Annotated in this window: 36 protein-coding genes; 19 read left to right on the top strand and 17 right to left on the bottom strand. The window is 32.3% G+C overall.

Annotated elements, in window-relative coordinates; translation table 11 throughout:
* Nucleotides 1-478 precede the first annotated feature (478 nt).
* The 5 genes from B0A58_RS17070 to B0A58_RS05270 all read right to left on the bottom strand — a co-directional run bounded on the left by B0A58_RS17070 (nucleotide 479) and on the right by B0A58_RS05270 (nucleotide 5,792).
* A complete protein-coding gene (locus tag B0A58_RS17070; RefSeq protein ID WP_394364001.1) occupies nucleotides 479-697 on the bottom strand; it encodes a DUF4276 family protein in 219 nt (72 codons plus the stop codon).
* A gap of 23 nt (nucleotides 698-720) precedes the next feature.
* Entirely contained in the window at nucleotides 721-2,583 is a 1,863-nt protein-coding gene (locus B0A58_RS05285) for an AIPR family protein (protein WP_089080164.1), read from the bottom strand.
* A 23-nt stretch (nucleotides 2,584-2,606) separates the two neighbouring features.
* Nucleotides 2,607-4,403, bottom strand: a complete 1,797-nt coding sequence (gene lepA / locus B0A58_RS05280; protein ID WP_089080163.1) for a translation elongation factor 4 — start codon at nucleotides 4,401-4,403, stop codon at nucleotides 2,607-2,609.
* Between the two features lie 154 nt (nucleotides 4,404-4,557).
* Nucleotides 4,558-5,241, bottom strand: coding sequence for a cell division ATP-binding protein FtsE (locus B0A58_RS05275; protein ID WP_089080162.1), 684 nt, complete (start codon nucleotides 5,239-5,241; stop codon nucleotides 4,558-4,560).
* A 92-nt stretch (nucleotides 5,242-5,333) separates the two neighbouring features.
* A complete protein-coding gene (locus tag B0A58_RS05270) occupies nucleotides 5,334-5,792 on the bottom strand; it encodes an Lrp/AsnC family transcriptional regulator (RefSeq protein WP_014085144.1) in 459 nt (152 codons plus the stop codon).
* Nucleotides 5,793-5,983: 191 nt separating this feature from the next.
* On the opposite strand from B0A58_RS05270, the gene ald reads away from it, so the two are divergent.
* The 6 genes from ald to B0A58_RS05235 all read left to right on the top strand — a co-directional run bounded on the left by ald (nucleotide 5,984) and on the right by B0A58_RS05235 (nucleotide 13,859).
* Nucleotides 5,984-7,096, top strand: coding sequence for an alanine dehydrogenase (gene ald / locus B0A58_RS05265; protein WP_014085145.1), 1,113 nt, complete (start codon nucleotides 5,984-5,986; stop codon nucleotides 7,094-7,096).
* 444 nt (nucleotides 7,097-7,540) lie between these two features.
* Nucleotides 7,541-8,773: a 3-phosphoshikimate 1-carboxyvinyltransferase gene (locus B0A58_RS05255; protein WP_089080160.1), complete on the top strand. Its 1,233-nt coding sequence runs from the start codon at nucleotides 7,541-7,543 to the stop codon at nucleotides 8,771-8,773.
* A 368-nt stretch (nucleotides 8,774-9,141) separates the two neighbouring features.
* Nucleotides 9,142-10,224 (top strand): agmatinase family protein, encoded by a 1,083-nt coding sequence (locus B0A58_RS05250; RefSeq protein WP_089080159.1) that lies wholly within the window; start codon nucleotides 9,142-9,144, stop codon nucleotides 10,222-10,224.
* 566 nt (nucleotides 10,225-10,790) lie between these two features.
* Nucleotides 10,791-12,104 (top strand): ammonium transporter, encoded by a 1,314-nt coding sequence (locus B0A58_RS05245; protein WP_089080158.1) that lies wholly within the window; start codon nucleotides 10,791-10,793, stop codon nucleotides 12,102-12,104.
* A 297-nt stretch (nucleotides 12,105-12,401) separates the two neighbouring features.
* Nucleotides 12,402-13,436 carry a recombinase RecA gene (gene recA / locus B0A58_RS05240; protein ID WP_014085149.1) on the top strand — a complete coding sequence of 345 codons (1,035 nt, stop codon included), beginning with the start codon at nucleotides 12,402-12,404 and terminating at the stop codon, nucleotides 13,434-13,436.
* 12 nt (nucleotides 13,437-13,448) lie between these two features.
* Nucleotides 13,449-13,859 carry a hypothetical protein gene (locus tag B0A58_RS05235; RefSeq protein WP_014085150.1) on the top strand — a complete coding sequence of 137 codons (411 nt, stop codon included), beginning with the start codon at nucleotides 13,449-13,451 and terminating at the stop codon, nucleotides 13,857-13,859.
* Between the two features lie 4 nt (nucleotides 13,860-13,863).
* Here B0A58_RS05235 and B0A58_RS05230 read toward each other — a convergent pair whose 3' ends face one another.
* The 5 genes from B0A58_RS05230 to B0A58_RS16165 form a co-directional block, all read right to left on the bottom strand.
* Entirely contained in the window at nucleotides 13,864-14,343 is a 480-nt protein-coding gene (locus tag B0A58_RS05230; RefSeq protein ID WP_089080157.1) for a regulatory protein RecX, read from the bottom strand.
* Between the two features lies 1 nt (nucleotide 14,344).
* Nucleotides 14,345-15,595, bottom strand: coding sequence for an ABC transporter permease (locus tag B0A58_RS05225; RefSeq protein ID WP_089080156.1), 1,251 nt, complete (start codon nucleotides 15,593-15,595; stop codon nucleotides 14,345-14,347).
* Nucleotides 15,596-15,712: 117 nt separating this feature from the next.
* On the bottom strand, nucleotides 15,713-17,008 hold the full coding sequence (locus tag B0A58_RS05220; protein ID WP_089080155.1) for an OmpA family protein: 1,296 nt from the start codon (nucleotides 17,006-17,008) through the stop codon (nucleotides 15,713-15,715).
* 27 nt (nucleotides 17,009-17,035) lie between these two features.
* Nucleotides 17,036-19,552 carry a T9SS type A sorting domain-containing protein gene (locus B0A58_RS05215; RefSeq protein ID WP_089080154.1) on the bottom strand — a complete coding sequence of 839 codons (2,517 nt, stop codon included), beginning with the start codon at nucleotides 19,550-19,552 and terminating at the stop codon, nucleotides 17,036-17,038.
* An 81-nt stretch (nucleotides 19,553-19,633) separates the two neighbouring features.
* Complete coding sequence (locus B0A58_RS16165; protein ID WP_106408027.1) at nucleotides 19,634-19,831, bottom strand: hypothetical protein; 198 nt, start codon at nucleotides 19,829-19,831, stop codon at nucleotides 19,634-19,636.
* A 615-nt stretch (nucleotides 19,832-20,446) separates the two neighbouring features.
* Between B0A58_RS16165 and asnS the strand changes: the two genes are divergently transcribed.
* The 3 genes from asnS to B0A58_RS05200 all read left to right on the top strand — a co-directional run bounded on the left by asnS (nucleotide 20,447) and on the right by B0A58_RS05200 (nucleotide 24,225).
* The gene (gene asnS / locus B0A58_RS05210) at nucleotides 20,447-21,880 is read left to right on the top strand and encodes an asparagine--tRNA ligase (protein ID WP_089080153.1); all 1,434 of its coding nucleotides are present in this window, start codon (nucleotides 20,447-20,449) and stop codon (nucleotides 21,878-21,880) included.
* A gap of 85 nt (nucleotides 21,881-21,965) precedes the next feature.
* On the top strand, nucleotides 21,966-23,432 hold the full coding sequence (rpoN, locus tag B0A58_RS05205; protein ID WP_089080152.1) for an RNA polymerase factor sigma-54: 1,467 nt from the start codon (nucleotides 21,966-21,968) through the stop codon (nucleotides 23,430-23,432).
* A 40-nt stretch (nucleotides 23,433-23,472) separates the two neighbouring features.
* Nucleotides 23,473-24,225 (top strand): LytR/AlgR family response regulator transcription factor, encoded by a 753-nt coding sequence (locus B0A58_RS05200; RefSeq protein WP_089080151.1) that lies wholly within the window; start codon nucleotides 23,473-23,475, stop codon nucleotides 24,223-24,225.
* On the opposite strand, the gene B0A58_RS05195 is transcribed toward B0A58_RS05200, so the two are convergent.
* Nucleotides 24,226-25,596: a saccharopine dehydrogenase family protein gene (locus B0A58_RS05195; protein WP_089080150.1), complete on the bottom strand. Its 1,371-nt coding sequence runs from the start codon at nucleotides 25,594-25,596 to the stop codon at nucleotides 24,226-24,228. It abuts the gene before it with no gap.
* A 150-nt stretch (nucleotides 25,597-25,746) separates the two neighbouring features.
* Here B0A58_RS05195 and fbp point away from each other — a divergent pair, with 150 nt between their 5' ends.
* The 5 genes from fbp to B0A58_RS05170 all read left to right on the top strand — a co-directional run bounded on the left by fbp (nucleotide 25,747) and on the right by B0A58_RS05170 (nucleotide 30,059).
* On the top strand, nucleotides 25,747-26,748 hold the full coding sequence (gene fbp, locus B0A58_RS05190) for a class 1 fructose-bisphosphatase (RefSeq protein ID WP_014085159.1): 1,002 nt from the start codon (nucleotides 25,747-25,749) through the stop codon (nucleotides 26,746-26,748).
* Between the two features lie 113 nt (nucleotides 26,749-26,861).
* Complete coding sequence (locus tag B0A58_RS05185; protein WP_014085160.1) at nucleotides 26,862-27,224, top strand: hypothetical protein; 363 nt, start codon at nucleotides 26,862-26,864, stop codon at nucleotides 27,222-27,224.
* A gap of 9 nt (nucleotides 27,225-27,233) precedes the next feature.
* Entirely contained in the window at nucleotides 27,234-28,043 is an 810-nt protein-coding gene (locus B0A58_RS05180; protein ID WP_014085161.1) for a hypothetical protein, read from the top strand.
* Nucleotides 28,036-28,527, top strand: a complete 492-nt coding sequence (locus tag B0A58_RS05175) for a Rab family GTPase (protein WP_089080149.1) — start codon at nucleotides 28,036-28,038, stop codon at nucleotides 28,525-28,527. Before B0A58_RS05180 ends, B0A58_RS05175 begins: the two co-directional genes overlap by 8 nt.
* Nucleotides 28,524-30,059 carry a hybrid sensor histidine kinase/response regulator gene (locus tag B0A58_RS05170; RefSeq protein ID WP_089080148.1) on the top strand — a complete coding sequence of 512 codons (1,536 nt, stop codon included), beginning with the start codon at nucleotides 28,524-28,526 and terminating at the stop codon, nucleotides 30,057-30,059. Before B0A58_RS05175 ends, B0A58_RS05170 begins: the two co-directional genes overlap by 4 nt.
* Before the next feature lie 9 nt (nucleotides 30,060-30,068).
* Here the strand turns inward: B0A58_RS05170 and B0A58_RS05165 are convergent, their stop codons facing one another.
* Nucleotides 30,069-30,500: a TerB family tellurite resistance protein gene (locus B0A58_RS05165; protein ID WP_089080147.1), complete on the bottom strand. Its 432-nt coding sequence runs from the start codon at nucleotides 30,498-30,500 to the stop codon at nucleotides 30,069-30,071.
* 127 nt (nucleotides 30,501-30,627) lie between these two features.
* Here B0A58_RS05165 and B0A58_RS05160 point away from each other — a divergent pair, with 127 nt between their 5' ends.
* The 3 genes from B0A58_RS05160 (at nucleotide 30,628) to B0A58_RS05150 (ending at nucleotide 33,402) form a co-directional block, all read left to right on the top strand.
* Nucleotides 30,628-31,221 carry a HupE/UreJ family protein gene (locus tag B0A58_RS05160; RefSeq protein ID WP_089080167.1) on the top strand — a complete coding sequence of 198 codons (594 nt, stop codon included), beginning with the start codon at nucleotides 30,628-30,630 and terminating at the stop codon, nucleotides 31,219-31,221.
* Between the two features lie 58 nt (nucleotides 31,222-31,279).
* Nucleotides 31,280-31,714: a deoxycytidylate deaminase gene (locus tag B0A58_RS05155; RefSeq protein ID WP_014085166.1), complete on the top strand. Its 435-nt coding sequence runs from the start codon at nucleotides 31,280-31,282 to the stop codon at nucleotides 31,712-31,714.
* A gap of 101 nt (nucleotides 31,715-31,815) precedes the next feature.
* Nucleotides 31,816-33,402: a S41 family peptidase gene (locus B0A58_RS05150; protein ID WP_089080146.1), complete on the top strand. Its 1,587-nt coding sequence runs from the start codon at nucleotides 31,816-31,818 to the stop codon at nucleotides 33,400-33,402.
* A gap of 511 nt (nucleotides 33,403-33,913) precedes the next feature.
* On the opposite strand, the gene B0A58_RS05145 is transcribed toward B0A58_RS05150, so the two are convergent.
* From B0A58_RS05145 to B0A58_RS05125, 5 genes are all read right to left on the bottom strand, one after another.
* Entirely contained in the window at nucleotides 33,914-34,654 is a 741-nt protein-coding gene (locus B0A58_RS05145; RefSeq protein ID WP_089080145.1) for a hypothetical protein, read from the bottom strand.
* Between the two features lie 156 nt (nucleotides 34,655-34,810).
* On the bottom strand, nucleotides 34,811-35,488 hold the full coding sequence (truB, locus tag B0A58_RS05140) for a tRNA pseudouridine(55) synthase TruB (RefSeq protein WP_089080144.1): 678 nt from the start codon (nucleotides 35,486-35,488) through the stop codon (nucleotides 34,811-34,813).
* A complete protein-coding gene (locus B0A58_RS05135) occupies nucleotides 35,488-36,291 on the bottom strand; it encodes an undecaprenyl-diphosphate phosphatase (protein WP_089080143.1) in 804 nt (267 codons plus the stop codon). The genes truB and B0A58_RS05135 overlap by 1 nt, the downstream gene beginning before the upstream one ends.
* A 1-nt stretch (nucleotide 36,292) precedes the next feature.
* On the bottom strand, nucleotides 36,293-36,529 hold the full coding sequence (locus B0A58_RS05130; protein ID WP_089080142.1) for a DUF3098 domain-containing protein: 237 nt from the start codon (nucleotides 36,527-36,529) through the stop codon (nucleotides 36,293-36,295).
* Nucleotides 36,530-36,598: 69 nt separating this feature from the next.
* Nucleotides 36,599-37,471 carry a cell division protein FtsX gene (locus B0A58_RS05125; RefSeq protein WP_089080141.1) on the bottom strand — a complete coding sequence of 291 codons (873 nt, stop codon included), beginning with the start codon at nucleotides 37,469-37,471 and terminating at the stop codon, nucleotides 36,599-36,601.
* Between the two features lie 491 nt (nucleotides 37,472-37,962).
* Here B0A58_RS05125 and B0A58_RS05115 point away from each other — a divergent pair, with 491 nt between their 5' ends.
* Nucleotides 37,963-41,541 carry a leucine--tRNA ligase gene (locus B0A58_RS05115; RefSeq protein WP_089080166.1) on the top strand — a complete coding sequence of 1,193 codons (3,579 nt, stop codon included), beginning with the start codon at nucleotides 37,963-37,965 and terminating at the stop codon, nucleotides 41,539-41,541.
* Nucleotides 41,542-41,551: 10 nt separating this feature from the next.
* Complete coding sequence (locus tag B0A58_RS05110) at nucleotides 41,552-43,270, top strand: AIPR family protein (protein WP_089080139.1); 1,719 nt, start codon at nucleotides 41,552-41,554, stop codon at nucleotides 43,268-43,270.
* Nucleotides 43,271-43,421 lie beyond the last annotated feature (151 nt).

Here is a 43,421-nt window from a genome sequence, read left to right as displayed (position 1 = left end):
TTAAGGGGCTGAAACAATAGCAAACACAAATATAAAATTGTCCAATCTATTGGTTCTTTTTTGCTAAAAAGAGTCAAAAAAAATAGTTCCGTAGCCGAGCTATGACATCCTTTTTTTGAAATTTTTTATAAAATATCTTTACATTTGTGAACTATTTTATAAATATATTTTGTGATTTTGCGTTAGGGATAGTAGTGAAAATCCTTTTAGAAGCCCTCCAGCCCCCAAAAGGGGTGTTGTATTGTACGAATATAGTTTCTGAATGTGGTAATAAAAAAAGATTATTTCACAATATTATATTTCTTTTGGAGTTCAATGAACGTTGTTTGAAACGGATAGCCCGACCCGTAGTTTACGGAGGGACACGCCCTTATTTTTATGAGATTGTTTAAAATTGGTTGTAACGAAATTTTGTTTTTTTTCTTACTTTTTGAGAAATGAAAATTGGATCAGTGGAAAGCATGGGTAAAAAGGTTACTTAACTATTTTTCAACAATTCGGTTGTTAATTTTTTAATCCAAATCCTGAAGCGACATGATTTTTCTATCATTTTTTCAATTCCAGTGAGCTCGGCAATATCCATTCCATCAATAATTTTATTGTACTTTTTACCATTTTGTTTGTAAATTTTTTCCAGCCTTTCAGATGGTCCAAAACCGCTATTGATGTCCTCAATGTTTGAATATTGATTACAAATAGCAACTACAGCATTTTTTATATTTATTCTTCTAATGCTCCAGAAATATTTTCTATATGTTTTTTATATAATTTTCCAAAATCACTACTCTTTAATAAATTATCAATATCTGTTTTCTCAATGTCTAACGAATTATAAAAAACAGTGAAATTATCTACCGTTGATGCGAATTTATTTTTCAAAAGGGAAATTATTTTTTTTGGAATGTCAAGCCCTTTTGTTTTGGCATAATTATTTTCAAGTAATAAATCAACCATGTTTTTAGCCAAATCATCAATTTCCTTCTTATTTAAAGCATAGATTAGACCAGCTATGTAATAGGTGCTCTTATTGAAAACAGGGAGAGAAGTGATGTAGCTTTCTGAATTTTCTCTTACTAGATCTCTAATAGTATCTAATATAATTGATGATGACAATAATTTACTACTTAACAAAAAAAGCTCTTCATTATCATCCAATGCTGAATTTTTATATATTTTTTCGTATTCTGATTTTTGAAAAACCCTACTTTCTCCCATTCTTGAACGTAAAGATTGAGCTGCTGCCATATAGACTGCTCTATATGCTAATGCACCATTTGGCATACTAACAATTTTTTTATTGGTAATTTGTTTTGCTTCGCCTTTTCTATCATAGATATAATCGAAATGTTTTATATTTTCACCTATTGCAATTTGAATAGGGTCATTAGCCAATAAAGAATATGTTTTTACTGCATTTTGATTGTTTGTTGCTTTAATTACATTAAGTTTAAGATCGGTTTGCAAAGAATCAATTTCATAAACACGAACTAAAATATTTGCTGAATTATTAAATTTGTCTTTAGTTTTTTCTCCATATTTCGCATTATATAATGCATTTACGGTTTGACATCCATTTATTATTTGCAAATTTTTTAATTCTATATTTAAAACTTTGTCTGCTCTTGGGGAGCCTAAAACAATTTCATCACAAATAATACTAATTCCATTATTCATATATGGAAACCAAATACTTTCTATATTTGTGATAGTACTAATTATATCTTTATTTACACTGCCTCGATCACCTAAATATAAACGTATATTTTCAGAATACAATTGATTATTATGGTATTTATCTTGTAAACGTATGAACTCATTTATATTACACATACCAATAAATACTCTTTTTGGCAGTCCTAAACTTGTTCTTTTAGAATTGTCCTCAAAACGATAAGAGTGTTGTCCATCAATCTCAAAATTAATAAACTCCGAAACTACTTTTATTTTTCCATCAACTGCCAATTCTATAATATCTTGTAAACCATATACCTGTACATTAAAATTATATAACTGTTTATCTCGTTCAAATCTACCTAAAACACTATTGATTGCATCTTTATTTGAAGTACTAATTCCTTTTGCATTATTGATAAAATGGCAATAAACAGCAATTTTATTATTTCTTTTGTTTAAAAAAGATTGAATTTTTTGGTCTATTTCATTAAGAACAGGATTTAGCATTGTTTCTTCGCTTCTCAACTCTGGATGCACAAAGGTGTCATTCATTAATGTAGTAAAATCTCTCAACTCTGTTGGAGAAGCTGCATTTTTTTGTGATTGATATAATTTAAACTGAAAAAGATGTAAATGCTTTTCATTAGTTGATTCGGTTTCTATAAAGGCATACGCATCCAGCAATAACTCCTGTTTACCGCTTATAAATTTATCTGTTATATGAAAATTCTCAAAAAACCCTTCTTCATGTAAATCCATTGCTAAAGAGGCACTCAATGCCATATATGAAATTTCATCACTTGCATCAGAAACTTTGCAAGTGCTTTTTCCAGCATTTATGGTCAAGTGCTCGTTCATTCTTTTAAAATAATCGAGTTCTTTTTTTATTTCATCATTTAGATACATCATTATTTGATAAAGTAATTAATAATTTAATCATTCAACTTCAACACCGCCATAAACGCTTCTTGCGGAATTTCTACATTCCCCACTTGGCGCATCCGTTTTTTACCTTTTTTCTGTTTTTCAAGCAATTTACGCTTACGCGAAATATCCCCTCCATAACATTTGGCGGTTACGTCTTTTCGCAAAGCTTTTATCGTTTCACGAGCTATGATTTTTGCGCCAATTGCCGCTTGAATCGGAATGTCAAATTGCTGTCTCGGAATCAATTCACGCAATTTCTCGGTCATTTTTTTACCAATATTATAGGCGTTATCTTCGTGAATCAAAGCCGAAAGTGCATCTACTGTTTGGGCATTCAAAAGCACGTCTAATTTTACCAATTTAGAGGTTCGCATCCCAATTGGCGAATAGTCAAACGACGCATATCCTTTAGAAACGGTTTTCAAACGGTCATAAAAATCAAATACAATTTCCGCCAAAGGCATGTCAAAATTCAACTCCACACGTTCGGTTGTCAAATAGGTTTGATTGGTTATCAATCCTCGTTTTTCGATACACAAACTCATTACATTCCCCACAAAATCAGACTTTGTAATGATGGTTGCTTTTATAAAAGGCTCTTCCACACGATCCAATTTTGACGGCTCTGGCAAGTCCGAAGGATTGTTTACAATAAGTGGTGTTTCAGGGTCTTTTTTGGTGTAAGCCAAATACGAAACGTTGGGCACTGTGGTAATTACCGTCATGTCAAACTCCCGTTCCAGTCGCTCTTGGATAATCTCCATGTGCAACATTCCCAAAAATCCACATCTAAAACCAAACCCTAATGCCGCCGAACTTTCTGCCACAAAAACCAACGAAGCATCGTTCAATTGCAGTTTTTCCATCGAGGCACGCAAATCTTCATAATCCTCAGTATCAACAGGATAAATCCCTGCAAATACCATCGGTTTCACATCCTCAAAACCAGTAATCATATTTTTAGTTGGCTCTTTGGCATCGGTCAAGGTATCACCCACTTTTACTTCTTTGGCTTCTTTAATTCCCGATATTAAATACCCAACATCGCCTGCCGAAATAACATTTTTTGGCACTTGATTTAGTTTTAAAGTACCAATTTCATCCGCAAAATATTCATTGCCAGTTGCCATGAACTTAATCTTTTGCCCTTTCTTAATTTCACCGTTAATAACCCTAAAAATAACCTCAATACCTCTAAAAGGATTGTAAACAGAGTCAAAAATTAAGGCTTGAAGTGGCTCGTCTTTGTTTCCTTTGGGTGCTGGAATCTTTTCGATAATGGCAGCCAAAATATTTTCGACCCCAAAACCTGTTTTTCCCGAAGCATGGATAATATCTTCCAGTTTACAACCCAATAAATCAATAATATCGTCGCTAACCTCCTCAGGATTAGCACTTGGTAAATCTACTTTGTTCAAAACCGGAATAATTTCCAAGTCGTTTTCCAATGCCAAATACAAATTAGAAATCGTCTGTGCCTGAATACTTTGCGCCGCATCTACAATCAACAAAGCGCCTTCACATGCCGCAATAGAACGAGAAACTTCATAGCTAAAATCTACGTGTCCCGGCGTGTCAATCAAGTTCAAAATATAATCTTCGCCCTTGTATTTGTACTCCATCTGTATCGCGTGGCTTTTTATCGTAATCCCACGTTCACGCTCCAAGTCCATGTTATCCAGCAATTGAGCCTTTTCTTCACGGGCAGTTACGGTTTGTGTAGCACCAAGAAGTCTGTCTGCCAAGGTACTTTTTCCGTGGTCTATGTGGGCAATGATGCAAAAATTTCTAATGTGTTTCATTGTTTTTTATTTGAAAATACCAACTGATTTTGGTGAAATTGAATGATCTGTTTTTGATGCAAATATAAATCAAACATATCCAACCTCAAAGGCATAGGCGGATTTAGTTTGCACTTTAATTTAGAATATCATAAAGGCCAATGGATAGCCAAAATCAATGCCCTTTTGGAATAACTTCAAAAAGGGTTCCGCTATCACATTTAAGTGTTTTGGAAGGAAATTTCATTAATACAGCATAGTCATGTGTGGCCATAATAACTGTTTTGCCGTTGGCATTTATTTTTCTTAATACATCCAACACTTCTGCGCTTGTTTGTGGGTCTAAATTACCCGTTGGTTCGTCTGCTAAAATAAGTTCTGGATCATTTAGTAAGGCTCTAGCAATGGCAATACTTTGTTGCTCGCCACCCGAAAGTTGGTGTGGCATTTTTTGTGCAAATTGCTGCATTCCTACTTTTTCGAGTACTTCTTGTATTTTGCCGTTCATCATTGCTAGATCTTGCCAGCCTGTGGCTTTTAATACAAACAACAAATTGTTATATACCGTTCTATCTGACAATAATTTAAAATCTTGAAAAACGATACCAATTTTTCTTCTCAAAAAAGGGATATCTTTGTCTTTCAAGCCATTTAATTCATAGCCAACCACTTTGCCTTGTCCTGTTGCCAAAGGAATATCGGCATACAGTGTTTTGATTAAACTACTTTTACCCGTACCCGTTTTGCCAATAAGATAAATAAATGCTCCTTTTTCTACTTCCAAATCAACGTTCGTTAAGATGGTTTTTCCTTCTTGAACGATATTGGCATTTTGTAATGATATGATGCTTGAACACATGTCGTTAAATTTTGGGTAAATGTATAAATTTTTACGTCATTTTCAAAAAAAAACTATTGTAACAAGTCCTTATTTGATTGTATTTAATTGATTTACAAGGGTATTTTTGTTGTACTTTTTACTTCGGCCATTGCAAAAAAAGTATGGATTTGTGAAACTCCCGTTAAAACTGATAATTTTTTTTGATGAAAATGGTGGTAGGTTTCCATATCGGGCAAAATAATTTTGAGCATATAATCAAAACTACCCGAAACAAAATGACATTCGACCACTTCGGGCAAACTCATGATGGCTTTGTTAAAAGATTCTGCTACATCAATGGTTTGTCTTACGAGTGTTACTTGGCAATATACGACTAGGTTTTTGCCTGTTTTTTTTTTGTTTAAAATGGCAACATATTTTTCAATTACCCCTTCTTTTTCAAGTTTTTTTACACGATCATGAACGGGCGATAACGACAAATTTATTTTGGAAGCTATGTCTTTCAACGTGAGTTGGGCGTTGTCCTGAAGCAACTGTAATATTTTTTTATCTATTTCGTCAAATATCATTTTTTTCTTATTTAATAAAATTATGTTTTTCCGTTTATTTTTCTTTTACAAATCTTATTTTAGTACTATTACCAAAAAAATTGCTTTATAATTTCAAAAATAAAGAATTTTTTCTGAATTGAAACCAAATTACACTTAATATTTTCTAAAATAGTAGTTTTGTATCATTGCTAACCCAAAAAAATATAACCATGATAATAGGTGTTCCAAAAGAAATTAAAAATAACGAAAATCGTGTAGCTGTAACACCTGCTGGTGTTTCTGAGTTTAAAAAAAATGGTCATGAAGTGTATGTTCAAAAAACGGCTGGCGAAAACAGTGGTTTTAGCGATTTGGCCTATGAAAATGCGGGTGCTGTCCTTTTAAACACTATTGAAGAGGTATATGCCATTGCCGAAATGATTGTAAAAGTAAAAGAGCCAATTGCCTCTGAATATCCATTGATAAAAAAAGACCAATTGTTGTTTACTTATTTTCATTTTGCCTCTTCAGAGCCTTTGACGCATGCCATGATTGCTCAAGAATCTGTTTGTTTGGCATACGAAACTGTGGAAAAAACAGACCGAAGCTTGCCCTTATTAATACCAATGTCTGAAGTTGCAGGGCGAATGGCTATACAAGAGGGAGCCAAATATTTAGAAAAACCATTAAAAGGAAAAGGGATATTGCTGGGTGGTGTGCCTGGTGTGCCACCAGCACAAGTATTGGTTTTGGGGGGTGGTATTGTGGGTACACAAGCTGCAAAAATGGCCGCTGGACTTGGTGCAAAAGTTACTATAATGGATGTAAATTTAGCTCGATTGAGACAACTTTCAGATTTTATGCCTGCCAATGTTACCACCGTAATGTCTAATCATTACAACATTTGCGAAGCTATTACAAAATCGGACTTGGTAGTAGGTGCTGTGCTAATTCCTGGTGCAAAAGCCCCTCATTTGATTACAAAAGACATGCTCAAATTAATGAATCCTGGTACGGTAGTGGTAGATGTTGCCGTAGATCAAGGGGGTTGTATAGAAACTTGTACACCCACTACGCATGAAAACCCTACTTTTATTATTGATGATATTGTACATTATTGTGTGGCCAATATGCCTGGTGCTGTGCCTTATACTTCTACATTGGCACTTACAAATGCTACCTTGCCGTATGCCATTCAACTGGCCAACAAAGGTTGGAAAAAAGCTTGTTTGGACAACGAAGAGCTTAAAAAAGGTTTGAATATTGCACAAGGCAAAATTGTTTATAAAGGTGTTTCAGATGCTTGGAACTTGCCTTTCTATGACGTTGCAACTATTTTGTAGCCTCAACCTATACCCTTTTAATTGGAACTTGCCTTTCTATGACGTTGTAACTATTTTGTAGCCTCAACCTATACCCTTTTAAAAGGATCTATTTTAAATTTTAATTTTGTTGCAAATCCCTCAGAAGCTACTGTTTTTTTTGAAATGGTAACTTTTGAGGTTTTTTTTATTGAAGGTTGATTTTGCGTGAGGGATAGCAGTGGAAATCCTTTTTTGCCCCCTCTTTTGGGGCAAAAAAGATTGCAACGAATAGCCCGACCCGGAGTTTTTACGGAGGGACACGCCCTTATTTTTATTAGATTTGATGATTTGATAAAAAAGTTTGTTTATTTTATGAATCTGATTGATGCGGTATATGCTTGTTTATTTATCTGTTGAATCGTTTTTGAGATTGTTTATAAAAAATTATATTTGCAGTTGAAAACAACAACTAAACCATACTAAATGACAATTTCATTACAACAATCGACATGTGCAATACAATCGGACGTAGCTGTAACAGGTTCAAAATCAGAAACTAACAGGTTTTTATTACTTCAAGCTTTGTATCCTTCTATTGTGTTGGACAATACGTCGAACTCGGACGATTCTGAGGTTATGACACAGGCGTTAGCTACGCAAGAACATACAATAGACATCCATCATGCGGGTACTGCAATGCGTTTTTTGACGGCCTATTTTGCCATTCAGAGCGGCAAAACGGTTGTTTTGACGGGTTCGTCAAGGATGAAGGAGCGTCCTATACAAATTTTGGTTGAGGCTTTGAACCAGCTTGGGGCAACAATTACTTATACAGAAAAAGAGGGTTTTCCGCCGATAAAAATAGTGGGGCGGCAATTATGGAACAACCAAATAAAGATGAAAGCTAATGTGAGTAGTCAATATATTTCGGCCTTGTTGTTGATAGCACCCAAACTAGAAAACGGTTTAGAACTGACACTTGAGGGCGACATAACCTCTGTACCATACATCAAAATGACTTTGGGATTGTTGCATGAAATTGGGGTTTGCACCCGATTTGAGGGTAATAAAATTACTGTTTTGCCCATGTCAAATATTGAAAACCAAGTAAGAGGACTTGTAGAATCGGATTGGTCGTCGGCGTCGTATTTTTATTCTATTGTGGCCTTGTCAAAAATTGGGACACAAATAAAATTAACAAGTTATAAAAAGCATAGTCTTCAGGGGGACAGTGCATTGGCACAAATTTATCTACATTTTGGTGTAACTACAACTTTTGAAAACGAGTCTATATTGCTTTCAAAAGTTGGTGCTCCGTCTATAGTTGATTTGAATTTAGATCTTAATAATTGTCCAGATATTGCCCAAACCATAGTGGTTACTTGTTTTGGATTGTCGATGGGTTGTACACTTACTGGGTTGCATACTTTAAAAATTAAAGAAACAGACCGCTTAGAAGCCCTAAAAGCGGAGCTAACCAAATTTGGTGCTAGTGTTCGGGTTAGCAACGATAGTTTGTGGTTAGAGGCCCATTCTGGCAGCATAGTTTCTGGTGCTACTGTTGCAACTTATAACGACCATCGAATGGCTATGGCCTTTGCTCCATTGGCCCTAAAAGTGCCGTTTATAATTGAAAATGCTGATGTAGTTTCTAAATCGTTTCCAGATTTTTGGACAGACTTGGCAAAAATTGGATTCAATTTTGATAGGGTTTGATAGATTGAAAATGGATATCTATTTTATATAACAAATCCCTCATTTTTTTATATTTTGAGGGATTTATTATTAAAGTATCTTTATTTTTACCTTTTTATTATACAAATGTTTTATATAAGTGATGTGAAAAGTATGTAAATATGTTTGCATCATTGCTAATGATTGATTTTTCAATTGGATGATCGTTTTTTTAGATTTGTGGCCTATACCAAATATATTTTTAATACTAATTTTACTTATTTTAAAAATATTAATTTAACCATACTTTTAATACAAATATAATATAAATATCAGTTTTATAAAAAGGCTTAAAATTTTTTGAAATTAGATAATAATGTTACATATTTGCATCCTATTTTAATAAAACAATGACTAAACAAGAAAAAATTCTAAATTTTGATCCCTCACAACCAGGCTTGGCAGACGAGAGTATTTTTGGGCTACCATTTTCGGCAGATGAAAGTGAAATTATCATTATTCCAGTGCCGTGGGAAGTAACTGTTAGTTATGGATCTGGAGCTTCAGAAGGGCCAGAGGCAGTGCTAAATGCCTCGTTTCAAGTAGATTTACACCATCAAGAGTTTCCAAATTTATGGAAACAAGGTATTTATTTAGACCTTAATGATCAAACTCAAAAGTGGGCCACAGACAGTAATAAATTCAAATCTATGGCACAGCCCATTATAGATGCTCTAACAGCTGGCGAAGTAATTGAAAGTTTGCCAGCATTGCAATCTGATTTGGATAAAATCAATAAAGCCTGCAAAGATTTGAACGAAGAGGTAAAACAACGTACCTTATATTGGTTAAAAAAAGGCAAAAAAGTAGCCCTTTTGGGTGGCGACCATGCTACACCATTAGGATATTATCAGGCCTTGGCAACCAAGTATGATAATTTTGGGATTTTACACCTAGATGCTCACATGGATTTGCGAATTGCTTATGAGGGGTTCACATATTCTCACGCATCAATAATGTACAATGCTTTGCAAATTCCTCAAATTTCAAAAATTGTTCAAATTGGCATTCGTGATTTTTGCAAACAAGAAGCAGAAACTGCCCTTAGCGAAAGAGTGTGTGTGCATACGGATATGGATTTAAAATCGGCACAATTCAAAGGTACAACCTGGCACGATCAATGTTTGCAAATCATAGCTTCGTTACCCAACAATGTGTTAATAAGTTTTGATATTGATGCTTTATACACATGGTATTGCCCCAATACAGGAACTCCTGTACCAGGCGGCATTTCATTTGAACAAACAACATACTTACTAAGTCTATTGGCTTCGTCTGACAAATGTATTATTGGATTCGACTTAGTAGAAGTGGCACCTGGCAACGATGATTGGGATGGCAATGTGGGAGCAAGATTGTTGTATCACTTATGCGGTGTTATATCAAAAAACAATCATTTGGATGTTGGCCAGACGATTCAGTTCAAAAAATAAAAACTTTACATCATTAAAAAAAAATTTGATAGCGGGATATTTTCGCTATCATTTTTTTTATTTAATATACCATCAAAATAGTTTTCGTTTATACCAACTGTATTTATAATATTAAATATATTTATAAAATAGTCCAAATATACGTAGTTTTTTTTAGAAAAATTTACAAAAATAATCGTTGCATAGCTGGGCNNAAGAACCAATAGATTGGGCTAATTTTTTATTTTATTTGGTATAATATAGGATACGACCCTTGCAATAGCAAACAAGCGAAGCAGGTTGTATGTTAGAAAAAAATTTCAAAAAAATCTTGGCTCACTTTTTTAAAACTAAATCCAAAAAAACACAAATTAGAGGATAAAATTAAAAATATTGATGTCAATCCAGTATTAAAAAACACATTGCTTATCAATAATTTAATTTTTTTATCGTTTTTTTTAAAGCTACCCTGTAATTTTAAGGGGGTTAAATTTATAAAATAACAAAAATGAAGTCAAATTTTAAATTTATTTGGGGGTGTAGATGATTTTTTTATACTTTTACCAAAAATTTTAAAACATCACACAATGAGAAAGATTATTTTAAGCGTGATTTTGATCACTTTAATGGTACTAACATTATTTTCAAATGTTTTTTTAACTCCAAGTCCACTTCCAACAGAAACGATTAAATTTGATACTGGCGACACCGCTTGGATGTTGGTTTCGACTGCCTTGGTTTTATTAATGACTCCAGGGTTAGGTTTTTTTTATGGAGGAATGGTTGGCAAAAAAAATGTTATCAGTACGATGTTACAAAGTTTTATGGCCATGATTATCGTTACGGTACTTTGGGTGGTTATTGCTTTTGGACTCAGTTTTGGTCCTTCCATCCATGGCATCATCGGAAATCCGCTTCCAAATATGTTTTTTCAAGGTGTTGGTACAAATACAGCATGGAGCCTCGCACCAACTATTCCATTTATGCTTTTTGCATTGTATCAAGCCAAGTTTGCCATCATTACACCAGCATTAGTTACTGGAGCATTTGCAGAGCGTATTCGTTTTTGGGCCTACTTATTGTTTATGGTATTGTTTATTTTACTAATATATGCACCATTAGCACATGCAACTTGGCATCCAGAAGGGATGTTGTTTAAACTTGGTGTTTTGGATTTTGCTGGAGGTACCGTTGTTCACATGAGTGCAGGTTGGGCAGCTTTAGCTGGTGCCATGTTTCTTGGAAAACGTAAAGTACAAAAAGTTAGTCCTGCTCGTATCACTTATGTATTGTTGGGTACTGGTTTATTGTGGTTTGGTTGGTTCGGGTTCAATGCAGGATCTGCAATGGGAGCCAATGGATTAGCAGTTCAAGCCCTTGGTACTACAACCGTTGCCGCAGCCGCAGCTGGTATGGCATGGGTGTTTTTAGATAAAATTTTAGGCCATAAATTATCTGCTATGGGAGCATGTATTGGTGCCGTAGTAGGGCTAGTAGCCATCACACCAGCAGCTGGTTTTGTAAGCTTATCTCATGCTATTTTTATAGGAATAGCGGCTAGTGTAATTAGTAATTTTGTGGTAAGCAAATTCCCTAAAGGGAAAATAGACGACGCTTTAGATGTATTTGGTTGTCATGGCGTTGGCGGTATGGTTGGTATGGTTTTAACTGGAGTTTTTGCTTCAAAAGCTGCAAATCCAGCACTAACCGAAGAAGGACTTTGGTTTGGACAAACCAACTTGTTTTTCCATCAAATCGAGGCATTAATTGGGGTATCTATTTTTGCTTTTACAGCTTCTTACGCTTTATTTTTTATAGTAAATAAAATCACGCCATTAAGAGTAAGCGAAGAAAAAGAAGAACTTGGACTTGACATTACACAACACGGCGAAAATTTATAATTTGTTATTTGTTTATTTTAATTAAGGGCTTTCACTACAGAAAGCCCTTTTTATATAAATATTTAAACATAATAATGATATAATAATACGTGTTTTCTAATAAATAGTCGATTTAAAAATGAGGGTACAACCCATAAAACTTGGTTGAAAAAACAAAACAAACTTCAGAATTAAAATTACTTTTGCGGATTAAATTAGAATATTGATAGACACATAAAAAAATAATATTTTACAAGATAAAAAAATAATATTTAAAAAAAAATCATTAATTTTACTCCAAATAATATTATCAATATAATGGCAGCAAAAGATACAGCAGACAAAACTTCTAACGAAAAAGAAGCAAGATTAAAAGCCTTACAACTTACATTAGACAAGCTCGACAAAACCTATGGCAAAGGAACCGTAATGAAAATGGGCGATCGAGCTATTGTAGAAGTAGAAACCATTTCATCAGGATCGCTTGGTTTAGATTTAGCCCTTGGCGTAAATGGTTATCCTAGAGGTAGAATCATAGAAATTTATGGTCCAGAATCGTCTGGTAAAACTACATTAACATTACATGCCATAGCAGAAGCCCAAAAGGCCGGGGGAATAGCAGCATTTATTGATGCTGAACATGCTTTTGACAGACATTATGCCGAAAAATTAGGGGTAGATATTGAAAATTTGATTATTTCTCAACCTGATAATGGAGAACAAGCATTAGAAATCGCCGAAAATTTAATTCGATCTGGTGCAATAGACATTGTTGTAATAGATTCAGTAGCAGCATTAACTCCTAAAAGTGAAATAGAAGGCGAAATGGGCGATTCAAAAATGGGTTTACATGCACGATTAATGTCACAGGCCTTAAGAAAATTGACGGGTACCATTAGTAAAACCAATTGCACTGTATTTTTTATCAACCAATTACGAGAAAAAATTGGGGTTATGTTTGGAAATCCAGAAACTACTACGGGTGGAAATGCTCTTAAATTTTATGCTTCTGTTCGATTAGACATTCGCCGTTCGGCACAAATCAAAGATGGTGAAAACGTTTTAGGTAACAGAACAAAAGTAAAAGTGGTAAAAAACAAAGTGGCTCCTCCCTTCAAAACAGCAGAATTTGACATTATGTATGGCGAAGGCGTATCAAAAACAGGTGAAATATTAGATTTAGCCGTAGAATTTGAAATCGTAAAAAAAGCAGGTTCATGGTTTAGTTATGGCGAAACGAAATTAGGCCAAGGTAGAGATGCTGTAAAAGCACTAATCAAAGATAATCCAGAATTAGCTGATGAATTGGAAGAAAAAATTAAATTAAAAATCAAAGAAAGTAACGTTAATTAATTTATAAATAACATGAAAAAGATTTTATTAAGTTTTGCAATCGGTGTTACACTTGTTTCTTGTAGCAAACAAGAACCATATCAATCTATCGAATATTATGATACTTTACCCGTAGAATCTGTAGTAATGCCCACAACATTCAAAGTAGATAGTGTTTCAAACATAACACTAAAATACAGAAAACCAACTACTTGCTATGTTTATCAAGGATTATATTACGAAAAAAATGGATTTACTAGAACAGTAGCCATAAATACAATCAATTATGAACATGGAAACTGTATAACCGAAACGCAAAACCTCTATGAAACAGCGGTCAATTTTAGACCAGTAGCCTCTGGAACATATACCTTTAAATTTTGGACAGGAACCAGTACAGCAGGAGTAGATCAATTTGCTACTTATCAAGCAATTGTGCCATAATATGTCAAATTGATTGACTTTCAAGTTCTTTTACTTTTTCATAAACCAATTGGCTTTCAAATCCACGACGAAGCAAGTAATCGCAAAATTTTTGCCGCTTTTTTAACTTGTTCTTTTCTGTAATTGAAAGCCAATTTTTATTGGCTATATTATCAAATGTTTGACAATACTCTTCGTCTGATATTTCTTGTAAAGCTTTGTCTATATTGTATTTAGAAATGCCTCTACATTTTAATTCACTCACTATTCTAATTTTTCCCCAATGTTTCATTCTGTGCTTGCCCCTAGCAAAAGCACAAGAAAAACGTTCTTCATTAAGAAAATTATTGGTAATCAAATAAACCAAAATTTCATCGATTTCGATAGTAGTCATTCTCAAATCTAGAAGTTTGCTTACAACCTCCTGATGACAACGTTCTTGATAGGCACAAAAATACTCAAGTTTTTGAATAGCTTCTTTTATAGTTGGAAATTCTTTAGACATCTTACATACCAGTTCTAATAGCTTCCACAGGATCTAATTTTGAAGCAGCAATAGCAGGCAAAATACCCGATATCAAACCAATAATAGCAGCAATCATAGTACCTAAAACCATGTTTTTTGTACTTAAAACAAATTCAAAATCTAAAACATTGGTTAAAATAAGCGTAATAAACCAAACAAATAAAAGCCCCATCATACCTCCAATAATACATAAAATAACTGCTTCAAACAAAAATTGAAAGAGTATAAATCTATTTTTAGCCCCTAATGACTTCTGAATACCAATTAAATTTGTACGTTCTTTAACAGATACAAACATAATATTCGCAATTCCAAATCCTCCAACTAATAACGAAAACCCAGCAATAATCCATCCTCCAATATTCAAATTAGAAATTATACCATCAAGAAAATCAGTAAACCCTGAAAGCACATTAATAAAAAAATTGTCTATTTCTACAGTTTTCAAAGCTCTCATGGTTCTAACTTTTTGCGATATATCGGCTTTAAAGGCATCCATATCAATACCCTTTTGAGGTTTAATTAATATTACTGGAGTTAAAAAATCTGCATTATCTCCATAAGTACGTCTCAAAAAATTAGCGGGTATAAAAATAGAAGAATCATTACTATCTCCAAACATACCTTCTCCTTGTTTTTTCAACACACCAATAACTGAAAAACGTTGCCCGTATAATCGAACTTTTTGACCAATTGGATTATAATTTTCAAATAAACTTAAAGCTACATCGTGCCCTAAAACCACTAATGCAGCACCAGAATTAGATTCAGATTCATTATAAAAACGTCCTAATTGAAAATCTAATTTCTGAATATCATCAAACTCGTCTGATACGGGTACAACATTCAACTGATTGACAGTATTAGATTCAAATTTAATACTTTCAGATTTTGTAAAATATTGAAAACAAATATTTTCAGCCTGACTTAAATTATTTTTTAAAAATTGATATTCTTCAAAAGTAACATCAGGAAATTGTTCTCTTTTCCATTTAGGAATTTCAGAAGGTCCAAATGAAAAACGCATCACATACATGGTGTTTTTATCCAAACTACTTAAATCTTTTTTAATTTTTTTATCTAAAGAATCAACAGCCGCCAAAACAGCTATAATAGAAAAAATACCAATTGTAACACCCAATAAAGATAAAAAAGTACGTAACTTATTATTTCGGAGTGCATTAATAGCAAATCTGAAACTCTCATTTAATAATCTAAGATAAACAAACATATACAAAAATTTAGTATCGATTAATAATAATTAGTATATAAAAAGAAGTTAAAGTTACAAAAAAATAAAAAAAAGGCTGTGTAAACACAGCCTTTTTTAAATTTAAATAAGATCTTCTTATTCTAATACTAAAGAAACTCTTCTAGATAAATCCATTCCTATTGAAGATGGATCATTTGTATAAGTTTTATCAATACCTTCGCCTGTAATAGATATTCTGTCAGCAGCAATACCACTTGCTACTAAAGTTTGATACAATTTTTGAGCTCTACGTTCTGACAATGCTTTATTTTTAACATTATTTCCTCGCTTATCAGTATATCCAACTAACTTAACTTTAGCATCAGGATAGAAATTCATAAACTTAATAATATGGAAAATATTATTTGTAGATCCCGCGTTTGGTGTATCTTTATTAACATCATAAAATACATTCAAATAACCTTTATCTGCCAAATCTCTAATTGCATCTGACTTAGTAACAACACCATTTGAACCATTTTCTCCATTAATACCACCTGTAATTGGAGCAGTAATTGCATTACCATGTGAATCAACAGCGATACCAGGAGGTGTATCATTTTGCACATCCAAATAATCTGCAATACCATCTTTATCTGTATCTTGCAACATCGTTTCAAGAGAAGATAGTTTATTAACTGCCGCATCAACTGTAGCAGCAACAGTAGCTTGTTCCACATACCAATCAGCATGTTTCTCTTTACTTCCTAAATAATAAGTTAAACCAACAGAAGTATTATACATTAACCCAGATAAATTATCGCTTCTATTATTTGCAGTATTATCTAAAAAGTTTGAATACCCATCCCATGAATAATGTTGTCTAAAATTAGAAATTGCACTAACATCAGCAGTAATAACAAACTTTTTTGAAACTCTAAATTGTGGAGTAACACCATATATAATACCACCATTATCTTCTGTAGTCTCTTTAAACGGCCCTATTTTTGGAGTTAATTGAGCTACTTGAATACCTCCGTGAAACAACAAACCTATTCTTGATGTAAAACTTTCAAAATTTAAAACTCTACCAACATTAATAACCGTTTGAACACCAATTCTATATTGTATGTTTTCAAAAGTAGCAGGAGAATATGAACCAGATCTGTTATTAATATTATCATATCCAAAATCTAATTTTAAACCAAATTTAGGATTAACCATATATCTAATACCAAATTCATAGTGATTAAACTTTGGGTTTGCAAAATAAGTATTACCGTCTGAATTATTAAAACCAGTCGTAAAAGGCCTTATGGGTTTATTACCACCCGCAGCAACTTCAACAGACCATTGATTGTATGGCTTATCTTCTTTTACTTTTGAATTATCTTGTGCAGTAGCATACTGTCCAAAAGCAACTAATGTAAATGCTATTAACGATTTTTTCATTTTATTATGTAAAGGTTGTAGGTTAAATTATTTTTTATTGATTAATTTTTGAGAAACTATAGAACCATTATCTAATTTAATTTTAACAATGTAAAAACCCTCTGCATAATTAAAAGCTTTCTTTATTGATTTTTCGTTATTAATATTAATAGATTGTAATTTTTTTCCTGTAATATCGTATATTTCAACATTTGTCATAGCTAATGAAGCTGCAATATTTAAATTCTCATCTTTAATAAATGCTAAAACTTGATTAGTGTTAAAAGTATTGTTATCCAATGCAGTATTTTGATATACAACTTCAAATCTATCATCTGTAGATGATGTTGTGGTTGTAAATGTAAAGTCACCATTAGCGAAATCATGATAGGTATTGTTTAATTTATCATGTAAAAACACATTAACTGTACCATTTGCAAATACACCTTCTTGTTCAGTTATTCCTATTTTATAGGTTTCAGCAACTGCTGTTGCAAATTCAGGTGATGAAGTTGAAGGAAGTTTTACACCAACTGGAACTACATCTGTAGATTCAAATGCTGGACGTCCATTAATAGCTAATTTATATATTCCAGATAAAGTGTACATTGAAGTAGCGTTAGCAGAGCCACTTTCAGCATCATATAATCTATCATAACCCGTAGTAGCCTCATTTGAATAAGCTATTAATATTTGACTAAATATACCTAAATTAGTATTTGTCATGTTCAACTTAAATCTATTTCTCTCAAAGTTAGATGTATCATTATTTGTATTTTCATTTGCTGTTCTAAAGAAATTATTATTTCCAGATGTAACTCTCATACAGTTTGTAAAGGTAACATCACCATCGGTAGTACATCTAACCATAAAACCTTGAGCCGAAGCAATTTTACCAGATATAGTTTGTGATATTGGTGAAGTATTTACAGAGCCTGAAGGATTGTATATAGCATAATCAGCACTAGTATAAGCTGCATTTACGCCACTTATTGTAGCAGGAGCTGTTTTAGAAGTCCATAATTTAACAAAACCATCAATAGTAGTGTTTTGTCTCAAGAACATATCTACATCTATAGCACTTGGATATGGATTTGCTAATAAATTGTAATTTTTTGTACTTGAAGTAAAAGCGCTTTTTGTTACTGGAACTACCACATCACCATTGTTAGCTGTTCCTGCAATTTTTAATTTTACTATACCTGTATTACTACCAGTTGTATCAAAAGGTGCAATAGGATTAACCATTGTAATAAAACCTTTACCGTTTTCGACAGCTGTCAAAGCTTGCCATCCATAAGTTGCTGACCCATAAGCACCCGTTTGACCTGGTACCCATTTGTATTTATCTAAGAAAACATTTGATGTTGCTGTTGGTGCTGCTGCTATTGCAGTTGTGAAACTTTCAGCTGCTGCTAATTGCGAGAAGAAGTTTGAATTTACAGGTGTTCCCCAATAAATATAATCATAACCTCTCATTGCTCTTGATACTTTTGTTAATTCAATTGAAGGTGCAATTGAAGCGCCATTTCTTTGAACTATACTTGCCTCACTTGCTAATATTATTTTGCTTCCACCTGTTGTTGTAACTTCATTTACTATTTCTAATACATCTCCGTTTGCTAATTTTAAATCAGCATTTAAATTTAATTTATTACAAACAAATGATCCTGGTGAATTAGTTGAGCCAGATATTGTAGCAGTTGATTCTAAAGTTGGTACTCCATTAGACCATGCTGATCCATCCCAAGTTGTTGTATGAGACCCTAAAGCTACAAGAGTTTGACAAGCTCCTTTTTTTGAACCTAAGGCAAAAAATTGAAATGATGTACCAGACAAATCTATATTCAAAGTAGAAGTTATAGACCCTTTTGATCCAATTGCACTAGCAGCGTTATCAAAGAAATTGTTTGTATCTACAGTTGATGGTATTTGAACCCAATCAGTTCCATTATAACCCACTATAGTAATATCAGAAGTAGAAGGTGTTCCAGTAGTCCCTGTTAAATCTGTGGTTAAATTTTCTGTCCAAGCTAATGATAGTTTACCTGTTTTGGTTGCTCCTGTCAATTGTTTGATATCCCAATAACCAGTTGAGGATACTTTTGAAACAGTTCCATCAAAAGTTAAATCTGTGTAAGCAGATGTGTAATAAGCCGCTGCAACCTCTCCAGCTACTGACGCATCAACCTTTGCAGGTGCATAAGTAGTAGTCTGTCCAATTTGATAAACAAAAGCTGACGCAGTATTGGATTTGGTATAACCGTCGTTAAAATGTGTAGCTACTGATGCAGTTGCGGTTGTTGCACCATCACCAAATGATAATACACCATAAGTAGATGCTGTTCTTGTTGTAGTTGTTGTTCCTGTAGTAGGGTCTGTTGGTGCTACACCAAAATTATAAACTCCAGATTGAACATAAAACAATCCTGAATCGGCTATATATAAGGTACCATTATTTTGTACTTGTGCCGAAATGTTTTGTGAAGCAAAAATAGCAAGCATTATTAATAAAGCTGGTGAAAAAATTGCTTTTAAATTTGGTAAAAATGTATTTTTTTTCATAATTTTTTTAAGATTAACAGTTGTAAAATATCGAATTATTTAAGTAGGATTTAATTCTTTTTTTTTTTAAAAATTATTGTTTTATAATTTACTTTTGTTTTTGTTTAAATTGTAATAGTAAACACCCGCAATTACTAAACCTATTGTTAGCAAGAACATTATGTTACTGTCTATAGGTGCTCCTGGTGGTGGTGGTGGTGCATCTGTTCCACCTGGATCTACTTGTGCTTTTAATTCTAACATGTTTAAAAACATGATTAGTGTAGATGCAAATTTCATAAAACTGATTTTCTTTAAAACTTTCATTTGGTTTATTGGGTTTAATATTTTTGAATTATTTACATTAAAATTTAATTTCCTTAACTCTTGTTTATTTTACAATTAATCTGTTGGTGCAAACTTATGATTAATTGCTTATATAACAGGGCAAAGGTATGTTTTTATATTGAATATATAATATATAAATTAACAAGCGTATCAAAAACAAGAATAAATGTTTTTAATTTTGGCATTATCGTTTTATTGGTAACTTGATTTTTTTAAGAAATAATAAAACATATTATAAATTTTACACTTAAAATTCATTTAATCGTTTGTTTTAATCTTTTTATCGATGCTTTTTTTGTCTAAATACACCTTTTTAACATAATAAATAATTTGATCAATTTCTTGTTTTCTTTTAGATTCTACATTTTAATTTTCAAATTTCATTTTATTATTTTAAAAAATACTATACTCAATTTATTTTATTACACCCCATTTTTACATTCTCAAATTAATGATTTGAAATTCTATGATTTGAAATAATAATTCAAACTATCCATTTTTAATTTTGAAACAAATGAATTATATTTGCAAAATAATATAAGCAATAATCAAATAAATTAATAAATAATGAAACGTACAAAAGTAAAGGAATTATTGAATAGTACTAGCACCTTAAAGGAAGTTTTGGTAAACGGATGGGTTAGAACTTTTAGAAACAATCAATTTATTGCTTTAAATGATGGTTCTACTATACATAATATACAGTGTGTTGTTGATTTTGAAAACACATCTGATGCAGTTTTAAAAAGAATTACAACTGGAGCTGCAATTTCGGTAACGGGTGCTTTGGTTGAAAGCCAGGGTGCTGGTCAAAAATATGAAATACAAGTTGCCCAATTGTCGATTTTGGGTGATTCTGATCCTGAAAAATTCCCGATGCAACCTAAAAAGCATTCATTAGAATTTTTAAGAGAAAATGCCCATCTTCGTGTTCGAACGAATGTTTTTGGTGCCATCATGCGTGTGAGATCGGTATTGTCTTTTGCTGTTCATCAGTACTTTCAACAAAAAGGTTTTGTTTATGTAACTACTCCTATCATAACAGGTTCTGATGCTGAAGGAGCAGGTGAAATGTTTAGAGTTTCTGCCCTACCTTTTGATAATACTCCTAGAAATGAATTTGGAAAAGTTAATTATAAGGAAGATTTTTTTGGTAGAGAAACCAATTTGACTGTTTCTGGACAATTGGAAGGCGAAACGTATGCCATGGCCTTAGGACAAATTTATACATTTGGCCCTACATTTAGAGCTGAAAATTCTAACACTTCCAGACATTTGGCCGAATTTTGGATGATTGAACCCGAGGTAGCTTTTAATGACTTGGACGACAACATGGATTTGGCTGAAGATTTTATTAAATATGTTGTAAACTATGCTTTAGAGCATTGTTTGGATGACTTAAAATTCTTAGAATCACGATTGATGGATGAAGAAAAATCAAAACCTCAATCGGAAAGAAGCGACATGAATTTGATAGATAAATTGCACTTTGTGAGCAACAATCAGTTCAAAAGGGTTTCTTATACAGAGGCTATCGCTATTTTGAAAAACTGTAAACCAAATAAAAATAAAAAATTTCATTACATTATAGACGAATGGGGAGCCGATTTACAAAGTGAGCATGAAAGGTATTTGGTAGAAAAACACTTTAAATGTCCGGTAATATTATTTGATTATCCAGCAAATATCAAAGCTTTTTATATGCGTTTGAACGAAGATGGTAAAACCGTTAGAGCTATGGATATATTGTTTCCTGGCATTGGTGAAATTGTTGGTGGCTCTCAAAGAGAAGAACGTTTTGATGTTTTGGTCGAAAAGATGAAAGCCTTAGGTATTGATGAAGAAGAATTATGGTGGTACTTAGATACCCGCCGATTTGGAACCGCAGTACATTCTGGTTTTGGGCTTGGTTTTGAACGACTAGTGTTATTTGTTACAGGTATGACAAATATTAGAGATGTTATTCCGTTTCCAAGAACACCACAAAATGCAGAATTTTAATCAATAACATGTTAATAATAATGGTTTTAAAGTAAATATTATAATATACATTTTGCGTTAAAACCATTTTTTTTCAAATCAAGAGATGCTAAAACAGAGTTTACAATTCAAATTATCCCAAAAATTATCTCCGCAACAAATTCAGTTGATGAAATTGGTTCAATTGCCAACACAAGCATTTGAACAACGATTGCTTGAAGAAATGAACGAGAATCCTGCTTTGGAAATGGGTTTAGATGCTGAAGAGCTTTTTGAAAAAGATGAATTTGATAATGAAAATGATGATTTTGATTATGAGGACAATGAAAATATTGATACGGATGACATTAATATAGATGAATATTTGTCTAATGATGAAATACCTGATTACAAGACTCAAAGCAATAACTATAGCGAAGACGAAGAAGAAAAATCAAATCCATTAGCTTCTACCATTAGTTTTCATCAAGATTTGATTAATCAGTTGAATACCTTTATATTGAGTGATGACGAACGTCAAATTGCAGAATTTTTAGTTGGAAGTATAGACGATATGGGTTACATTCGTAGGAGTATTGCAGATATAGTAGATGACATGGCTTTTACACAAGCGATTTATACCGAGGAAAAAACGGTATCTAAAATTATGCAAATCATTCATCAATTAGAGCCGACTGGTGTTGGGGCAAGAGATTTGCAAGAATGTTTGTTGCTACAACTAAAACACAAAACGCCTACTGAATATGTATCGATAGCTATTGAAATTATAGAAAATCATTTTGATGTTTTTACAAAAAAACATTATGAAAAATTGATAGCTAAATTTGAAATTTCTAATGAGCAATTGAAAAAAGCCATCTATGAAATAGAAAAATTAAATCCAAAACCTGGAAGTTCCTTTACAGGCAATACAAAAATAACAGAACAAGTTGTTCCGGATTTTATTATTCGTATTCAAGATGAAGCATTAGAACTATCGCTAAATAGTCGCAATGCTCCTAGTCTTCATGTTTCAAAGGATTATCAGGACATGCTTCAAACCTATAAAAGCAGTCAAGACAAATCTGTTGCACAAAAAGATGCGGTTCAATTTATCAAACAAAAATTAGACTCAGCAAAATGGTTTATCGATGCTATAAAACAAAGACAAGAAACTTTGTTTGTTACTATGAATGCCATTATGCACTTTCAGCATGACTATTTTTTAGAGGGCGATGAAGCAAAACTAAAGCCTATGATTTTGAAAGATATAGCCGATATGATAGGTTTAGACATTTCTACGATTTCGAGAGTTGCAAATAGTAAGTATGTTGATACTCCTTATGGGACAAAATTATTGAAAGAGTTTTTTTCTGAAGCTATGAAAAATGATCAGGGTGAAGATGTATCGACAATTGAAATTAAAAGAATACTCAAAAATATTATTGCAGACGAAGACAAACACAAACCACTAACCGATGATCAATTAGTAGATATATTAAAAGAGAAAGGCTACCCAATTGCTCGAAGAACAATAGCTAAATATAGAGATGTTTTAGAAATACCCGTGGCCAGAATGCGAAAAAAAATGTAATTAAACAATAAAGCAATTTTTTGAAAATAACCCTTATGGTATGAACAGTTTAAAAGCAATATTAGTTGATGATGATTTTAAAAGCAATGATCATTTAAAAATTTTATTATCCAATTTTTTTCCAAAAATTGAATTAGTTGCTGAAACTTTGACTATTTTGGAGGCTAAAAAAGAAATTATTGAACGCAAACCCAATATTTTATTTTTTGGATTGATTAATGAGGAAAATGCCATTGAAGATATTAAAAAAGCCATTGATTTTAATGATATACATTTGATAGTTTTTTCTTATGAAAAAAAACACGCTTATGATTTTTACCTCCATGATGCCGCAGATTTTATACTTAAACCTTTATTAATTGAACAATTGATAAGATCAATTAATAAAGTAGAAAAAAGCATTACAAGAGCATTTATCAATGATGCCAACCTATATTCAAATTCGATTAATTATTCAAGACCTATTGAATTTATTGCAATATCTACTTTAGATAAAATAGAATTTTTTAAGCTTGATAAAATCATTTTTTGTGAGGCCGAAGGCAAATATACTCGGTTTTATTTTGAGGATGGACAAAAAATATTATCAAGTAAAAATATAGGTGAATACGAAAAAAATTTAGATAAAAATATTTTTTTTCGCACACATAATACATTTATTGTCAATATAAACAAGGTAAAATATGTCAATAAAAAAGAAAGATATTGTTGCGAAATGATTAATAATATTACTATTCCAATTGCCAAACGCAGGATTGATGAATTTAATAAATTTATCAGAATAAAGGAATAACTATACCATCAAACGATCTGGATTATATCCAATATAGGGCATCTCGGTTTCGTTAAATTGGATTCCAAAATTTTCAAGTTCTGTCAATAGGGGTTCATAAATTTCTTTTTGTAAAGGCATTTGCACTCCTACTGTTTTGATTTTACCATTTAAAATTAATAAAGCAGCCATTGCAACTGGCAAGCCAACAGTTTTCGCCATAGCGGTATAAGTTTGATCATCGCCAATGCAAACCATTTTGGAGTCAATTTGTTTTTGTTGACCATCAATTTCATATCCAAATTTATGATACATTACAATCATATCTTTGTCTTCTTCTTTCAATGTCCAACTATCCGATAGTATTTTCTCTAATATTTGAGCCGGTGTAGCATGATGTAGATTTATGAATTTATTGGGGTTAAACAAATCCAATTCTAATAATTTGTCCCACATAATGTCGTCTTGCTCAATGCCAAGCACCAAGCGTGTTTTGATTTCGACAGAATCTGAAGGATGATAGGGAAGGAATAAATTGACAAATTCACGGTAACTCATGCCATAAGAGTTTTCTACTTGATATGAATCGTCTGTCATTCCTAGTTGTACAAACATATTCCATGCTTTAGAAAAACCAACTCTTCGAATCGTACCTCTATATAATGTAAGAATCCCGTCTAACCCATAAGCACTTCGGTATTTTAGCGAATCTCTGTTGGCATACCCTTCAAATCTGCCATATCCTTCGACTTCCAAAAATTCTGTTCGTCTAAACAATTTATGATAAGGAATGTATTTGTCTTTTCCTTCTTGTATAAATTTGGCGGCACCTCCTTGACCGGCCAAAACAACATTTCGTGGTGCCCATGTAAACTTGTAATTCCATAAATTGTTGTCAGAATCTGGTGCTACTAATCCACCACAAAAGGATTCAAACAAAATCATTTTGCCCCCTTTTTCACGTATTTGATCAATCACTTTCATGGCACTTATGTGGTCTATACCAGGATCTAAACCTATTTCGTTCATAAAAATCAATCCGTATGCTTTGACTTGGTCGTCGAGCATTTGCATCTCGGCACTAATATAAGATGCCGTTACTAAATTTTTTTTAAACAAAATACAATCTTTGGCAATTTCGATGTGTAAATGAGCTGGTAACATTGATATTACAAGTGTAGCAGCCGCAATATGTTGTCTTCTTTGAGATTCGTTTCGAATATCTAAAGCAATGGGGGTTGCATTTGGATGGTTATTTGTTTTTTTTTGAGCCAACTCTAAAGATAAATCGGCTATTACAAGATGCAAATGTTCTGATTCTGATTTATTAAGTAAATACTGTATTAAAGTTGAAGCTGATTTTCCGGCACCAATGATAAGAAGATGTCTCATAATGTTTTAAATATAACACAAATATATAAAATTGTTATAATTTTTGCAAATAAATTTTAAAAAAAATAAATTAAAAAATAATAACCCCATTGTATTGAAAAATATAATTAAAAAAACGATATTTGCCAAACTAACTATAACGATTTCGTAATGGAAGAACGCAACAAAACATTAGGAGAATATATTATTGAAAATCAAAAAGATTTTCAATATTCTACAGGGGAACTATCTCGAATTATCAACTCCATTCGATTAGCTGCCAAAGTAGTTAATTACAAAGTGAATAAAGCTGGTTTAGTAGATATTGTTGGGGCAGTTGGCGAACAAAATATACAAGGAGAAGACCAACAAAAACTAGATGTATATGCTAACGAAGTTTTCATTCAAACACTCATCAATAGAGAAATTGTGTGCGGCATTGCCTCTGAAGAAAATGATGATTTTATAACGGTTTCAGGAGCAGATAATGGGCATAATAATAAATATGTTGTATTAATGGATCCATTAGACGGATCGAGTAATATAGATGTAAATGTATCTGTGGGTACCATTTTTTCAGTTTATAGACGCATAACACCCGTTGGAACACCCGTAACATTAGAAGATTTTTTACAAAAAGGGGTTTATCAAGTGGCTGCAGGATATGTCATTTATGGGACCTCTACGATGCTCGTTTATACCACAGGACATGGCGTAAACGGATTTACACTAAATCCTGCCATTGGAACATTTTATCTATCGCATCCCAATATGAAATTTTCTGAAGATGGTAAAATTTACTCCATAAACGAAGGGAATTACGTTCATTTTCCAAAAGGAGTTAAAGATTATATTAAATACTGTCAAACAGAAGAAGGTGATAGACCCTACACCTCAAGATACATCGGAAGTTTGGTTTCAGACATTCATCGAAATATGATCAAAGGGGGGATATATATCTACCCAACAAGCTCAAAATCGCCCAATGGTAAATTACGATTGTTGTATGAATGTAATCCTATGGCTTTTATCGTGGAGCAAGCTGGCGGAAAAGCATCTAATGGCTATCAAAGAATCATGGAAATTCAACCAGATAGCTTACATCAAAGAGCCCCATTTTTTTGTGGAAGTTATAATATGGTAAAAAAAGCCGAAGAATTTATGTCTATTTAGTCAATTTAAGTTTATAAATAAATCCATTTTTTTAAATTGAAAAAAAAAGTTTGAAATATTAATAAAATAGTCTAAATTTGTTTGTAAAAAAAAACCAAACGACAAACAGTAACATGACTAAGAATACCGAAAAAGAAAAATTGGCACAACCAGACCATTCTTTGGAGTCTGCTCAAAGATTAGAGGCCATAAAAAATTTGATATTTGGTGAAAATATTCAACAAATAGATGAAGATTTTTCAAGTATCAAACAATTGATAGAACAACGCAAAGAAGCATTAGAAGATTATATAGAAGCCACCCGAAAAGAACTTCTACAAACAATAGACAACCTATCGACTGATTTGAATATTCGAATAACCGATTTAGAACAAAATTTGTCTGATCAAGTTGCCAATTTAAACCATAAAAAAGTAGATAGAGCTACTCTTGGTCAATTGTTAGTCAATTTAGGTGAAAAAATAATGAAAGACTAATCGTTCGTTATGAATGATGCAGAAAAATTAGAAAAGCTTAAAATCCTCCTACTACAAGAGGACAGGGACTTTGCAAACCAAATTTTTGAAAAATTAAGTTACCTAGAGTCTGAAATAAGCGAGGAGGCCCTTTTGTCAAAAAGAGTAGATCCTATAATTGACAAAAAATTAGCCACTTATACAGTAGATATACCCGAAAAGCTTGGGCCTTCCATTACAGAAGCATTGTCCGAACAAATCAAAAATTCACAAGACCAAGTAGTTGAAGCATTGTTTCCCATAATTGGTAAAATGATTAAGAAATACATTCAACAAGAAATTAAAATTTTGTCGGATAATATTAACAATCAGGTGCAAAGGAATTTTTCTGTAAAAGCATTAAAAAGAAAGATAAAATCATTTTTTACAGGCATAAGTGAACAAGAAATTGTATTAAGCGAACAAAATCATCCAAAAATTCAACAATTGTTTATAATTGAAAAAGGATCTGGAATTATATTAGCAAGTCATTCAAAAACAGAAACGATAGACCAAGACATGATTGCTGGCATGCTTACAGCTATTAAAAGTTTTGTAGAAGATGCCTTTCAGGCTGGAAACCAAAATTTGGAAACCATTGAATATGAATTATATACCATTCAAATTCAAAATTTTTCAAACTATTATATTGCAGTAGTGGTTTCGGGTAGTTTTAATAATAATTTTAAAAGCACCTTGGAAGATAAGCTGATGACATTTGCAAATTTGCATATAAAAAACAATACCGATAACAAAACCTATATCAACCAACAATTAGTAACCTTTTTTGATCATGAGTAAAACCAAAAAAATAGTACTTACCGGTCATTTTGGTGTAGGTAAATCCTCACTTATAAGACGATTTGTTCAAAATGAATTTTCAGATGATTATCATGTAACCATTGGTGTACATATCCTTAAAAAAACAGTGGCATTAAACAACGAAGAAATAACGCTTGTAATTTGGGATATTGAAGGCAAAGACAGTGTCGAAAAAATTAGAAGTTCGTACTTAATTGGTACCTCTGGATTCATTCATGTAATAGACCCCACACGAGGTCAGACCTTTTCAGAATTGCAAGACGAAATTAAATATTTAAACAAAAGTTTTCCAAAAACACCAATAATTACAGTTTGCAACAAATCAGATTTGATTGCCATAGACGAATTTGAAGCTTTATTAAAAACCAAAAATTTAATAATCGATTATTTTACGAGTGCCAAATCGGGTGAAAACGTTGAAAAAATATTTCAAGAAATTGCCTCTAAAATTACAGCAAAATGATAGACGAAATAAAAAATCAATACTTGTCAAAAATTACACAAGTAATTCTTTTAGATAAAAGCGGCCATATTTTAGAGTCTGATGATATTTTATTCAAAGCTTCCAAAACAACATGTATTGCAGAATTGCATCCTTTTTTTGAAATAATAATTCAGTCTATCAAAGAAAATTACGACAATATTATTTTTAATTGCATCCATTTAGAAATCGATCAAACAAAAGGGAGCTATGATATCATTTTAAATAATAGTCAAAACAATGCCAATCCATTCATAATTATTGTAGATTTTACAGAGCATTATGAATCATTTCAAAGTATTGCTCAAGAAAAAAACGAGTCTGTTTTAAGTTTTCATTATGAAAAAATAAAAAACGACCAACTTTTAGCCGAAAAAAAATTTAAAGACAAATTTATAGCCAATATTAGCCATGATTTACGAACACCTGTTGCTGCTATTTTAGGCTTTTTAGAATTATTTGAAAAAGTCAATATCAGTACAAGTCAGCGCGACATTATCCAAACGATCAATAAAACTAGTCTTCATTTGAAAGGATTAGTCGATGATTTATTAGACATTTCTAAAATAGAGTCGGGCGAATTTATACTAAAAAACAAGCCGCTAGACCTAAAAGATATGTTTAATCAATTAGAAAAAATATACCTCTTGAAGGCTGCTGCAAAAAATATTGATTTGACTTTTGATATTGAAGAAAAAATCCCCAAAAATATAATTGCCGACAGGGTAAAGTTATTTCAAATATTTACAAACTTACTTGACAATGCTATAAAATTTACAGACGAAGGAAGTGTGAAATTGATGGTAAAAGAGAATTTTAGAAGTTCTGATAATTTAAGTTTAAATGTACAGGTTTTGGATACAGGCATTGGTATTCCTATTAGAAATAGAAATAAAATATTTGAAAGTTTTACTAAATTACATTCAAAAAACATTGATGGTTTAGGAATAGGACTATCTATTGTATATAAAATTGTACAATTGATGAATGGCAGTATCAAAATCCAATCCATTAGAAAAAAAGGTACTATTATTGAGGCAAATATCCAATTGAAAATAGATGTTCAAGTATATTCCAGAGTAAAACCTAAAGAAATAAAAGAATATACCAACGCTGATTTTAAACGTAAATACAATATTTTGATTGCCGATAATAGCGAAATAAATCAGTTATTGATTATGAAAATATTAGTTAATCATGGCGGGTTTTATTTTGATATAGCCGAAAATGGATTGCAAGCAGTTGATTTGTTTGAAAAAAACGACTATGATTGTATTTTGATGGATGTAGATATGCCTTTTTTAGACGGCATTGAAGCGTCAAAAATGATAAAAAATCATGAAGATATCAAAAAATCGAAAACACCTATCATTGCGCTGTCTGCAAATCCAAACGATACTGAAAAATTAATTTGTAAGGCGATTGGCATTAAAAACTATTTAACAAGACCTCATACCAAAGACGAATTGTTTGAAAGTTTGTATAAAGCATTAAAAATAAAAGCCCTAAAATAGGGCTTTTTATTATTTATTCATGTGCTCCATTTCGTACATAAATGTTTCGGCATCTACATTTTGAACTACCAAAGACAGGGCTTTGTCAATAATATAATTTACATTGCCAGGTGTAAAACCTAAAGCTAACCCAAATTTTCTTAATAAAACATCTTGATTGTCGTTCAATTGATGGTCTTTATGAACCATTCGAGCCAAATCGTACAAACGTTCTAAACGTTGGGCATGTAAATAAGGTGGATTGATTGGGAATTTTAAAGGGTTTTCAAGGATTTCTGCATACTCTGCTTCTGAAATTTCTAATTTTGTTGCCAATCTGTCTAAAAAAGATTGTTCTTCTGCAGAAACTACTCCGTCTGCAAGTGCCACGCGAACAATGGCTGCAAAATGACCTTTATTTCTTTGTTTGAATTCGCTATCGAATAATTCTGAAAATGACATAATATTTGTTGTTTATTAGGCAAAGATAATCCTATTTCGTTTTTAAATAAAAAGAAATGAGCAAAGATTTTTGAAAATAATACAAAATATATTGTATTTTTGAAAACCTATTTAGATGTATCAAAATATGACAGAATTTTACGTATATTTTCAAATTGGTTTACAGCATGTTCTCAATATAAATGCTTATGACCATGTCTTGTTTTTAATGGCACTTACAGTACCTTATACATTTGAGGCTTGGAAAAAAATAGTTTGGTTGGTTTCAGTTTTCACAATAGGACACACACTGGCTTTAGTATTGTCTGTTTTAGGCATTTTGAATGTTACGGCTAGTTGGATTGAATTATTAATTCCAATAACCATTTGGCTTACCGCTTTTTCAAATATTGTCAATTTGGGCAAATCTACCAAAAACAGTAGCAACCACTATCTAACAATGGTTACGTTGTTTTTTGGCATTGTGCACGGACTCGGTTTTTCTAATTATTTCAAAAGTATATTAGGGGGTACTACCGTGTCCAAAATAGCCCCCTTATCGAGTTTTGCACTTGGTATAGAGGCTTCGCAAATGTTGGTCGTTTTTATGGTATTGTTAGTTGGTTATTGCGTGCAAACACTAACAAAATTGTCAAAACGAGATTGGATTTTAACCCTATCGGCGGGTATAGTTGGAATTACGTTGCCATTAATTTTGCAAAATGAATTTTGGAAAAATTAACATCAATTATAAGTGATTATTTTGTTTTTAACAATATAGCATCAAAAAAAATAGCATTATGAACAATAAAAAACAAATAAAATATGATAAAGCCTATTTGCGAATAGCTAATGAATGGAGTAAATTGTCCTATTGCAAACGAAAAAAAGTGGGTGCTATAATTGTAAAAGACCGTATGATTATTTCAGATGGCTACAATGGTACTCCGTCTGGGTTTGAAAATTGTTGCGAGGACGAAACTGGTTTAACCAACTGGTATGTGCTACATGCAGAGGCCAATGCTATTTTGAAAGTAGCTGGTTCTACACAATCCTGCCAAGGAGCAACTTTATACATCACCCTTTCGCCGTGCAAAGAATGCAGTAAACTTATCCATCAATCTGGAATAAAAAGAGTCGTTTTTCAAACGGGTTATAGAGACACTTCGGGTATAGATTTTCTTGAAAAAGCGGGTGTTTTAGTAGAACAAATGGACAATTTATCCGAAATCTAAATTTGATTATTTAATTTAAAGTCGTCAAAACATTGATAGATACTACTTTTTTATTAAATTTGTTATTATAATATAAAAATCGAAAATATTTTTTTCTAAAAATGAAAATTAGCCCAAAATACAATCCCATTATAGCCGTACTACTGATTGTAGTGGGTATTTTTATAGGTAGTTTTTTCAATTTTCCAATACAATATCAATATTTTTCAAAAAATCATCATAAAAACAAATTAAACAAGTTAATCCATTTTATCAATAGCGAATATGTAGATGATGTAAACACCGATTCTATAATAGACGAAACCGTAGATAATATATTAGCCAAATTAGACCCACATTCTGTATATATTCCTGCAAAAGAACATTCGATTGAAGCTCAAAACATGAAAGGTGATTTTGTGGGTATTGGAATTAATTTTTATTTATTAAAAGACACTATAGCCGTTATAAAACCCATAGAAAACGGTCCGGCAGCAAAGGCAGGCATACAATCTGGAGACCGAATATTGTATGCAAACAACCAAAAAATGTTTGGAAAAAAAATCAATAGCGAAAAAATTTATCAATTATTTAAAGGTCAGGCTGATACGGATGTAAAATTGATAGTTTATAGAAAAAATGCTAAAAAAAATCTGGTTTTTAATGTAAAAAGAAACACAATTGCTATCCAAAGTGTTGAAAAAGGATTGCTATTGACCTCTAAAACGGGCTATATCAAAATCAATCGTTTTGCCGAAAAAACCTACAAGGAATTTAAACACGAGTTAGAAGATTTAAAGCAACGTGGCATACAAACTTTAGTAATCGACCTTAGAAACAATGGAGGAGGCTACATGGAAATGGCAACTCAAATTGCGGATGAATTATTGAAAGACCAACAATTGATTGTATTTACAAAAAATAAAAACAACGACATTCAAAAAACATTTGCTACAAGCAAGGGCATATTTGAAACTGGCAATTTATTTGTATTGATCAACGAAAATAGTGCTTCGGCAAGCGAAATTTTAGCAGGAGCCATTCAGGATAACGACAGAGGCACCATAATTGGTCGTAGGTCATTTGGCAAGGGATTGGTACAACGAGAGATGGGTTTTGACGATGGATCGGCCGTTCGGCTCACCATTGAAAGATATTATACCCCTACAGGTCGCTCTATTCAAAAACCTTACAATAAAGGTAAAAAAGAATATTATAAAGATTTTGAAAAACGATTTGAAAGCGGCGAATTGTATGAAAAAGACAATATACATGTAAATGATACCTTGAAATTTAAAACACCAAAAGGTAAAATCGTATATGGCGGTGGCGGTATTGTACCCGATATTTTTGTGCCGCTAGATGGCGAAAAAGGCGACGAAAGTTTGGAATATTTGATGCAATCTGGAATAATTGGACAATTTGTTTTTGAAGAATTGGATAAAAATAGACACGAATTTCAGGGCTTAAAATTTAATGATTTTTTAGAAAAAATCAAAAAAAATGACACCTATATCATTAGATTTCAGCATTTTATAACCCAAAGTGGTACTTCTTTCAATGTACTAAAACGTAAAAACTGGGTGGCAAAATATTTGTATGCAGAATTTGCTCGGCAATTATTCAACGATACCGACGGATTTAAAATATTGCTTACAAATGATTTGATGATTCAAAAAATAGTAATTCCAAATAAATTTTCAAAATAAATCAACTTGTATTCATCCTTCTGTTTTTTATATATTTAATCCAAATTTTGTGCTGAAAATTTATTATAATATAAAACTACATTAATATTAAAATAGGTAAGTAAATATACGTAATTTGATAAATTTTTGCTATTCATCGATATGTAAAATTTTATTATTAAAATTACATATATAAAAATATAAAGCTTATATAATGTAATACAAAGCTGCAACCCCAAGCGAGAGCGAAATAGCAAAACAAGTGGTTTTTTAGACAAAAAAGTAACCTTGCTGGACTACGCAACTGTTTTATTTTTGACTCATTTTAGTATAAAAGCACCTATACATTGGTCTATTTTATAGACATATTGATTATAAAACCCAAATAAGTCCAAGCGTTCTTGAAAAAAACAAGTCTAAAGACATAAGCATCTTTGAAATAGTTTTACAATTAGCTTTGCTTTATCATATTTTGCTATACAAAATCGAATTCAACCTCTGTATCTTGGCGTTTAGGTTTACCAATTTTAATCTATTGTTTTTCAGGTATTGGCACTGCTTCTACACCGCCTTGCATCATCATGTTTTCAAAATCTTTAAATGGATCTACATATATTGTTGTAAAATAGTAGTTGTTTTTTATTTTTTTGGAATCAAATGCCACTTGTTTGAAACTATTTTGATGGTTTGAAATGATGCTAAAATACAATGTTGCTTGCGGATTGTCTAAAATAACCTGTGTAGAAAAACCACCTGTTTTAGGATTAACTGCTACTTCATGTGCTGCACCGCTAACATATATTTTTAACGTTGGAAATTTTTTAGAGTCTAACGGTTTTTTTGTTTTGGAATTGAGCAAATGTCCTTTTATGGTAAATTGTATGGGCTTTTGTATCACTCTAGGTACCATTTTTCCAACAACAATAGGCTTGTGTACTTCGGTTTGGGTGTGGTTTGGCACATGTTCTTGTGCTAGACTTTGATTGGAAATCAATACAGAGGTTGCTAAAACGGCGGCATATTTTAGAGGTTGCTGTTTGGGGATTTGTATTGGGCTAATTTTGCGGTCGAGTTGCGAATTTTTGAGTTTGGCACAAATAGATTTTCCTTTATTTTCTGTAAGAAATTGAGTTATCTCGCTATCTGTTTTCTGACTCAAATCGACTACATTTTTGGAACATAATTCACAAAAAATACCATTTGAAGTACTTTGCATGTTGCTTAAATCTGCTTCGCAAGGGTTCACCATCCTGATTTGAAATGAATTTTTCATATAAGTAAAATTTATTTGTTAAAGGTCATATAGTATTAATTGGTGTTTGTTTGTATCAAACAAGTTACAAAAGGCCATTTTATACTGTTTTGATTCTATAGTATATCTTTAATAAAGATAAACTATTGTTTCAAAAGGTTGGGAGTGCCCTAAAATTTATTTCAAATCTTCAATAGTCGATGCGTTTGCTACCTCAAAATCACCAATTTTGGTTCTTCTCAATTTACTTAAATGTGCTCCAGATTGTAAAGCTTTTCCAAAATCAAAAGCAATAGAGCGAATATAGGTGCCTTTGCTGCATTTGATTCTAAAATCGACATGGGGAAGTGCTATTTTTGTAATTTCAAATTCATAAATAGTTGTTTTTCTGGAAGCAATTTCAACCGTTTCTCCTGCCCTAGCGTGTTCATACAACCGTTTTCCCTCTTTTTTGATGGCTGAAAAAACAGGTGGTTTCTGATCGATTTCGCCTAAAAAAAAAGTTACTGTATCAAATATTAATTTTTCTGTAATATGGTTTGTGTCAAATACAGCATCGATTTCCGTTTCCAAATCATACGATGGTGTGGTGGCACCAAGGGTTATAGTACCCGTATATTCTTTAGGTTGTGCTTGTATTTCAGAAATTTTTTTTGTAAACTTTCCTGTGCAAACAATCAACAAGCCTGTGGCTAATGGATCTAAAGTTCCTGCATGACCAATTTTATATTTTTTGGGCAACCGGTAAGTGTTCATCAAATGGTATTTGAGCTTGTTTACCGCCTGAAAAGAGCTCCATTTCAGTGGTTTATCAATCAGAATTATTTGACCGTTTAAAATATCTTCGGCTTGCATTAGCTAACTGTTAATGGGTGAAAATAATGGATAATTAACAACAGAACTCCCAATACAATTCTATAATAACCAAACATTTTAAACCCATTTCGGGTTAAAAAGCCAATAAAAAATTTAATAGAAGCATAAGCCACCAAAAAAGCCACAATATTGCCAATAGCTAGTATGCCCAAATTATCTGTATTCAATACTTCGGGACTGTCTTTATATACATCATAAATACTTTTGATAGTAGCTGCCAACATGGTGGGTACTGCTAAAAAAAACGAAAATTCGGCGGCTGATTTTCTGGTTAGCCCCTGTTGCATACCTCCAATAATGGTAGCAGCACTTCGGCTCAATCCTGGAAAAATTACGGCTAATGTTTGGTAGCACCCAATGGCAAAAGCTTTTTTGTTGCTAATTTCTTTTTCGTCGTTGATACTCGGATTTTGAAACCAATTATCTACAAAAAGCAATATAAAACCTCCTAATAATAAAATTGTTGCTATAAATACAGGCGTTTCGAGCATGGACTCTATGTGTTTTTTTAACAATCCACCTATTAATAAGGCTGGAATCACTGCAATGACGAGTTTGATATAAAATTGTATTCTTGTGAAATCAAAAAATTTACGCCAATAAATCACTACTACAGATAAAATTGCGGCCAGTTGAATTACAATTTCAAATAATTTAGTAAAATCATCCTCTGCAATTCCCATAAACGAAGAGGCTATAACCATGTGTCCTGTTGAAGAAATAGGCAAAAATTCCGTTAATCCTTCAATAATGGCCAAAATGAGGGCTTGAAGTAGGTTCATATTATTTGGTTTTTTTTAATATTGAATAAACGGTAATCCCAAATCCTACTAACACTAGTGTAGGTGCCAATCTGATTCTTTGAAAATTAAAAACCGATTCGTTAAAAATTTTGGGATCTTGGCTACCTCCGCCGCTCATCAATAAAAACCCTAAAGCAATTACCGCAAGTCCAACACCTAATATTTTGTAATTTTGACTTTCAAACAAAAACTCTTTTTTATTTTCCTTATCTTTCATTTTTTTTTTAATTTTTTAATTTTTTGGTTCTTTTAGATTTTTTTTAGATTTTTTTAGATTTTTTTAGATTTAATATAAATCATCCGTTCGTAAATTCAAAAAACGTTGAGTAGCAAAATAAGTACTAACACCCGTAATTAAAACCCCCATAAGTATAACCCCTAGAAACACATTGGCTATCATCATTTTATTGTCTAACAATCCTAAAGACAAGCTGCTTTCTAAATAAGTTAATGTAAAAAACAAAGCCACAACCGCTAACAAAGCACCTATAAGGCCTAAAGTCATGCTTTTTATTATAAACGGTTTGCGAATAAACCCTTTTGTTGCACCAACCATTTGCATGGTTTTTATAATAAATCGTTTAGAATGAATTGCCAATCGCAACGAACTATTGATTAACAAAACGGCAATAAACGCAAATACTCCGCTTATTACCAACATCCAAAAACTAACTTTTTGAATATTATCATTAACCAAATTAACCAATTGTTTATCATAAACAATATCGGCAACCATTGGATTTTTTCGCAGATAAGTTTCAATACTCAATATGTTTTTTTTATTTACATAACTGGCTTTCAAGTTGATATCGTAGGAGTTTTGCAATGGATTATCACCCAAAAACTGCATAAAATCCTCGCCAATAACCGCTACATGTTGCTTGGCCGCAGCTTCTTTTGAAACATAAACATATTTTTTGACAAAAGCCGTTTTGTTAAGCAAATGCCCAAAGGATTTGATGATGCTATCGTTGGCCTCTTTTTTTAAAAACACTGTCATGGCAATGTCTTCTTTAAAATCGTTGGCAATTTTTCTGGAATTGATCAAAAATAAAGCCAACATTCCTGTTAAAAACAAAACCAAAAAAATGCTCAAAACAACAGAAAAGTATGACGAAATTACCCTTCGCTTTTGAAAGTTGTCAAAAGATGTACTCATAATGAATTAAAATTTTGTGTAAAATTAATAAAGAATTTGATTTAAAACGCTCAAACTTTCTTTTTTCGTGCTTTAAATGTAAATTTGTGCTTTGAAATCGATATAAAGACATATTTTTTTTAATTTTGTTACCGATTTTGAGTGCGGTTTTAAATAAAAAACAATTTGAATGCCATGAATACCTGAATTTTAAAAAATGAAAAAAATGAAAACGATCATCCCTATTTAGACAATTGCTTCCATTTTTTAATATCAAAATTATAAATTGATTCTTATGATTTATTTGTATAACTCCAATATTTAGAATGACTATTTTTTTATACAAATATTAAAACACCAATTTATATGATGTGCAACAGAAACAAACCCGATGACAAAAGATGCCATGATGGCTTCGAACTCATGCTATAAAATTGAGTTTTGACTTGTCAGCAAAATTTTATCATAACATCAAAAAAAAACGTTACCCAAGAGTAACACAAAACAATACTATGAAATACAATCCAAACGAAATTGAAGCCAAATGGCAAAAATATTGGGCAGAACATCAAACTTTTGCTGCGCAACAACCATCATTGAACAACCAACAACCAAAATATTACGTTCTAGATATGTTTCCTTATCCATCGGGAGCAGGTTTGCATGTGGGGCATCCGCTGGGGTATATTGCCTCAGATATTGTGGCACGATACAAACGCCACCAAGGTTTTAATGTGTTGCACCCGCAAGGCTATGATTCGTTTGGACTTCCTGCAGAACAATATGCCATTCAAACCGGGCAACACCCTGAAAAAACGACCAAAGAAAACATTGCTCGATACAGAGAACAACTAGACAAAATTGGTTTTTCGTTTGATTGGAGCAGAGAAGTACGAACTTCAAATCCAGACTATTACAAACATACCCAATGGATTTTTATCCAATTATTTGAATCTTGGTACAACAAAAACACCGATAAAGCCGAAGACATTTCTACTTTAATTTCTCTATTTGAAAAAGAAGGAAATGCGACAGTGAATGCGGTTTGTGATGACAACATTGCCTCTTTTTCTGCCGAAGAATGGCAAGCATTTTCAACGGAAGAGCAACAAAAAATCTTGTTGCAATACCGCTTGACTTATTTGGCAGAAACCGAAGTGAATTGGTGTCCTGCTTTAGGCACGGTTTTGGCAAACGACGAAATAGTAAATGGCGTTTCCGAACGTGGCGGGCATCCTGTAATTCGCAAAAAAATGACCCAATGGAGCATGCGGATTTCAGCTTACGCCGAGCGATTACTGCAAGGACTAGACACCATCGACTGGAGCGAATCGATCAAAGAATCACAACGCAACTGGATTGGAAAATCAGTGGGTGCGATGGTGAAATTTAAAGTCCTCCCCCCAGATCGAGAGGGAGATTATATACCTCACCCCCAACCCCTCTCCAGAGGAGAGGGGGGCGAAACCCCACAAAAACATTATTTATCTGCTAATCCATTGTATGCTAAAGAACTAGTTGCTAATGCTCGAAATAACAGAAAGCAGTTTACTAATGCAGAAGGTATTTTGTGGCAAGAAGTTAGAAATTCAAAACTAGGACATAAAATAAGAAGGCAACATTATATTGGCAATTTTATTGTTGATTTTGTTTGTTTGGACAAAAAACTAATCATTGAAGTAGATGGAGGATATCATAATGATTTGGAGCAAAAAGAAAAAGATGAAGAAAGAACGTTACTTTTAGAGCAAAAATATTTTTATAAAGTAATTCGATTCACCAATCAAGAGGTTGAAAACGATTTAAACACTGTTTTAAATACCATAAAAACAGCGTTAAACAATAGAGCGTCTGATTCCGGTTCAGCTCCCCTCTCCTCTGGAGAGGGGTTGGGGGTGAGGTCAATTGAAGTCTTCACCACCCGCCCCGACACCATTTTCGGAGTTACTTTCATGACCTTAGCTCCGGAGCATGAGTTGGTGGCACAAATTACGACTCCAGAGCAAAAACAAGCAGTTGAAGATTATATCGAAAAAACCGCTAAACGTTCAGAACGCGAAAGAATGGCCGATGTGAAAACCATTTCGGGTGTGTTTACAGGAGCTTATGCCGAACATCCATTCACCCAAGAACCAATACCTGTTTGGATTGGCGATTATGTGTTGGCAGGCTACGGAACGGGAGCCGTAATGGCAGTACCTTGTGGCGATGAAAGAGATTATGCGTTTGCCAATTTCTTTAAAGGTCAGAATGGAATGCCAGCAATTAAAAATATTATCAGCCCAATAAGCCCAAATGGAGAAATTGATGCTTCAGACGATTGCATCAAAGGGGAAGCTTTTGGAAAAAAAGAAGGTTTTGTTTTAAAAAATTCCGATTTTTTAGATGGACTTGGCTATAAAGAAGCGACTAAAAAAGTTATAGAAGCATTAGAAGCTATCGGCTCAGGAAAAGCCAAAGTCAATTATCGTTTGCGAGATGCCGTTTTTTCTCGACAAAGATATTGGGGAGAGCCTTTCCCGGTGTATTATGTAAATGGCTTACCGCAAATGATAGACAAAAAACACTTGCCCATCGTTTTGCCCGAAGTAGAAAAATACCTCCCAACCGAAGATGGGCAACCGCCATTGGGAAATGCTACAAATTGGGCGTGGGACATAGAAAAGTTGATGGTTGTTAGTTGTGAGTTGATAGATAATCAAAAGATATTTCCTTTGGAATTGAATACCATGCCAGGTTGGGCGGGTTCGTCTTGGTATTGGATGCGTTATATGGATGCCCATAATGAAAGCGAATTTGCTAGCGAAGATGCCTTGAAATATTGGGAAAACGTGGATTTATACATTGGCGGAAGCGAACATGCCACAGGACATTTGTTGTACTCCCGTTTTTGGAACAAATTTTTGAAAGACAAAGGCTTTGCACCAACCGAAGAACCGTTTAAAAAATTGATTAATCAGGGGATGATTCAAGGGTTTGTAGAATCAATATATTTAGAAAAAACTAAAGGAATTTCTTTTACTCATTATGGGAAAAACAAAATTATTCCTTTATCCGAAGATAAAGTTTATAATATTTTTAGATCATCGGATTATAAGTCCCTAGAAATAAAAGACCTCGCACCTATAAATATACCTTCTGATTTGGTTAATAATTTAGGGAGTGACAAATCTCATCTAAATATTACAGGGTTAAAAAAGTTTATTTTTGAAAATAAAGAATTTCAAAACTCAGTATTTGTTACTAATGAGGGATACCTAATATGTGAAAATGCAATTGAATATTCCTTTTATAATTTTGAAAATGAAAAAATAATAAATTATAGTCATATAAATTCAGATTCAGATATTAATGTTGATATTAATTTCAAATTTCAAACAAAATCAGAAATAGGAAAAATGTCAAAAAGATGGAGAAACGTCGTCAATCCCGATGATATTTGCAATGAATATGGTGCTGATACTTTGCGATTGTATGAAATGTTTTTGGGTCCATTGGAACAAGCCAAACCATGGAACACCGCAGGAATTTCGGGAGTTTATGGGTTTTTGAAAAAATTGTGGAAATTATATCATTCGGGTGAAAACGATTCGTTTTACGTGGACAACTCCACTCCTTCGGAGGGGTTGGGGGAGGCTTATAAAACATTGCACAAAACCATCAAAAAAGTAACTGAAGATATCGAGAATTTCTCTTTCAACACCTCTGTTTCGCAGTTTATGATTTGTGTAAACGAACTTTCGCAACAAAAATGCAACCATCGTGCCATTTTGGAACCTTTAGCCGTATTGATTTCACCTTATGCACCGCATATTGCCGAAGAATTATGGTCGGTATTGGGGCATGAAGGTTCGATTTCAAAAGTTGCTTTTCCAAAATTTGAAGCAAAATATTTGGTAGAATCAGAAAAAGAATATCCTGTTTCTTTCAACGGAAAAATGCGTTTTACCTTGAAATTGCCTTTGGATTTAACCAAACAACAAATCGAGGAAATCGTAATGGCAGACGAAAGAACCCAACGTCAATTGGACGGAAAAACGCCAAACAAAGTGATTATTGTTCCAGGGAAAATTATTAATTTAGTGGGCTAAACGAAAAAACATGAAAGATTTATTTATTCAAGGCTATTTAGAAAGAATTTCTAAACAATTTATGATTTCTAATGATGATGCTTTTGAAGTATTTTCAATAGCTGTAATATTAGATAAATCGTTTGAAGAAGTATATAATGAAATTTTGATAATTAATCCTGAAAACAATAAAAGTTCTAGTCAAGATGGAGGAATTGACGGTATTTATTTTGAAGAGAATGGATTGCAATGTACAATGTATGTTTTTCAATGCAAAAATTCAAAAAAACTGGAACAAGGAAAATTGGACAAGTTCAGAGACAATTTTGAAGAATTATTTTTAAAAGGAAATGTTTTACCAAACTCAAAAGATCTGTCTTCAAAAATAGAAGAATATAAAGATTTGACAAAAAAAGGGGTTATAATAAAACATCAATTGTATTTTTTATACAATGGAAATGCTTTAGATAAACAAACTTCTAATGAACAACTATCCAAACATTATCACAAAGAAAATAATTTTGAAATCATAGATTCTGATGATTTATATGAAAAAGTTGTTAGAATAAGCGACTCAAGTAGTCGAAGAAAAACAATTGATTTTACATTTAATCCAGTAAAATCAAATGTTATAGAAGGCGACAATCAAGCTTTGTATTCTTATGTTATCAATAATGTCAAGGCTTTAAATTTCAGAATAGAAGCTTTAGAATTGTGCAAATTAATAGAAAAAGAGGTGAATTTAAATGGGACTTTAGATACTTTATATTCTGAAAACATAAGAAGTTTTCTAGGTTCAAAAACTAAAGCCAACCAAAAAATGTTGGCCACGTTGAATGATCCTTCAATTAAGTACTATTTTCCATTTTTGAATAACGGTTTGACACTTTTATGCGAAAAATTAAATATTCCAGCCAATACGCAACTTGGAGAATATGTCGTTCAAGTTAGGAACCCATTAATTGTGAACGAATTACAAACATCAAGAGTGATTTATGATTTTTTTAAAAAAGATCCTGAAAAATTAAATCGCATTTTTGTGAATATTAGAATTTATGAATCTACAGAAAAAGAACTAGTAGATTTAATTACAGATGCAACAAATACGCAAACACCTATAAATTTTAAAGATAAAATTTCTAATGAAGATTTTAACCCTATTACTAAAGAATTATTTAAAAATAACGAAATAAATTATTTAACTAAAAGAGGGGAAAATTTTAATAACAGTGATATTTGGCTAAAAAAATCAATTCCAAATGAAACGGTTTTGAAATTTTGGTATGCCACTTTTTATGGAAAGCCGGATATTGCAAAAAATAGTATTTCTAGTATATTAGAGGATATTTATGATGCAAGTAAATTATCGAATCATCCATTACATTATTTGTTTAATGGAAGTAAAGATTCCTTAATTTATAAACAATTGCTACAATCCTATTATATTTATGACTTTATTTCAAAAAAAAGAAAAGAAAATATAAATAACCCAAATTATTCAAAATATATTCATTTACCATATTCTGATGAATTAATTGCTTATGGAATTTATAATGAAATAAAAGACAAAGGATTAACTCAAAATTTTGATTTGGAATATACAAAAGTAAATGATTTTATTCATGAAATGATAAGCGATGAAAAAGCAAAATATGACAAACAAAACAAAGCTTTCTCTATTGCAAGTTATTTTAAAAAACAACTATGTAGAATAGAATATAATAAAAAGATTGATCTTTTAGAAGATTAATTTCAATAAAGTCTGTCGTTATTATATTTAACCAAAGAACATATCGAGGAAATTGTTATGGCTGATGAAAGAACGCAACGTCAATTGGACGGAAAAACGCCAAACAAGGTGATTATTGTGCCAGGAAAAATTATTAACTCATCTTACGCAA

It is taken from the genome of Flavobacterium branchiophilum NBRC 15030 = ATCC 35035, from assembly GCF_002217205.1.
Classification (GTDB): Bacteria; Bacteroidota; Bacteroidia; order Flavobacteriales; family Flavobacteriaceae; genus Flavobacterium; species Flavobacterium branchiophilum.
The sequence above is the reverse complement of the archived record's forward strand: the minus strand, read 5'-3'. Positions and strand labels throughout refer to the sequence as shown.

Bases quoted from the DNA above. Each gene is read 5' to 3' on its own strand.
- asnS (WP_089080153.1), top strand. From the start codon at position 20,447: ATGAAACGTACAAAAGTAAAGGAATTATTGAATAGTACTAGCACCTTA.
- B0A58_RS05220 (WP_089080155.1), bottom strand. From the start codon at position 17,008: ATGAAAAAATCGTTAATAGCATTTACATTAGTTGCTTTTGGACAGTAT.
- B0A58_RS05115 (WP_089080166.1), top strand. From the start codon at position 37,963: ATGAAATACAATCCAAACGAAATTGAAGCCAAATGGCAAAAATATTGG.
- B0A58_RS05155 (WP_014085166.1), top strand. From the start codon at position 31,280: ATGAACAATAAAAAACAAATAAAATATGATAAAGCCTATTTGCGAATA.
- recA (WP_014085149.1), top strand. From the start codon at position 12,402: ATGGCAGCAAAAGATACAGCAGACAAAACTTCTAACGAAAAAGAAGCA.
- B0A58_RS05255 (WP_089080160.1), top strand. From the start codon at position 7,541: ATGACAATTTCATTACAACAATCGACATGTGCAATACAATCGGACGTA.
- B0A58_RS05165 (WP_089080147.1), bottom strand. From the start codon at position 30,500: ATGTCATTTTCAGAATTATTCGATAGCGAATTCAAACAAAGAAATAAA.
- B0A58_RS05175 (WP_089080149.1), top strand. From the start codon at position 28,036: ATGAGTAAAACCAAAAAAATAGTACTTACCGGTCATTTTGGTGTAGGT.
- B0A58_RS05275 (WP_089080162.1), bottom strand. From the start codon at position 5,241: ATGTGTTCAAGCATCATATCATTACAAAATGCCAATATCGTTCAAGAA.
- B0A58_RS05110 (WP_089080139.1), top strand. From the start codon at position 41,552: ATGAAAGATTTATTTATTCAAGGCTATTTAGAAAGAATTTCTAAACAA.
- B0A58_RS16165 (WP_106408027.1), bottom strand. From the start codon at position 19,831: ATGAAATTTGCATCTACACTAATCATGTTTTTAAACATGTTAGAATTA.
- B0A58_RS05195 (WP_089080150.1), bottom strand. From the start codon at position 25,596: ATGAGACATCTTCTTATCATTGGTGCCGGAAAATCAGCTTCAACTTTA.
- rpoN (WP_089080152.1), top strand. From the start codon at position 21,966: ATGCTAAAACAGAGTTTACAATTCAAATTATCCCAAAAATTATCTCCG.
- B0A58_RS05230 (WP_089080157.1), bottom strand. From the start codon at position 14,343: ATGTCTAAAGAATTTCCAACTATAAAAGAAGCTATTCAAAAACTTGAG.
- B0A58_RS05285 (WP_089080164.1), bottom strand. From the start codon at position 2,583: ATGATGTATCTAAATGATGAAATAAAAAAAGAACTCGATTATTTTAAA.
- fbp (WP_014085159.1), top strand. From the start codon at position 25,747: ATGGAAGAACGCAACAAAACATTAGGAGAATATATTATTGAAAATCAA.
- B0A58_RS05180 (WP_014085161.1), top strand. From the start codon at position 27,234: ATGAATGATGCAGAAAAATTAGAAAAGCTTAAAATCCTCCTACTACAA.
- B0A58_RS05135 (WP_089080143.1), bottom strand. From the start codon at position 36,291: ATGAACCTACTTCAAGCCCTCATTTTGGCCATTATTGAAGGATTAACG.
- ald (WP_014085145.1), top strand. From the start codon at position 5,984: ATGATAATAGGTGTTCCAAAAGAAATTAAAAATAACGAAAATCGTGTA.
- truB (WP_089080144.1), bottom strand. From the start codon at position 35,488: ATGCAAGCCGAAGATATTTTAAACGGTCAAATAATTCTGATTGATAAA.
- B0A58_RS05270 (WP_014085144.1), bottom strand. From the start codon at position 5,792: ATGATATTTGACGAAATAGATAAAAAAATATTACAGTTGCTTCAGGAC.
- B0A58_RS05125 (WP_089080141.1), bottom strand. From the start codon at position 37,471: ATGAGTACATCTTTTGACAACTTTCAAAAGCGAAGGGTAATTTCGTCA.
- lepA (WP_089080163.1), bottom strand. From the start codon at position 4,403: ATGAAACACATTAGAAATTTTTGCATCATTGCCCACATAGACCACGGA.
- B0A58_RS05235 (WP_014085150.1), top strand. From the start codon at position 13,449: ATGAAAAAGATTTTATTAAGTTTTGCAATCGGTGTTACACTTGTTTCT.
- B0A58_RS05200 (WP_089080151.1), top strand. From the start codon at position 23,473: ATGAACAGTTTAAAAGCAATATTAGTTGATGATGATTTTAAAAGCAAT.
- B0A58_RS05245 (WP_089080158.1), top strand. From the start codon at position 10,791: ATGAGAAAGATTATTTTAAGCGTGATTTTGATCACTTTAATGGTACTA.
- B0A58_RS05215 (WP_089080154.1), bottom strand. From the start codon at position 19,552: ATGAAAAAAAATACATTTTTACCAAATTTAAAAGCAATTTTTTCACCA.
- B0A58_RS05145 (WP_089080145.1), bottom strand. From the start codon at position 34,654: ATGAAAAATTCATTTCAAATCAGGATGGTGAACCCTTGCGAAGCAGAT.
- B0A58_RS05225 (WP_089080156.1), bottom strand. From the start codon at position 15,595: ATGTTTGTTTATCTTAGATTATTAAATGAGAGTTTCAGATTTGCTATT.
- B0A58_RS05250 (WP_089080159.1), top strand. From the start codon at position 9,142: ATGACTAAACAAGAAAAAATTCTAAATTTTGATCCCTCACAACCAGGC.
- B0A58_RS05150 (WP_089080146.1), top strand. From the start codon at position 31,816: ATGAAAATTAGCCCAAAATACAATCCCATTATAGCCGTACTACTGATT.
- B0A58_RS05160 (WP_089080167.1), top strand. From the start codon at position 30,628: ATGACAGAATTTTACGTATATTTTCAAATTGGTTTACAGCATGTTCTC.
- B0A58_RS05185 (WP_014085160.1), top strand. From the start codon at position 26,862: ATGACTAAGAATACCGAAAAAGAAAAATTGGCACAACCAGACCATTCT.
- B0A58_RS05170 (WP_089080148.1), top strand. From the start codon at position 28,524: ATGATAGACGAAATAAAAAATCAATACTTGTCAAAAATTACACAAGTA.
- B0A58_RS05130 (WP_089080142.1), bottom strand. From the start codon at position 36,529: ATGAAAGATAAGGAAAATAAAAAAGAGTTTTTGTTTGAAAGTCAAAAT.